Raw genomic sequence first — 57671 nt, forward strand, 5'->3', positions numbered from 1 at the left:
CCCGAAAATGACCCTCAATAACTTTAGTTTGCCAATGAATAGTAGCCGGCATATTATCTTCAAACATATTAGTTTTATCAGTAAGAACTCCTTGAGTTCCATAAACCTGTAATAAAACCTGTCTAAAAGCAGTTCCAGCAGCTTTTGGTACATGAACAGAAATCAATTCTACTTGGGGAGTAGTAGTTGGTAAATCATTAGTTTCTGATGTTTTTAATAAAGAAGATAAAGCAGGAGTAACACCATTTAATAGAGGTTCTCCTTCACGATTTTTTACTAAAGGAATTAAAATAATCAGAGAATCTTTAAATTCTTGTTGCTGCTGTTTATTCATTGGCAACCTAATAATAAACCGAGCATTATCAGCAGCAGAAATATTAGGATGTGCTTTTTTTACTCCAGGACTAGGAATACCTTGAGTTAATCTAAATTCTGTTAATTGTTTACTGTCAAATAAAACCTTAAAATTAGTTACCATTTCAGATTCAAATGACAGAACCCATCCACTTAAACAAACAGTTTCATTTTCTATTGCTAGTTGGTCTAAAAATCCAGTAGTTGCTGCTAGTTGTTGAGGTTGTTTATCTGCCATTTCAAATTTTTCCATATTACTAATATTCTGCTAAATTGTTTGTTACTAAATTATGATTTTTAAGAAGTAGTAAGCTCAGATGAGCAAATACAAAAGATTCCAATTATATGAAGTAAATATATTAATATCTAGTGTGGCCATCTTGCCGGCTCCGGAGTCTACTTCTACCTTGGTAGAATCTGCTGTATTAGTTAATTTACATGAGTGTCTATTGCTGAATATTTGCTAACCCTACGACTTCTACTTTCCGTTTCCTGTTCCCTCTTAAAAACTTTTTTCCAATACTAACAAATCTTCTTTAATAGATGAAGTCCGACCACACCAAGAACCATAAGATTTTTCTAGAACATTAAAGCCTCGTTCTTCTATCCATTGTAATATTAGATTTTCCCTAAAACCAATCCCTTTCTCTGGCAGATTAATATCTATAGTAAAACCATCCTCTATTTCATAAATAAGCTGTTGAGAACTTTTACCTTTAGTAATCAACTCTTCTGATTCTGAATTAATTAAAAAGCAAATTAATAAACATCTCCCTCCCGGTTGTAAAACTCTATATATTTCATCAAGAAAATGACGAACTACAGAACTTTGTAAATGAATAAATAAACGGGAAATACAAACACAATTAACACTTGAATTAGGATAAGGAAAAATAAAATCATTGGCAGATATTTTACCTGTAGAATTGTAGATACAGTGATAAATATTGTACCAGTTAAAATTAAAATTCGGCTTACGAGTCGTAATTTCTTGTTTTATCAAGGAAATAAAATCTTCCGTCATATCAAAACCTTGATAACGACCAGAAGGTTGTAAATAATGAACTAAAGTATAAGCTACAGTACCAATATTGCAACCAATATCAAGAATATAGTCTGTTGGTTGTAAACCTAATCTTTGAATTAAACTTCCTAATAACTTGAAGGAATTATTAATAAATTGATTACTAATATCTTTCCCAACTATTTCTAGATATTCCCTATCTGGCAGTGGTAAAAGAGGTGTTAATGCTGTTAATATAACTATACCCTCACCCCTATTAAACAGAGGAATCAAACAAATTAATGAATGTTTTATTTGATTAATTTGTTCTTGATTTAAAAGAACTTTTATGCGGAATCTAGCATTACCTGCACCAGATAAACTAGGGTGAATTTTTTCCACATCTGGACTAGGTATATTCAGAGTTTGTTCAAAGAAACTAAAATCTTGATTCCCAACAGAAACTTTAAATCCTTGCACCATACCAGCATCTAAGGAGGCAACCCAACCAGATAAATATAAAACTTGATTTTTAAGTATTACCCGATCGATAGAACCCCAAGTAAGTAAAGGATTAATTTTTCGTTTCTTGCCAATAATATCTTTCTTTTCAGAGTTATTTTGAGTATAGTATTGTATCTCTGATGTTTTTTTCCGCCGCTCCCGTAAACTTAATGCTTCTTGATAAATTTCTATATCTTCGTGATTTATGGCTGATATTTTACCGACTATTTCTTGGTTAGATAATACTTCTTTAATTAATAATTTATATTCTAAATAAGGATTAGTATTTGGAGCTTCTAATTCATACTCTGACCAATCTAACATTACCTTAAGTTCATATAAATCCTCACTAAAAAATTCTTGGATACCCACAAAATAAAAATATTTTAGTTGCTCGTTTTGCAGAAAATTTAATTTGATTAGATTCTGCATTTCTGGTTTTTCAGCAAATTCTATAAAACTCAAATTAGTATCTTTGGAATTTCCTAAATATTCTTGATCATTTGCTAGTAATATTTGCCAGCTCTTCCAAAAAAAGTAAAGAGAAACTAACCGCTTGATCGGATTCCTCAGCCAAATAATTTTTTTAGCTCCCGGAAATTTTTGATTATATTTTGGAGCAGGAAAATGACCATGAATTATTTTGACTTCTGGCTTTTGTTTGGTTAACATCCGATTCCGAATCTGACCTTTGTGAGGGTAGTCAAAGAAAATTTCTTCTGAGCTATATACCTGTCTAATAACACCCTTAAATGCAGTACCAGCAGTTCTTGGTATATGAATTGAAATAATTTCTATATTAGTACGATCAGGTTTTATAGTTTGATTTCTTTGGGTCATAGTAGCAGACCGAAGCTTGACTTTTATGATAATAAATGAGGGTTATTAACCCTTTTTTAGTTAACAGAATATCCAAATTCTCGCAAAGCATCAGCTAAAACCCGATTGCATAATTTTTGCAGGGAAGGTTCTAGATCTTGCCGCCACCTTCCGATAGAGTCTTTAGCGTTAGAGCTAGTTTGATGCCATTGGGTATAGGCAGTATTTTCCGATGCTTTTTCTAGCATATTAGCGATCGCCTCCTGAGAGTTATCTAAGTTTAAATATTCTAGAGCTCCCTTTAAAGTTTTTTCTGGGGAGAGAATTAAATCTTCGTAATGGACTAAATATGCTTCTTGTCTGCGCTTCTTCCACCGCTCCCGCAAACCAGATGACGCATTTTTCATAACTCCTTTAATATATTCCTCATCACTTTTAAACTTATTGCGACTAAAACCATCGTTACCTCGTTTCTTATTAAAGGCTAATATTGAAGAAGCTACATCTCGAAAATCCCGAACCAGAATTATTTCTTTAGCCTGGGGATAAATTTCTGTTAATAAGTCAAGATTAGGATTAAAAGCATTCTTTTCTACAAAATAAGTTAATTCAGAAGAAGAAATTATCTTACCTTGAGCTTCCGCTATATGTTCGTAAAAAGCATCCAAAGTTTCCTGACAGAAAGCTGCTGCTTTTGGTGGATAATCTGCTTGAAAAGGAGTTTCTATCGGATTAGCTCTTTGAGACAAAAATTGCAGCAATTGCATCCAAAAAGGCCATACTCTGGTTTCATAAGCATATATTGGACAAGCTACAATTGCTGGATGTTGGGAAAGCAACCGCATAAACCAAGTACTTCCCGATCGCCCCGTAGAATTTAATACTAAAGGTTGCAATCTTGGTTGATAACCAGAATCCAGGGGTTCATGGCGAAATTTTATATCTGCTAAGGGAACAATAGTGCCGTCAGCCAACAAACACCGCAATTTTAAGTTAGCTACCGGAGGCAATCCCAATACCCCTACTGCTGCAGCAAAACCGCTACTTTTGGCTTCGCTCACTTTTGGGAAACGTTTTTCTACTCCCGGACGGGACTTACTGACCGGAACTTTCTGTAATACTTTTCCTCCATTAAGAAATTCTACTGCAACTGCAGGTGATCCCTTACCTAATACCCAGCCTACAATTGAAATTGAATAATTATCTATTTTTTTACCTTTCTGGAGCGAGTCTATATTAAATCCGATTAATGATTCAGATTCTTGAGACAATTTTTGGACTTGTAAGATTTCAATAAAGGAATTTTGAGTCATTTTTATTTGTGGCAAAGGAATCTCAGTTTCATTGTACCTGTTTCTCATACAAAAAAATATGGGTGTTGCACAATAGAGAATGATATTCTAGAATTTTATTGAGAGATGGATTGTCCTTATTGTCAAAGCCATAAAGTAGTGAAAAATAGTCATCGTCAGGGAAAACAGAGTTATCTTTGCCGTGATTGTGGCCGTCAATTTCGAGATAGCCCCTGTCCTGCGGGTTATAGTTCTGATGTTAAAGAGCTTTGTGTAAAAATGTCCCTTAATGCCTAGGGATTCCGAGGCATTGAGAGAGTGACTGGTATTTCCTATAATACGGTCCTTAATTGGGTACGACTTGCACACAGCACAGAGAGAGTGATCATAACTTAGAAAATCCTGAGACGGCTCAAATTGATGAACTGCAAACTTTTATCGGCTCAAAAAAAACCAAATTTGGGTCTGGACAGTGTTAAAAAGCAAAATGCCAGGAATTTTCAAGTTTGTGATCGGCGATCGCTGGGCCGCTACCTTTACAGTATTATGGCAGATGATTCACGGTTGGGCTTGTTTTCTCGGTTGTTACAGATGCTTACAAGGTGTATCCTTGCTTAATTGATGATTGGGAGCACCTAGTAAGCAAAACAGAAATGACCATTGTAGTTGGAGAAAACTGCCCTCTGAGAGACTATCTAGCTAGGTTACATCCCAAAACTTTGTGCTACTCCAAGTGAATTGATATGTACAACATATCAATTCACTTGTTGATCTATTATTTATTTGAAACATCAACAAATTCCTCAATTCTCCTAATCATTCGTCATTGTGCAACGCCAAAAAAATAGCTCCATATTCACCCTCTCCCCATCTCCCCATCTCCCCATCTCCCCATCTCCCCCGCTCTCCTACTCCTTAAAAAAATACTTTTGCAGCAAACCCTAATTATACCCAAGCAGGATCGTGAATAGCATCTGAGTCTTTAGTAATCTCAGAAGCATAACATTCATCAATAAATTTTTCTCCTCTTTATATTGTACTGACTATACTGTTTTTGCCAGAAGCCACCATATTTTTTTGATATATCTGAGGTTGCATTATAAGCTTTTCCCCCATTCAGAATTTTTTGTTTTATCTGTTCTCTAGAACGATATCTATATTGTCTGAGTATAAGTCCATGATTCTGTCCAAGTATTGTAATAGGTAGCTTCTCATCATTCAACCTGATCAGGTGATGCCCTTGAGTAATTTCCATACCAGGTTGCCAGCGAACCATAACCTTACGAATATTAGTATCTTTCTTTTTTCTGTGAGTCATTCTTTTCAGAGGATTAATTTCAGATAAATCGTAAAATGAACGGAGTACATGGTTCCTATGTTGTAAACCAAGACAAAAGTGTTCTGGTTCCAATTGGCTCAGAATATCTGGTAGAGGTTTCCCTGATGAAGACATCACTTCATCAGCATCAAATGGAAATATCCATTCTGCTCCCCACATTCTATGGGCAAACTCAGCAGCAGCAGACATTTTCCTAAATTTATGAAATAAAGGATCTCGATCTTCAATCAAGTAATACCAATTTCATAAACTTAAGCTACACTTTTAGAAGTAACCTATTATAGAAAATGTCCCCATGTCAGGAGTAGTAAAAATTGAGATAAATGAATCGGTAGAAACTCTCAAAAAACTTTTAAAAAGTGCGAGTACAGCTCAAGAAAAGGAAAGACTTCAAACTATTTACTGGTTGAAAACTCAAACAGTAGAAACAGTAAAAGAAATTGCGATAATGTTAGGACGCAATCGAGTCACAGTACAAAAATGGTTAGGGAAATATCGTACAGGTGGACTGAATCTTTTACTAGAACCAAAGAAAAATCTAGGAGGGAGGCCAAGTTCAATTCCACCAAATGTAATCGAGAAATTAGAAGCAGAATTGCAAAACCCGGAAGGTTTCCAAAGCTATGGTGAAATTCAACAGTGGTTAACGACTTGTTTTGACATCGAGCTGTCTTATCGAACAGTTCATCAATTAGTCAGATATAAATTAAAAAGTAAATTAAAAGTTCCACGTCCAAATCACATAAAACAAAATAAAGAAGCTCAAGAAAACTTTAAAAAAAACTCTCATCTCAACTAGAAGAGAAAATTAAGTTAATTAATAAATATTCGGAAAATCAACTGCCAATTCGCTATTGGTGTCAAGACGAGACTAGAATTGGATTAAAAACTATAACAGGTAAAGTCATTACTGCTTGCGGTGTTAAGCCCATTGGTTTATATCAATGGCTATTTAAATATCTATGGCTTTATGGTTTAGTAGAACCAAAAACAGGAGATTCCTTTTTTTATGAATTTAGTCATCTAGATACTCCTTGCTTTGAAAGATTTTTAGAGCTTTTTTCTCAAACATATCCTGAAGAGATTCATATTATTCAACTAGATAACGGGCGAGGGCATCTAGGGAATGATTTATCTATCCCTGATCACATCATTTTATTATTTCAACCTCCTTATTGTCCCGAAGTTAATCCCATTGAAAGACTGTGGAAAGAGGTGAAAAAATTCTTGAAAAATCGAGTTTTCGATTCCTTAGATTTCTTACGCAGAATCCTGAGAAATATATTAACTGGATTTAGTCAAAAAGATATTGCTTCTTGTACAGGATATGATTTTATTCTTGAAGCATTATGTGTAGTCGGACTTTAGGAAATTGGTATAAACCATTGCTTCTGGATAGTCATCAGCAAAGCGTCTAATTTCATCCCTAGTTCCATCTGAGGACATATGATCCAACATTACGAAATGTTTGATGCCTTCTCTATAATTTCCAGCTAGATTGTAATAGATAATATCCTCTTCATCTTTCACGATTGACACACCAGCTATAACTACATTTTCTTTAATCTTCTGAGATATTGGCCTTTGATTAGAAATTGATTGGCTTTTTCCTATAACTGTCCTTTGTTCAAATGGCTTTTCCCACCAATAAGTATGGCGAGGGTTGCTAACAGTTTTTGTCAATTGCCAATCTTGTAATAAATCTTGAGCTTGTTTATACTTCCCCCTTTGCGCATCATCCAACATCAATATTCCACCTGGCTTTAAAAGTTTAATTGATGCTTCAAAACATTTCATTCGATCGCGACCATCTACAATAATTAAATCGAAAGATTCTTCAGCAAACTTTTCGCATATTTTATGATATGGTCTTGCTAATAATTGAATATCTACTGGATGGCAATTTTTCTGCAGTTGAATCTGATTTTTTACCTCCTGAAACCACCTAGCATCGTGCTCAATAGAAGTCAGATTTTGAGTTAATTTAGATAGCCATATTGTCGAAGCGCCACTACCAAATTCTAAGACTTTAGCATGAGGTTTTTCCTGGAAAAATTTTTCTAAAAATTCAATAGCTTTTTTTGTTATTAGAGGAGTTTTACGAACATTTAGTGATTTCTCCTGATAACTTTGAATACAACCTATTGGTATCCGAGTTTCATCAGCAAATACTGCTTGAATTAGCCAGTTAAATTTCGGTGGTAATTTATCAGCTATAAAATCTATATTAAAACCTATTTCTGCTCCTTGAGATGTTTCTGTATAAAACTTAACTATATCAGGATATGACTCATTAACAGATACTTTTTTGACAACATGCCTCAAAGATGCTACTTCCACAGCAACAATAGGACACTTTTTTCCCAATACCCATCCAGAAATATTAATAATATCTTCGTTATCAATTTGTTCCTTGATATATTTAATTTCATATCCCCAAAATAACTCATCATAAATTTCACCTAAATTCCGATCGTAGGTTTGAACAAACATTTGCACTGACTGAGAGTTTTGATCTGGTAGCATAATTAAAATTTATTTTTCGTTAAATTTACTTGAGAAAATAAAAAGAGCGCAAAATGTTTTTAATTTTTTCCTATTCCCCACTCTTTCTATTGAAGACTTTTGAGGTTATTGAAGCTGGAGCAAGTTAGCAATTCTTTTTAATTGTTTAGGAGATTTACATAAAATAGCAAAACCTTTTCCATCTTTGTGCCATTCAAGTTTATGTACTTCTGGATAACGATTACAAAAATCCCTAACTGCTCTATTAACTGCAGGAAATCTCACACCTTTAGGAGGCTTTGATTTATAATCATCTACTATAATAATTCCCTGGGGATTTAAAAAAGGAAGTGAGGATTCTAAATCGTGAAAACATCCTTTATAAGAATGGTCTCCATTAACAGTAAACAAATCTAAACCTGGCGAATAATTTTTTTGGTAAAATTCAGGATTAAGGAATTCGTTACTATCCCCTTCAATAATTTGATAGTGTTGAAATTCTCCCATTAATATAGAAGCCATTTCTCTGCCAAAGGGAGTTATATAATCCAGGTTTTTATCCAAAGATATAAAAGTTTTCGGACTACAAGAACTTAATACTACTGCCGCGGACCTACCTGTGGCAAAACCAGTTTCTAAAACATTTTTCGGCTGAATTATCTTACAAAGATTACTAATGAAAATTGCTTGATCTGGGTTCAAATGTCCCTTTTTACACCACAACTTGCTGTCAAATAAATTTTCTAGGTTATTATTCGCGATCGCCTCTTTCACTGGATTAGATTTATGCTCAATTTTACTACTTTTAACAACACTCCTCACCTGCTGATTTTGTTGCTGTTTAATCTTATTTTTTTGTGGTTTTTGCAAAGTTTGACTGTAACGCTTTTCTCTGATACTTAATGCCTGTTTATAAATTTCCATATCCTCACTATTAAGAGTCGCTACTTTCTTGACAATAGAGCGATCGTTGAACACCTCTTTTTTAATTCTTTGATAATCAGAATAAATATTATTATTTTCTTGGCTAACTGTTACATCTGGCCAAAAAAGAAGATTTTTTAATTGCTGTAAATCTTCCTCAAAAAATTCCTGTATCCCTACAAAGAAGAAATCTTCTAGTTTCATATCTCGCAGATAAACTGACATTATATTTTGATTTTCAGGTATTTGAGCAAACTCCCAAAAACTAAAATTTTTCTGCTGTAGCAAATCATAAAATACTGTCCGTCTAAATACCTTATTAAAACAGTAATAAGATATTAAAAAATTAACTGGTTCTCTCAGCCAAATAATTCTTTTAGCATCCGCAAATTTATGCTTATATCTAGACCCAGGAAAATGCCCGTGAATCACCCTTACATTAGCATCTCCTTCTTTCATAAACTGACGTTGGTAATCTTTTTCATAAGGATAATCCAAAAATACTGCTTCTGGACTGTACACTTTGAATAAAACCCTAGTAAAAGCTGAACCAGCAGTTTTTGGCACATGAACAGAAATAATTTCCACTCCTGTTTTTTTGTCTTTCATTTCTTTGAAATTAGAACTAATTACCATTAATTTATTCTGCTCCTGATCATACCAAATATCAAAATTATTACTATACTATATTTCCTTTATCCATTAATTAACTTAGCTATAACCAAATTCTTGCAAAGCTGCTTCGCATACTTCGCTACATAAAACTTGCAAAGAAGCTGGCATTTCATACTGCCAGTCTCCCAGTAATGCCTCTGGTTTCGAGTTATTTTTTGTTATTTTTTTCAACATAGTATTAATAACTTCCTGAGAACTATTAACACTTAAATATTCCAAAATCCCCCTTAAAGTTGGTTCTGGAGATAAAATTAAATCCTCGTATTTTACAAAATAAATGTGAGGCGATCGCTCCTTCCATCTGGCAAGTAAACTACCAACAGAATATTTGCCAAAATGATAGACAAACTGTTGATAACTCTTAAATTTTTTTGAATCAAAACCCGCACATTTACGCCCGCTAAAAGGTAGCATAGAGTAAACTACATCTCGAAAATCACGAACCAAAATAATTTCCTTACCCTCTGGATATAATTCGGATAAAAGATTTAAAAATTTAGGACGGGAAATATCATATCTTTCTACAAAATAAGTAATTTCTGATGCTTCAGCTTGAACATTTGAATAGAAACCATCAATACTTTCCAGACAGAAGCTTCCTAAATTTTCTGGATAAGTTTGCTCTCTCCAAAAAGATAAGTTTGATAGTTTGAACCGTTGTTCCTTGCTCCTCAAATTTCTCTGAGTACTAGCATCAAAAATTCCATTTTCTGACGATAACTCAGCCAACAACTTTAACCAATAATAACTAGGTGGAGTATCATTAGTTGACTCACTTATTCCTACCAGAGATGGATGTCCCACCAAAAGTTGCAATAGCTGTTCGGCACCCGAAGGTCCAATAGATGATATAGCCAGAGGTTGTATCTTTGGACTGTACCAAGACTTTAACCCCTGCAAGCGTCGAAATTTGATATTTCCCAAGGGAAAGCGACTACCATTTTCCAGAACTGCTTGTAAAGTTAGTTCAGATGCCATTGGCAGACCCAGTAGTCCTACCCTGATGCTAAAACCACTATTTTTAGCTGCTGGTATTTCGGGGAATTGTTTGCTTACTCCTGGACGAGCTATATCCACTGGGACTGTTTCTACAACTATACCCTCACTGACTACTTCTACTGTAACTACCTGATACTTTTGGCCTAGAACCCAACCTATTATAGGTAGAAAATAGGTATTCAAACGGTCTCCTTTTTTTAGTGAATCTATATTACATCCTCTAAATTCTTGTTGGATAAACTCTGGAAAATTTGCCCCAAAGCTCACATTACTAATTTCTACTAAAGCTTTTTCTTTCATTTTCCTTACTTGAATACTATCTTGATTTTTGGGGGAAGCATTGTGTTTTCTATCCCAGGTTTCTAAAGCTAATTCTAAATTACCTTTAGCACCTATTTTTTGCCAAAACTCTCTAAAATTTTCTTGAGCATTTTCGACCTTAAATACAATTTTGTGAGATTTGTCTTTCAAAAATAATTGAATATTTTTTGTTACTGTCTCATAATAATCTTCACAAACTTCTAGGTCATTCTCAAGTTGGCGATCGCCTCTCACTAAAATAGCTCGTCCATAAGCATTAATAATACTTGCTGGCAAATTCCATCGCTTGTTAATACTAATAGCAGTTTTCTGTTTATTTCTAATTAAATGAACGTAAAAAGCATTATCTCCATATAGCTCATCTAAATAACCCAAAAACCAAGCCAAACGATTATCTACTTCTATATGATTTTCTGGATATACTACCCTTTTTTTTCCTAACAATCCACTGTTTGATTCATGGGCTACTCTATAATTAGATATATAGGTGCAAGCTTTAGCAAAAGTGTAAGAACTAGACCTAGGCGTACATAATACAAATACATTCATTCCCATAATTTTTTTCCTCTTCATTTGTCAAGCTAAAAAATAAAATTTACTCCTAAACATTCAGTTCTCAAGAATAATATCCCCATCTTAAAAAAAGGGGGGGGTAAATGAATATATAACAATCCAAAAATAGGTTATTAAAACTTTTATAATAGTTAATTTAAAAGAAAAGCATGAGTAAATTATGACTCCTGAATACTACCAAAATATTACAACTAAAATAGGATGGCTATAGATATTTTTAGTCTGCTTTTGTAGCCAGATTTAATTATGATTAATGAATAAAGCTATGATCTAAAACTAAAAAATGGCTGATACCTAACAGCTAATTCCTAAATTTACTCGAATTTAAAATAATTAGCTTTATATACTCTTAGACCTTTTTCAGAATTAATTTTTTGCGCAACATCATCCAGATTAGGATGTCTCCCGTGAAGTATTTTTACAGTTCCACATACAAAAAATGGGAAAGGAAATCGACAATTATATTCTGCTGTTAAAGTAGCTATTCTCAATTGACTATTAAATAATGCTTCTCTAAAACTAGGTTGATCTGGTTCTCCTGACTTATATAATTTTACCCAATATTCAAAAAACTTTTTCACTTCTGGAGACTTCTTAAATAAAATGACTCCTGTATTCATTTGTTGATAACATTCTGGCACTCCATTAACAATACCCGGTATTTTTGTTGGAGCATGAACTGCTGCAATATCAAAATTATCTAAGATAGCAAATAACTCGGAAAAATCTTCACATATATAAGTATCAGTATCCAGAAATAAAGTGTATTCATAAGGAGAATCATACATATAAACTACTTTATCTTCAAAGCTATAATATGACTTCTTTACTACCACAGATTTATCAAATTCTTGCTCATTAACTTCTTGATTAGCAAAAATTGTGACTGGAATATTCGGCATTTTAGCTTTTAAACTTGCTGCAGAAATCTTTGCTTCCTCAATATATTTCTTACCCATTGCTATGTAAACTACCCCTAGAGCTTGGGGGGGATGAAATTGCAATTTCACTGAAGCCAGAGGAACAATAGTTTTATCTTTAAGAACAGCTCTAATCGTCAAATCTGCTGTGGTTTTTTGTGGCATTCCAGCTATTCCTAATTCGGCTACAAAACCACATTTTTTAGCTTTTGGTAATTTTTGATAATGTTTAGCTACACCTAGTCGCTGTTTTCTAATCAAAGCCTGATTAATTACCCGCTCGTCTTTAACTATTTCTATTTTCATAGCTGGAGATTTTTTCCCTAAAACCCAACCAATTATTTCTATGACATAACTATTAAATTTATCTCCTTTTTGCGGTAAATCTATATTGAATCCCCACAGGTAAGCGTCCACAGGTTCTAAAATAATATCTATTATTTCTACAATGGAATTTTCAACTGTTTGAGAACATCTTGTCATATTTTTACTTTTAAGCTTTTTCGGTATAATTTCTTGAGTGGTAGGAACAATAGGTGATTGTGCTACTCTCGGTTCCTGATTTTTTTTAAATTCTTCTACCCACTTACCAAGTTTATTAGAATATTCTTCTAATACTTGTTTATGTTTATTTATTTGAGAAGAATATTGTGTCAATAGAGCCTTTTTATCCCCTAGTTTAACAGGTAATTCTGGCAAATTTTTCTGATTTTTTTGATATTTTTTTTTATCCAATTTTTATGATGCCCGATTTTTTTATGTAAGTATTCGGCTATTAGTAGTAAACTTTCAGCTTTTTAATCAAGCAAACATTAGTTTAATTTAATAGCTTCATAAGATAATGAAGCTATGAAGCTAATAGCTATTATTTTTTGTGCGTTCAAAGCTTTATTAATTCACTCATCATTAAATCTTACTACAAAAGACTGAGTTAACTTTGAAGCCTGTATTCATTTCAACTTTCTCTTTAAAAGGACAATACTATACCATTTATTAAAAACTTTTCAACCTGTATTTTCAGCAGGATACCAACCCATAACCCCGATCATGGAGGAGAAGTAGCTAGGGACTTTTTATAGAATCTCTGTACAGGTAAATATGTTCCATGTAACTTCCGTACAACATAAGAATAATTAACACAATAAGGGGAGGGTTAATGGTGCAAGAAGACTATTGGTACCTATGTTAATTACTTAATAACTCAAGCCCTAATTATAGCATTAATACATGGAAGGTGGTATTATTAATTTTAACTGACAGCTAATAGCTGAATATTTACAACTATAATTTTTGAGACTTTCATCTAAAAAAGAGAAAGGCTCATGAGTACTATCTCGAGAAATTAAAAAATACTACAGTAACTTATTCAAGATAAAACAATCAATTAAAATGGTGTATAAATTCAAAAGAAGCGATCGCTCACCTCTTCAATGTGTCAAAAAATCATAAATAACAACCAACAACTAACAAGCAACAAAAATGAAATTTTTTAAACCAACGGAACCCGTATTAACTAGGGGTAAACTTGAAAAATCAATTATGGTAGATGGTACGGTACATTTACAAGGTTGGGTAACATCCTTCGAGCAGAAAAAATTAGATGGAATGCTAGTTTCTATCGCTGGCCAGGAATTTAGAAACATTGAATTAACCTACAACTTACCTTCTCCAGGGGTCAAAAAAAAATATCCCTACATTCCAGGAACGGAAAAAGCTAGATACCAGATCCGAATACCTCTGACAAAGCAACAGCAAAAGCAATTTAAAAATTCTTTGGTTTTGTTAACTCCCTCATTAGATGGGCAACCTGGTGGAATAATGACGAACGCTTTAGAACCCTCTTTGCCTATTCCTCCTCATGAATACATTAAGTTTGTAGGGGGGCATTTTACAGATGTGGGTTTCAACTTTCTCGGTTATTAGATCCAAATGGTAGGTTTGGAACCGACGGACAAAGTCTTAGATATTGGTTGCGGTGTAGGCCGCATTGCTTATCCTTTAACCTATTATCTAAAAGATGGAGGTGGATATGAGGGTTTTGATATTAGTGAAAAGTTAATTAAGTGGGCTAAATCTGAAATTAGTTTGAGGTTTCCTAATTTCAATTTTCAGGTAGTCGATATCCATAATAAAATGTACAATCCTGAAGGAAATGTTCAAACTTTGGATTTTGTATTTCCCTACCAGGATAAAAGTTTTGATTGGGTTGTGTTAACTTCGGTGTTTACTCATTTGCAGGCAAAGGAAGTCCGACATTATCTGGATGAAATTACTAGGGTATTAAAACCTCGCGGTCGATGTTTGTGTACTTGTTTTCTCTTAAACCCTGAGTCAGAAGCAGCAATGACCAAAAATAAAAAGGCTCGTCAAATTGTACATCCACTTGAGGAGTGTTTTACCGCCACTCCCAAGATACCAGAGTCTACTATTGGTTATAAAGAAGGGTTACTTTTAGGCTGGATGCAAGAACGAGGGTTAAGTCTAGCGGGAAAATATTATGGTCATTGGTGTGGGCGGAGAAAGTTTACCAGTCATCAAGATATATTGGTATTGCAAAAAAGTTAGGGCAAATGGTCTGGCAATGGTATTGTAAAAATTTATTTAAATGTTGGTTAACGACCAGTGCTTTTCAGAGATTACTTTTGACTTTCTTAATGGTAAATCAACACTTTTAGGTGGACAAAATGCTTCAAAGCCAGCTTAGACATGGGAATTAGGTGGATGTAATGAAAATAGCTCAAAGCCATGGTCCTACCCTAATTTATACCTTTTTGATCTAAAAGCCTTTGCAAGCCCAGACTTGATCATGTTTAATGACTCCTTGGCAGCTTTTGTCTAATTAAATGGGAGACCTAATTTTTGGATTATAGATTACTTTTGATTTTTTACTTTTGAGTGATGTTGATGCAATTTATAAATTTATTTTACTTTTGCCTTTGCCTTCAATAGTCAAAATACATATTGGTTTCCTAATGCTTATTCACTTATGTATTTACCTGCATACTGTTCATTTAGAATGACCGATATATTGTGAAGTTTTATCGCTCAAAGAATTTGCTTGGAAAACGGTTGGCGGATTTTGTTTCACAGTCTAACTATTTATCAAGAGCGTAATATTCATACTCTAATGAAAGATTTTGAACAAGAAATTCCTGGCTATCTCCACAATGAAAAAATAGCAAAGTTATTATCTGAAGTTAAACTGATAACGGGAAAAAATGAAATATTAGATAACCTCGGAAAATGCTACGATCCTTTAATTGAAAATGAAATATTCCCACCAAAAGAAGGAGATTTACTGGAAGCTGGGCTTAAAGATATAAACTCAGTAATCACAATAAAATAGTTTCTAGCCCATGACAATTCTACCGAGAATCAGAAGTATAGTCTTTCTTAACAATAAACTATGAGAGAAATGAATTCTTTATCATCACTTAATTCAGAAACTCCAACCCAATACTTCCAACAAGGCCAACAAGCTGTAGCAGCAGGCCAACTAGAAAAAGCTGTTACTCTCTACAAAAAGACTATCGAACTGAATCCTAACTTGGCCTTGTATCAGCAAAATTTAGGAGATGTTCTAGCTAAAATAGGTAAATGGGAAGAAGCAGCTACAGTCTATCAAAAAGCGATAGAACTAAAACCTACTTCTGCATTATCTCATTACAACTTGGGAAATGTCCAAGAAAAACAAGGTCAGTTGGAACAAGCGATCGCTTCTTATTCCCAGGCCATTAAGATTAATCCTAATTTCTCAGAATTATACATTAGTTTGGGATCAGCCTTAGTCCAGAAAGGGTTACTTTATGAAGCGATCGCCAATTTCCAAAAGGCTATATCCCTAGAACCTGAATCTAGTATTGCCCATCAAAACTTAGGAGTGGCTTTAGAAAAACAAGGTCAGATTGAAGAAGGGATAATCTGTTATCGCAAAGCTATTGAAATTGACCCTGGCTTCTGGGAAGGATACCAAAAGTTAGGAATAGCCTTGACAAAACAGGGAGAATTCCATCAAGCTGCCAAAATTTATTTAAAGGCTTGTCAAATAATTCCTAATTCTGCTACGGTTTATCATCATTATGGGGAAACTCTGGCCAAATTGCGTCGGTGGGATGAGGCTATTGCTGCTTATCGTCAAGCAATAAAACTTGAAGCAAATTCCCCCGTTATTTATCATCAATTTGGATATGTTCTAACCCAAAAACAACAATGGGAAGAAGCTATATCTGCTTATCGCCAGGCAATCAAAATTAAACCAAACTCCCCAGATGTTTATCACCATCTTGGTGACGCTCTGACTCAACAGCAAAATTGGGAAGAAGCTGTAGGAGCTTACCGCAAAGTAACGGAACTCCAGCCCAATTCCCCAGAAGTTTATCATTATTTCGGATATGCCCTCTCTCAACTCCAACAATGGGAGGAAGCTATAGTTGCTTACCGCAAAGCTTCTGAACTTCAACCTAACTCTCCAGATGTGCATCATCAGTTAGGCCATGCTTTGATTGAATTGAAACAAAATGATTGGGCCGTCGTAGAACTCCGCCAGGCCGTGGAACTTAATCCTAACTTAGCTGAAGCTTACAGGGACTTGGGCAGAGCTTTGAGTAATATTAAGCAGTGGGATGAGGCGATCGCTTCTTTCCAAGGTGCCATTGAACTTAATCCTAACTTAGCTGAAGTATATGGTTATTTAGGGAAAGCTTATGCCTCACAAAAACAGTGGGATGAAGCTATTGTTAATTATGGCCATGCTCTAAAACTTAACCCCAAGTTGCCGGAAGTTCATCATAATCTAGCTTTAACTTTGGTGCAGCAACAAAAATTTGATGATGCTATTGTCAGTTATGGTCAAGCTATTGAACTAGGTATTAATACAGCAGAAATTCACCATCAGTTAGGTCATACCTTGAGTAAACTGAAACGGTGGGATGAGGCAGTTATCAGTTATCGCCAGGCAGCAGAAATTAATCCTAATTCGGCCGCAGTTTATCATGTCCTGGGGGAAAGTCTGGCTCAACTAGAAAAGTGGGATGAAGCTGTGGCTGCTTATACTAAAGCTAGTCAACTTCACCCTAAATCTGCTGATGTGAGGTACCATATTGGGGAAGTTATGTCAAGATTAGGTAGATGGGATGAAGCAGTGGAAGCTTATGGGAAAGCTGTAGAATTAAGACCATCATCGGCAAAGTTTCATTTTCAGTTAGGGGAAGCTAAGACTAAAAAAAATCCATTAACTGAAGCAATAAGTTGTTATCGTCGTGCTTTAGAAATAGACCCTCATTTTTCTAAGGCTAAGAAAAAATTAGAAGAAGTTTCATCATTTCAAAATGTCCTGAGAACAGGGGAACTTGGTAGCCTAAGTTTGTTAGGAGAAACAGAATTTGAAGGTTGTCTTGATTATGCCACTATCGACTATGTTTCTGGTTGGGCAAGACATAAAAAAGATCCTGAAAAAGTTGTATTTCTTGATATTTTTGTCGGCAATAATTTAGTTGGTACATTAGTCGCAAATAAATATCGTCAAGATTTAGCAGAAGCTTTTGATACTCACGGATATCATGCTTTTGCTCATAAAATTCCTCCATCTTTACATAGTAATGGTTTAGTTGAAGTTAGTGTCAAAATAACAGAAACAGGTCAACAACTAAAAAATTCTCCTAAACCATTAGTAGTCGGACCAAAAGGTCAAAAACATGAAATTAATCTCAGTTTTAATCAGGGAGAAATTAATAAACTTATCTATCGCCTTCAAAAGGTAAAAACTCAGAAGTTAAAATTCACAAGTCAGATACCACCAGCAAAAATTCAGACAGAAAAACCAGCAGTAGCAGTAATTATTTTGAGTTTGAATGGAGCAAAACTATTAAAAGAGTTATTTGCTTCCTTTGAAATTTACAACAGCTATGAAAATTTTGAATTAATAGTAGTAGACCACGGGTCAATAGATAATACTATTGATGTTTGTAACCAGTGGTCAGAAAAATTACCAATTACAATTATTGCCAGGGGAGATAATTATTCTTTTTCCAACTCAAATAATGTGGGAGTGAACCAAACAAAAGCTCCTTTATTGCTATTTATGAATAATGATATTACTTTTTGCCAAGACATTATTCCCCAGATGGTTGATTTAATTCAAGCAGATGAAAATCTAGGAATGGTAGGAGTAAAATTATTAGATATAGTCAGCGATCGCTCCTTAGCTTTTCCTCCTACTCAACATTTAGGAGTACAGTTATATTTCCACAGTCAAAATGAGCCTTTTTATCCTTATGAAGTTCGATATGCTCCTCAATTATTAAAAGTACAATCTGCTCCTTGGAAAGTGCCTGTTGTTACTGGAGCATTAATGATGTGTCGGCGTGAAGATTTTCAGAAAGTTGGAGGTTTTAATGAAGACTATTTTTATGGTTATGAAGATGTAGATTTATGTTTAACTATCCAACAAAAACTAGGCAAAGAAATTATCAGCGCTAATCATTTAACAGCTTTTCATAATCGAGGTTTTTCTCGGTTTAATAAAGGGAAAGAATTTGTCAATAAAATCTTGAAAAATCGCCCAATAATTGAAGAAAGGTTTGCTTATTATTTGCGTCGAAAACATCTACAAGATTTCTTTGAAAAAGGAATGTATTGGACTGGGCATCCTTTAACTATTGGATTTGCTGTAACCGAAGCAGATATGGCAGCTTCCGCAGGAGATTATTTCACAGCGGTGGAATTAGGAGAACAATTAGTTAAAGAATTCGGATGGGATGTTTATTATATTTCTGAAGGAGAAGATTGGTATGATATGACACGATTAGATGTAATTGTAGTTATGCGCCATGATTATGATTTAGAAAGAATAGAAAATGCTAAACCAAGTTTAGTAAAAGTGGCTTGGGCAAGAAATTGGTTTGAGATTTGGGCTTCTCAAAAATCAGCAGGAGATTATGATTGTTTCTGGTGTTCTTCTCAAAAATCAGCTGATTATATTCAGCAGAAATTATTTAAGCCAGTAACAGTAGTTAGAATAGCAACTAATGATGAACGTTTTTATCAGGAGGGCAGAAGTCAAGAAGGAGTTAATTCTGAAGTTAAAAGTCAAAATTCAAAAGTTACAAGTTTAGACAATAATTCTGAAGTAGCAATTTTTGAACAAACGGAAAAAGTTAATTCAGAATTAGAGAATAAGTATAAATCTGACTATTGTTTCACAGGAAGTTTCTGGAAATATCCACGGGATATTATGAGTTTTTTGAAACCAGATAATTTACCTTTTGAGTTTGCTTTGTATGGATATAATTGGGAAAAATTTGATAAGTTTAAAAAGTATAATCGGGGACCTTTTCCTTATACAGATATGCCTCAAATTTATGCTTCGACAAAAATAGTAATTGATGATGCAAATTCAGTTACAAAACAATGGGGTTCCACAAATTCTAGGGTATTTGATGCTATTATTTCTGGTGCATTAGTTATTACTAATAGCGAGCTGGGAAATCAAGAATCTTTCGACGGACTATTACCTACTTATAATTCCCGCGAATCTCTGGAAAATTTATTACGAGAGTATCTAACAAATGAGGAGTTAAGATTAGCCAAAGTGGCAGAGTTACAGAAAATAGTCAAAGAAAAACATACTTATAAACATCGCGCTTATACAGTATTTTCTACCTTGCGCGAAAAAATGAGTAATAGTTTCCGCATCAGTATAAAAATTGGAGTTCCTGACTGGAAACAGGCGCAAGAATGGGGAGACTATCATTTTGCTTTAGCTATGAAACGGCAATTTGAAATTAATGGTCATTCCGTCAGAATTGATATTTTGCCAGAGTGGGAAACTCCCGAAGCATTTGGAGATGATGTGGCAATTACTATCCGTGGTTTAAGTCGTTATCAACCTAAGTCTTATCATATTAATTTGATGTGGAATATTAGTCATCCAGATAAAGTATCTCTGGAAGAATATGAGGAATATGACCAAGTATTTGTGGCATCTAATTCTTATGCTAAAGAGTTACAAAAACAAGTGAAAGTTCCGGTAAAAACTTTGCTCCAATGTACAGATCCAAGTTTGTTTTACCCTGATAAAGAAGGTTATGAAGAAGTAGGAGAAATTTTGTTTGTGGGAAATTCTCGAAAAGTTTACCGTCAGATAGTAAAAGATGCAGTTGAGAGTGGTTTAAAGATAGATGTTTATGGTACAAACTGGGGTAATTTATTGCCTGATGGTTATTTAAAAGGAGAATATATTCCCAATGAAATTTTACGACGTTATTACAGTAAGTCTGGCGTGTTATTAAATGACCATTGGAATACTATGAGAGAAAAAGGGTTTATTTCAAATCGTTTATTTGATGCTGCTGCTTGTGGGGCAACAATTGTATCTGACAAAATTTCAGGTTTAGAAGAGGTATTTGGAGATCAAATTTCTACTTATAATTCTGGGGAAGATTTGCCAAAAGTAGTAGAATATTGTTTGCAGCAAAAAAGTCATAATTCAGGAGAAGAATTAGAGTTAGCAAAGTATGTTCAAGAAAATCATAGTTTTGAGAAAAGGGTCTGGGAAATCTTAGGAACTATTGAGAGGTTGAATGAAGAAAAAATGTTGGGTAAGTTCATAAAATCAGAAGCAGCAATCTAGAATTTATGCTAATTAGTGAAACAGAAATAACAACCTTAATAAAACTAACTGAGGTTGACCTATATCAAAATATTTTTGTCTAAATAAATGCCAAATATAATTATGCAAAAAAGTTAGCCTCTGAAGCTATTTTAAGAATATCTGAATCTGCCAGTTTATTTGTCATCTATAATATTTTGATGCAATTATATTTAGCTTATAAATTGGCAGAAGATAAGGAAGCTGGTAAATTAGTAAAAATATAGTCAATAAAATTAGCAAAAATTATTCTGAATGGAAAAGCTTTTTAATAAACAGACAGATATAAATTAGTTTATAAAGTAATTATTAGTACTAAAAAACATAATTGTATCCTTTTTTTTTGTATATAATAATTAAGTATTTGGAGTAAAAATTGAACTTTTTTCATTTATTTGGAGGAGGATAGCAGGAAATAAACTAATAGCAATTATGGCTAAATATTGGCAAGTTTACTTTCAAAAAAAAAGCTTAATTGAGCTTTATTGTACTATAAAATCTAGTAATAAAATTTATTTATTATGGCAAAAATATGACAGCTATAACCATCAAATTTAACAATATTCTCAGACTAACTGATGACCAATTCTATCAATTATGTCGAGATAATCCCGAAATTAAATTTGAACGTAATATCAGGGGGGAAATAACAATTATGTCGCCCACAGGAGGAGAAATAGGAAAACAAAATGCTTCTATTATTGCTGATTTTGTAATATGGAACCGTCAAACAAAACTAGGAATAGTGATTCGACTCTTCGACCTGTTTCAAACTTCCCAATAATTCTAATCGTTCTCCCGATGTATCCTGGGTTAAATTAGAAAGATGGAATCAATTAACTCCCCAACAAAGAGAAAAATTTCCTCCTATTGCCCCAGATTTTGTATTAGAATTAATGTCACCATCTGATAGTTTAAAGGATGTTCAAAATAAAATGCTGGAATATATGGATGGAGGAGTAAAATTAGGCTGGCTAATTGATAATAAAAATCATCGTGTGGAAATTTATCGTCAAGGAAAAGAAGTAGAAATACTAGATTTTCCCACAAATTTATTAGGGGAAGATGTATTACCTGGTTTGATATTAGAGCTTTAGTATAGGGCAGGCAAAACGGAAAAAATTATACAAAATAATAGAGTTGTTGGGAAAATTTACAACATTTGTACTCAGAGACTCCAACAGAGTGAAAGGAAGCAACTCTCTTGGCTTTAGACTGCATCAAAATTTCGTTACATAGTGAGGTTTATTGGTGTCTTTTACTTACTAGTTATCAAGGTGTATTAGTATTGAAAAAAATTAGGATACAAATATTTCATAGATGTCAGTAAAACAGTTACGCTTAAGTCCTCATAATTATAACGGCATTAAAAAAGTTCAAGTGGGTTGTGGCCCCCATAATATCATGGACGACTGGTGGAATGTGGATATTCGACCTTTTCCTGGTATTGATCAAGTGATGGATGTGACTAAACCTTGGCCTTTTAATGGTTTGGAATATGTGTATGGGGAACATTTTCTCGAACATTTAAGTCTGGAAGGAGCGATCGCTTTCCTGAATAATGTTTGGAAAAGCCTGAAACCTGGTGGAGTAATTCGACTTTCTACTCCTTCCATAGAATGGGTACTTTCTACTCATTTTAACTTGTCAGAAACTAATCCACAAAGACGGATTGATTCTACATTTTCGATGAATCGTGCTTTTCACGGGTGGGGTCATCAATTTATTTATTCAAAAGATTTTTTGCAATCTTTACTGGATAATTTAGGATGGCAAAAAGTTGTATTTTGTGAATATGGAAAAAGTGAACATTCAAGTTTGCAAGGTATCGAACGTCATGGAAATTATCGAGTTGATAATGGATATCCTAATGTTTGGATTGTAGAAGGTACACGCGGGGATGGTCGTTCAGAATCTAGTGCTTCATCTTATCAGAAATTACTAGATAAATCTTATATAAGTTATGTTAGATCTGGTCATTAATTAATGTTATAATCTAATTTTTCTCGGGTTAATTTATAGTTAGTACTAGCTAAGTCTAAAACTCAAGTTAAGTTGAACCAAGTCACAGAGAATCATAACTACATATCAAATAAAGTTATGATTAATTCAAATCCTTTTTTATACGTTCAAAAATATTTTCGTATGGTTCTCTCTTAAATAAACTGGTTTGTAGTTCGAGAAAATCTGAATACTCTAAGCGACTAATAGTTTCTAAGCAATTCCATTTAGGTCTAAAATTTTCTCTCCACTTACTCCATACAACTGTTTGACCATGATGGGGAAAGTGAGCAAAACTATACTGAGGGAAAAAATCATGAATAGCTGCAATAACTTTAAAGACATCACCCATCCAGCTTTTATTTTTTTCCCCCGAAACCTTTTTTAAAGATATGCAACGTTGATGTGATGATTGAGCTTGAGCATAGCTTCCAGGAAAAGTATCATCAATTAGCCAGATAGTCTTTAAATGTGAGCAAGCAATAGATGCACAAAAGTCACGAAAACTTTGTTCAAAGGTGTGAAGACCGTCTAAGTAAATAAGGTCAAATGGAGTATATTCCTGAGCGTAATTCCTAAAAAAATCATCACTAGCAACTTCAAGAAAATTAATATTTTCAGTAGCATATTCGCCTGTATTAAACTGAAATTTTGGATCTACAGCTACTTTAGATTTGATATTAATTGCATTAAAGGTTTTACCTTCAGATACACCTATTTCTAGATATCTAAATGATTCATTTATAGTAGCAAGTTGGTTAAGACGACCATCTCTGGTTGTAATCTCTTTACTTTCAAAAATATTAGAAATGGAGTTATCTTTTAATGTAGTTCGCATCTTTAAATACTTTTCTTTTACAGCCAAACAATAAACTTTATTTTGATTCTTTAATAACTTAGATCCTCTATCTATATAGGCCATTACATCAGAATTTTCTTGAGCTAAGAAATCATCTTCTCTCCAGTTTTCTAAGATAGCAAAATTTTGGTTTCTCAGAGATTCAACTATTTGAAAAGGATTTTTGGCTATGGAAATTGAATATGGCGCATCTTTAGTATTATAAGCTCCTAATCTCATAGCATTATCTACACCCCCAGCTATAATATAATTTGAACACTTATTATAAATATGTGGATAAAAATTAACGTTATTTCCTCTTCTGGGAATACATACAATATCTGCCTCTAAATAACTCAGAAACTCTAACAGATATATAGCACTTCCTTCCACAAATATAATTTTTTTTGCACTTATTAAATAAGATAACTGTTCTAGAATATTGTAATTTTCCGGCTGGATAGAAACATAACCCTCATTCAACAAACAATTCTCCAAATATTTTTCCCCAGCTACTCCCCCACGAAGCAAAATATGAGACCTACCAAAAAAGAGTTTTAAATCTTGTTTCTCTTTTCTAAGTTGATTAGTCATCTCCAAAATTCTCTGCTGTAGTCTCTCTAGATATGAGCAATACCATTCCTTGACTCCTACTGACAGCTCGCTACCTGGTTCTGGAATAATCAAATTTTCAAAAGTGCAGTTATATATCACAAAAATGCACTTTTCAAGAGAAATGTTGAAAATTTTTAAGATTTGAATTAACCATTGAGGAGGATTAAATGAAGCTGAATTGCTCCCTACAGGTAAAGCAAAAACTAAACCATCATGTAATTTGGGATTGAATGCCCAAATGCGATGGATACTTTCTGTGAGAACATGTCCAAAATGAAATATTAAAGGTCCTGCATAAATGTATGTACCTTGATAAAAATTTGAACTATAGGTTTGATTTTTACTATTATCAATGACATTTACTTCTTTGGAATTATCGACAATTTCTGGTCTATCTATGTATATAGGTTCATTTTTACCTACTAATTTCCCTGAGCGTCGATGACGAAAAACTCCAGGCATATTCTCTGGAAAACAAACACCTCCCATCCATTCGTAATTGCTCTTAATTTCAATTGGTTTAACAACTGCATTGTTAATTTTGAATAATCGGGATTCGTCACTATAATCTATCTGTTCTTTATTTGTCTTAGATAGTTCTTGAATTTTTTGATGAGCTTCTTGACAGCTAGAGTCTATAGATATTATCTTTTGGTATAAAAAACCAGATGGCTGTGTTTTTTTTGCAGTTTGTTGAACTTGGTGTAACTCAAATTTAGTCTGTTCTAACTCTTTCTGATTACTATCTAGTTGGGACAAAGACTCTTCCAATGTTGCCATTGTCTCCTCCAACTGAGACTGATATTTCTCCAACAATTCCTCAGTCTCTCGCCACTGAGACTTAGTTTCCTCTAACTCTTTGTGCAACTCTGACTCTACTCCCAACTGCTTCTCTGCTAACTCCCCCTTAACCTGCTCCAGCTCTTCATGCTTCTGCTGCAACTTCCCTTGGGACTCCTCCAATGCCCCCATGGTCTGCTCCATTTGAGACTTATACTCCTCTAACACTCCCATCATTTCACCTAACTGGGACTGGGACTCCTCTAGCAATTGTTCAGTCTCCTGCAACTTGGCCTTAGTTTCTGCCAACTCCTGCTTAACTTGTCCATTGGCTTCAGATTGATGTTGCTGTCCTTTTTCTTTGAACTGATGTAACTCAAAGTGGGTTTGCTCCAACTCTCCCAATACCTCATCTAATTGAGATTGCGATCGCTCCAACTCTTCCCTCACATCATGGAACTCTGACTTAGTTTTGTCCAACTTTTGCTGAGTTTCTTGCCATTTGGCCTTAAATTCTTCTGTTTCTTTTTGAGACTGGGACTCCTGCAACAACTTTTCTGTCTCCTGCAACTTGGCCTTAGTTTCTGCCAACTCCTGCTTAACTTGTCCATTGGCTTCAGATTGATGTTGCTGTCCTTTTTCTTTGAACTGATGTAACTCAAAGTGGGTTTGCTCCAACTCTCCCAATACCTCATCTAATTGAGATTGCGATCGCTCCAACTCCTCCCTTACATCATGCAACTCTGACTTAGTTTTGTCCAACTCTTCCTGAGTTTGTTGCCACTTGACTTTAGTTTCCTCTAATTCTTTTTCTATTGCTATTACCATTAACTTATTTTCCTTTAATTATTAATATAAATCAAACTATAATCTAGTCGATAAAATAAAATTTACTATCACCATTCTTGATTTTACTCCAACTTGTTTGAAATCATCCTATATTTTTCAAAAAATACACTATTCCTCTAAATCAAGCTTTTATTTATTCTCAGTTAATTAGAGACTTATTCTCTTTTCTCAAGACAATTGGTTTTGAACCCATAGGTAAATATTCTCACCTATGATTTAACCATACCTATCAAAAATTTACTTTCGTCTGCTAACCAAGCTTGTAATAATCACTAATCAGTTTATAGCAACTCCAATAAATCCATAATTACGACAAAACTACTTTTTTTACCTCTGCAACATCTGAATAAATCCAATCCAAATATGTAGGTAATTCATCAAGATAAACCTTTTATAAAATCCTTTCATTATTAACATAATTATAACTTAACAACCATATTTTTTACCTATTATCCTACAAAAAAAGTCTATTTCTGAACCATCAAGATTATTTTATTACTAAGATTTTTCAAAACCATAACCGAATAATAATTCACAATCATCAGGTTCAACTCTAACTATATCTAATATCTTTATTTTTAGTAATTTTTATATTTTAACCATAGTTAAATTTAATTAATTCTGTCTTCTAGAAACTTATTTATCATTACTTACCAAAACCTTTTGTTGAATTCTCATAGTGCGTTTCATCAGATTTTGCCATTCTTCATAACTTGTAAGTTTTTCACTATCAAACTCTAGACCTTTTTCCTGAAAGAAATTAGCAAACCTATCTAACCAATCCATAACTACTTCTGTGCGAGAAATTTCTGTATATTTCAAGGACTTCTGAAGGCGCTCTTGCATCTCAGCTAAATTATTATTTTGATAAGCATACCATGCTTCCCATACTAACAATTTATATTCTGTTTTACCCTCTGATTTTAAATCTCTCAAAATAGCTTGCTGATATTGCAATTTCTCTAACTCCGACTTGGTTTCTATTAGTTGAGACTTAGTTCCTACTAATTCTTTCTGCACATTTTGTTGTTGAGATTGGGACTGTTGCAATAATATTTCTGTTTTCCGCCATTGAGTCTGAATTTCTTGCAATACTGCCTGAGTTTCTTGTAGCTGTATTTGCATATTTTCCCGTTCTTCATCAGTTTGATGTAGTTGAGTTTTAAACTCTATTAATAAGGATTTTGTTTGTTGTGATTGAGAATTAGATTTTTGCAAGAGTGTTTCTGTCTGCTGAAGTTGAGAATTAGACTCTACTAATTCTGTTTTTGTCTGCTGAAGTTGAGAGTTAGACTCTACTAATTCTGTTTTTGTCTGCTGAAGTTGAGAATTAGACTCTACTAATTCTGTTTTTGTCTGCTGAAGTTGAGAATTAGACTCTACTAATTCTGTTTTTGTCTGCTGAAGTTGAGAATTAGACTCTACTAATTCTGTTTTTGTCTGCTGAAGTTGAGAATTAGACTCTACTAATTCTGTTTTTGTCTGCTGAAGTTGAGAATTAGACTCTACTAATTCTGTTTTTGTCTGCTGAAGTTGAGAATTAGACTCTACTAATTCTGTTTTTGTCTGCTGAAGTTGAGAATTAGACTCTACTAACTCTATTTGAAGTTCTTGATTTTGTAGTTGCGATCGCTTCAACTCTTGTTTAGTTTTATGTAACTCAGACTTTGATATTTCCCATTTGTTTTGACTTTTTTGAATTTCTTTTAATTCTGCTTCTGACTTTTCCCATCTTGTTTCTTTGTCTTTTAGTTGAGAATTAGATTCTGTTAAATCTGCTTGAGTTTGATTCAGTTGAGATTGAATTTGTTGTAATTCTTGGTGAGTTTTTTGCAAGTCAGATCCAGACCTTTCTAATTCTAGTTTAATCTTTTCTAGCTCAGAATTAGATTCTGTTAACTCTGCCTCTTTTGCCTGCAATATTGCCTCAGTTTCTGTTAACTTAGACTGAGTTTGCTGTTTTTGTTCTTCAGCCTGTTTTAGCTGAGATTGATTTTTTTCTACTTCTTGGTGAGTTTTTTGTAAGTCAGATCCAGACCTTTCTAATTCTAGTTTAATCTTTTCTAGCTCAGAATTAGATTCTGTTAACTCTGCCTCTTTTGCCTGCAATATTGCCTCAGTTTCTGTTAACTTAGACTGAGTTTGCTGTTTTTGTTCTGTAGCCTGTTTTAGCTGAGAGTGATATTCTTCCAACAGAACCTCAGTTCCTGCTAACTGAGACTGATATTTTTCCCACTCTTCCTGACTTTGATGTAGCTGATATTTATAAATGAATAATTCACCTTTACTTTCCGACAAATTCTGTCTTGTTACTCCTAATTCTATCTGAGTTCGTTGAAGTTGTGAATAAGTATCTTCTAATGCTTTTTCTGCATCTTGTAAATCTTGCTGATATTTTTTTAAAACTACCTCTTTTGCTACTAATTGTGATTGAGAAGATTCCCAAAATTCTTGAGTTTTGTGTAGCTGATTTTGGCTAGTTTTTAATTTAATTTTAGTCTCGTACAGACTATGTTTTGTTTGTCCTAATTCCGCTTGATTTTGTTTATCTTGAAATTTAAATTTATCCAATAATTCTTCATTAGTTTCTAGCTGAAATTTCAATTCTTTCCATGCTAATTCTGCTTCCTGAAGTTTACATATATTTTTTTCTAATTCTTCTAGATTTTGATGCAATTGTGACTGATATTGTACTAATTCCCCTTGAGTTTCATCTAGCTTAGATTGTGTTTCTAGCAACTCTTTTTGTGTCCCTTGATATTTTTGTAATTCACCTTCTTTTTCCTTTAGCTCTGACTGACATTGTATGAGTTCAGTTTTAGTTTCATTTAACTGGGATTTAGCAGTAGCTAATTCATTTTTAGTTTGGTCAAATTTAGTTTGAATCTGTTGAACTTTTTGAAACTCATCCTGTGTTTTTTCTAATACTTTTTCTTTGTTGTGGAGTTGTTGTTGAGATTCTGATAATTTCGCCTCTGTACCATTTAGTTGAGAAACATATTTTTCTAAATCATCTTGTGTTTTTGTCAACTGAGACTTTACTTCTGTTAACTCTAACTGACTTTTTTCGTATACTTTTTCTTTGTTGTGGAGTTGTTGTTGAGATTCTGATAATTTCGCCTCTGTACCATTTAGTTGAGAAACATATTTTTCTAAATCATCTTGTGTTTTTGTCAACTGAGACTTTACTTCTGTTAACTCTAACTGACTTTTTTCGTATACTTTTTCTTTGTTGTGGAGTTGTTGTTGAGATTCTGATAATTTCGCCTCTGTACCATCTAGTTGAGTAATATATTTTTCTAACTCATCTTGTATTTGTATTAACTGAGACTTTACTTCTGTTAATTCTAACTGACTTTTTTCGTCTTGATTTTTATACTTTTCTAGTTCTACTAGCAGAATTTTATTTTGTTTTCCTAAGCTCGATAAATTCATCCAATCTTGAAATGCCCAATTTCTATAGGGAGATGATTTAATTTTTTCTTGCCAAGAAAAGTCTAGTGTTTCATCTTCTGCTTTCCATGATCTTGCTTCTAACTCCTGATACATTTCTATAGCTTCAGGAAAGTAATAATCTATGATAGTAGGTCTATGACTTTCTGTTGATACTCGATTATTAAATAATAATGGATCATAATTATTTACAACAGGATAATTAAAATTTGTCTTAAATTTTTGATTTATTTTTTCGATAAATACTTCTTGACTATTAATTATTGTTTGAATATTTGTCAACAGGCAACGATCAGCAGCATAATTATAAAAATCAATAATTTTTTGGTTGTAGTGTAACCATAATTTTATGGCTAGTTCTGGCTGGTTTTGAAATATCTGATATTGCTGATTATACAGAGAATTAACTACTTCCCAAGGAGACCGATAAATCAATATAAATTTAGCATTTGGTAGTAGGTATGACCAAAAATCTAGGAATAAAGTTGTCCGGGGTTCTTTCCATCCCCAATTTTCACTTATTGAGTTTTTGGCAATAATTTCTCTAGCTTTTTCTTGAAAGCTTTCTTCTACATCTATTTTTTCTTGTAAAGTCCACCCATCCTCATCTATACCTTGGGATTGTAATACATTTTTATGAAATTCATAGAAGTCTAAATTTTCAAAATCTCCTTTAGTATTGTATTCATTTCCCTTCATTAATTTCCGGCCTATGTGCAAACCTGCACTTTGGAGGATAGAAGCTGTTAAGGAACTTCCCGAACGGTGCATACTGCTAATAATTAGAGTTGATTTTTCTGTTCTATGCATCATGTTTATTTTGATTATGTATTGCTGAATATTAGTAAGTACTTACATAAAACCATTTACCTATTCTAATTCTCTGCAATTTTTATAATGCAAATAATTTCCTTATATAAATGTGTAATTGTAATTAATTTTGTGTACTTACTTATTTAGTATATAATTTAATTTTAACCTTTTTTCAAATAATTAATAACCCTTCCATAGCATTCCATAGAAACATAAAGTAATCCCAAGAGTTTGCTTTATTTTTATCTAAGTTAGGTGTTCTATATTTATTTTATCTTGTTACCATTATTTATGTATATTTGTCAACCAATTTTAAATTCCCATTTTAGAAAGATATCATACCTCTAAAGGAATATTTCACTAGATCACAACTTACATAAAACCACCTCTAGAGATGATGTATAATTTTATATGATTACTTAATCCAGATTTATCACATCTTATCGTCAATAGTATATTAATCTGCTACTACTCAAAATCATCAATCAATTATATTTTAGGGTAGAAAAATTATTTTTTTTGACAAAAATTAAAGCTAATTAGTTTCCTTCTTTAATCCTAGAAAAATTAAAATTCATGGATTCCTCAAAAAAAATTTATTACAAAAGTTTGTTATTGTAATTGATGCTTAAAAATGCGTCATATTATTACCTCTTTACCTGCAAATAATCACTCTTTCTTAATTTTATACAGAGAAATATTATCCGAGAATTGAGATAGAAAACAGAATTAAATAATAACAACTATATTTATTCTTATGCCCTACTTCAACACAGACATTTCAGACTAATAAACTAAAATTGGGCCATCTTAATTTGCTTATATCTTAATTCCATCTTTTTGACAAAATCGTTTAAATAAAACATCTTTTTCTCAAGCTATAATCAGAACAATTAGTTTAATTTTTATGAAACTGGGAACCATAAATACTATTAGCTATAGAATAACTGTAATTAGAATTATGCATATGTTGTCCTGCTTAACATATTCTAAATATCCCTTTCTCTCAAATTAAAGCTATTCCTGATACTAGGTGATATTTCGATATAAAATATACGTATCATAATATAACCCTGATTAGATAAAAAAGGACTGTCATAAAATTTCAGTATATTTTGAGATTAAAGATTATATTGAGCCCCTCAATTTACATAATATAATCACTCAGTTTTTAGCTATATTCTTCATATTATTACTCAGAAAACTATAATTTTTATCTTCCTTTTAGATTATTCTAATTTTGATAATTATCAGAAGTATATAAAATCAACTTGTGGCAAATTATAGATAAATTATCTATATAATTTATCTATAAAATCTATCCTTACCTTTATTACACAACCAAATAATTGACTTAAAACTTTATGGGTAATATTGTTCAGATATATTCTGTATTGATATGTTGCTTTAATATTTCCCCTGATTGACCGTACCTATATCATAACATAAATCATATATACGCATTAGAGAAACATCTTAAAAATAATCAATATAATATAATAACATATGATAATAGCCAGATTAAATTCAGGTAATATGCAATAACACAAGGGAAAATTAAATTTCAAGTAATAGATAATTTGCCAGAATTTGTTATCGAATTAACTGAACAATAAAGAATTTTTGTAAGTAATTAAACTCCCTTATAAGAGGGAAGCTTGAAATCCACTTTTTTGGTAAATTTAAAAATATTAAACTAAGTATCTGACACAGTATAACATTTATTCTATAATGCTAACTACCTCATATAAATTTCATTTTATCTCAAGCTATTAGCAGAATTAGTCTGCTCAAGTAGTAGGCATTCTTAACATCCTCCTTAGCTGTTAGGTGCGCGGGGCTTCTTGCGAGCCGCATCTCCTGGGGGGTTAACCTTTTGCACTTAGTAAAACTTCCCACTCTATTGGCTGCTACAATTCTAGTCGCGAGCACGAAACATTACCCTAGTCTTGTGTTTGCCTAATAAGTCCGTTTTTTGTCTGATGACTGCCCGCTCGCTACTAATTAATTAACAGAACTAACATAATGTTTTCAAAAAAAACAACTAAAAAATCGCACGCTTATGGGCGAGGCTTTAAATCTAATTTTTCGGTAAACAAGTAGTAATTTTGTACCTTACCTCCTGAAAATGGAATGAATTTAGCAACAATATCCTGACATATTTACAACTAGCAAATAGTGTAGAATATTATTAATAAGTAATATTATTCCACCCTCAATTATCAAATACAGGAAACTCTATATAACAATGACAACAACAGCAACAGAAACCAGTGTTAACTATCTTCATATTGGGAATAAATTATTAAGGCAAGGTAACTTCCCTGAAGCTGCTGATGCTTATCGCCAAGTCATTAAACTTAACCCCAAATCAGCAGTAGGTCATCAAAACCTAGGAGAAGCTCTCAGTTTACAGGGAAATTTAGAAGAGGCAGCAAATATCTATTATCAAGGAATTCAACTACAGAAAAATTATCCCTGGTCTTACTATAATTTAGGAGAAATTCTGATTAAACTTGAGAGGTTTGATGAAGCAGTTATTTATCTACGTCAAGCTATTGAACTTAATCCAGATTTTTCCAATTTTCATCATAGTTTAGGCTTAGCTTTGTCAAAAAAAGGATTATTTGATGAGGCGATAGTTACTTATCGTCGCGCTATTGAAATAGACCCAAATGCAATTTTAACTTATCAATATTTAGGTGAAGTATTAGCATGTAAAAAACAGTATGATGAAGCCATAGAAAGTTTTAATCAAGCTATTGGAATTAATCCCTATTTATCAGAATATCATTTAGGTTTAGCTAAAGTTCTACAAAACGCTGGTCAAATAGAAAAAGCAATCAATTCTTGCCATCACGCTCTTGAATTAAACCCAAACTTAGCTGAAGCTTACTATTACATTGGCTTAGGTTTTACTAAGTTACAAAAGTGGGAAGAAGCTATTGATAGCTTATTGCAAGCTATTTCTCTAAATTTTAAAAATGCAGAAGTCTATCATCATTTAGGAGCAGCTTTAGCACAATTACAACGTTGGGAAGAAGCGGTTGCTGCCTATAAAAATGGACTTGAATTTAATCCTAATTCTGCAATAATTCATCATCAATTAGCTTATGCTTTAGCCCAAATAAAACAGTGGGAGGAAGCTGTAAAAGAATATCGTGAAGTTCTCATAATTAATCCTAATTCTGCAGTAGTTTATGACCAGTTAGGAGAAGCACTAACAGAAATACAAAAGTGGGAAGAAGCTATAGATTGTTATCAGAAAGCTGTGAAAATTAAGCCAGACAATCAAAAGTTTAACCAACATCTACAGGAAGCATTGACAAGAAGACAAGAAAAGAATAAAACTACTATAGAGTCTCATCTTAAATTGGCAGAAATGATGGAAAAACAAGGATTTGCTAATGAGGCTATTTCTGCTTATCGTCGAGTGGTAAGTCTTAATCCTACTGCTGCTGATTTACATCATAAATTAGGGTATGCTTTGGCTACTTCAGAAAGGTGGGATGAAGCTGTCGCTCCTTATCGTCAGGCAATTAAACTTAACCCAAATTCAGGTGTTGTATATTATCATTTAGGCATAGCTTTATCATACTTAGGTTTAGATGAAGAAGCAATATCTTCCCTAGAAAAAGCAATTCAGCTTAAACCGGATTTATCTAGCGCCCATCAAGCTTTAGAAAAACTACAAGTAAAATCAAAGTAACTTAACTAATATTTTTTTCACTTATAAAATATCTAACAAAAACTTTGATTGCTGTACTCCTTTCCCTAGAGTATATAAATAGACAGCATGACCTAGGAAAGTAATTTTAGTTATCAGTTAGCTTCCTGGGTCGTCACTGTTTTTTTTCATTTCGTGAGGGTAAAATAGTGATCAGGAACTATTTCAATTTTTCCTAATTTTTACTTCTGATTTTTGATTTCAAAAGTACTTAATTTATGCAAATACAAAAATAGGTTAATGAGGCAAAATTAGTGATTTTTAAAACAATAATTATGAAAATAAGTCCTGTTTCTTGTTTAGTTATTTTACTCTTGTTAAAACCTTTAAATTTTTACTTATTGAACAATAGGAAATAGCTGGTAAATTTAAGGATATACTTTACGGTAATTATATCTCAATTTAGTTACAACTTTTTCTCTATCAAGCATTTGATTTCCTCGTCTACGAATAAATTCATTATCATTAATAAAATAACCCATACTAGGATTAGCAAAACCATTATCAGCAAATTTTACAGGAAAATTTATCCAACCAGAATTATCTCCATTTATTCGTTCAAACAAAACTAATTTATTGCTATTTTGATATCGACAAATATGGATAGTTCGATTCTCTGTTTGGAAAAATGCTTCCTGAGATAAATTATAGTTTATGCCTTCACAATTCCTATTATTCTGAGTCATAAAAGATTGGTTATAATAATCATTTAATGCTTGAGGTTGTGATGGGTATTTTGAGTAAGAAGCACCAGAACGGTTTTCATATTGACCATGTTTGAGATAATGATCGTAAGCAGACTTAAATTTACCACGGCGTAAAGCATCTACTACATCAGGGTTTTGTCGCAAATATTCAAGTTCTGCGAATGTTTTGAAAGCACCAGAGCGATTTTCATATTGCCCAGATCTGACATAATGTTCATAACCAGAGCGGTATTTCCCTTGACTTACTAACTTTGCTACATCAGGATTTTGACGTAAATACCCTTGTTCGTCAAATTCTCTAGTGTAGTTTTCCGCAAGTGCCAGGGGAGTGCTAAAAATACTCAGGGCAACTGCGGCGATCGCCACTATATTTGTTTTAATATTATTGACATTGACCATTTATTTATACCTCAAAAATCATTGTTCTTAATTATCAAGATATCCTTTGAGGCTTAAAGACTGTGGAGAATTTTAGGGAGTTAAAAATTTTTCAATGTACTTTGTACTTTTTAACTCAAAATTTGCTCAAACCCTGATTTGATGAAACTTATAAGAATTTTTTACTCAAATTCTTGAGAGTGTGCTTAACTCCTTTAAAATCCTGAAAGGGTTGCTATCTTCGTGATATTAGTGTCAGTTTGTTAAGTGTCTACCTTTAAAATCATCCTGCTTTCCGAGATTAGCAGTAAAAGACGAGATATACCTAATATCTAATATGTTGTGATTAGGTTAGTGGCATATACCTATAACTTTTTAGAGGCAAAAGTTTGTACAGTTCAACCATAGAGTTAACCAAGGAATTTAGCAATGACATCTAACCGGTACTTCCAGCAACTCAACCCTCAGTCTTCCTTTTTTAATACAGATAGTTCTGTCACTATTGCATGGCTTGATTTAATAGCATCAACAGTAGACAATTTTGATGGAGATGATTGGTTAGCTTTGTGTGGTGATATTGACGAAGGTGAAATCTACCGAGATTGGTTTATTTGGCAAGATATAGACTTTCCCCAAGAGTGGGAAGCTTACGATCTAGTTACTAAGAAAACATTTGTAACAACAGACTTATCTTTACTTAAGGCTAAAATTAATGCAATAGAAGATGCCAGAAGTAAAACATTCATCAGAAACTAAGAAAATTATACTGAAAAAAACAGTTTTATTGCAGGTAGTAATATTTACTTATTACCTGTACTGCTGCTTTTGATGTTAATTATTTAGTTTCAGTAGCTTGCGCCAATACATTAACTACCGTTGCATATTGGCTATGCAGTTAATACTAATTTATATAAGTAATGCTATACTCTTGGAAAACTTCAGTTATTAAATTAAGTAATATAAAAAGGTCAAATGTTCCAGAACCCACAAATTAACTAATAAGGAAAATGTTTTCTAACGGCTTCATATTTTTACTTCTTTTGATATTCCTGATTCTGCTGTTTTTTGCATCTGGTCTCTAATATTGTCAACTTTACAGATGTTTTAACAGTTTATAATGGCCATAATCATTATAGTTTCATTGTATCCTAAACTATTTACTCTCAAATAAATATAAAACTTGTAAATTTTAAGACATCTGACGCTATAATATTAGACGGGTGACTGTTAGAGGATGTCCAGATGTTATTCCCAAATCAAGTTTCTCAGAATTCAGAAACTCAACCCATTCCTAGAATTTATCAAATTTTAGGACTTGACAGAATACCTAAAAATGTTTTGGAATTACCCCAAGAACTGCAAATAGTCAGTATAATTCGTCAAGGATTTTCAATAATTTCTGTAATGAAAGTAGCAGAATATTGTGGCATTTCCGAGTCACAAATGGCAGGCTTATTAGCAACTTCCGAACGGACTATATCTAGACGTAAGAAAGATCAGAAACCTCTCGATCTTTCCGAGTCAGATAGACTTTATCGCATTGCTAGAACTTTTGCACACACATTAGATGTATTTGAAAATGTGGAAACAGCAAGAGATTGGTTAAAAAAACCAAACCGTGCCTTAGCTGGAAAAACTCCTATAGAACTATTAGATACAGATGCAGGTACACAACAAGTATATCAACTTTTAAATAAAATAGAGTATGGAGTATATAGCTAATGATTAATGATGAATTCTTAATGGCTAATACCTATTGGTCATCTCAGTTATTAGTTATCAATACCTCTAGCTACAGCCAGAGGCTAAATACCTAATTTTTTTTTCATCAATAAAGAAATAAAAACAGGCAGGTTAAAACTACTAACAGATAGCTTTTGTAGCAAGTTTTAATTATCTAATAATTTACTATAAACCCTGCCTTTTTCTTTAACAAATAGTAATATCAAATCTGCCGATAGTAGTAGGTTGTTTTTTAAGTTACAGTCATTGCTAAATAAGGGATTAAGCGAAGCGACTTTTATCCCCTAATTTAGTTTAATTAAAGACATCATAATTAGTTTAATTAAAGACATCATAATTACAGCAAATTCAGTTATTAATGTGGTAGCGGTAATTTTTTTTGTCTTGTTACCTATCTTATTCACCTATCTTCCCTACTCCCTATCGATAATATGTACTTCAAAAATAGGAAACTACTGCATGAGCTTAACAGTATGGCGAATCTCTCATAAAAAATACACCAATATTGCTTTGATAGGTGAAGGTTATAATTGTGGCAGAGGTCGTTGGAATTCTAAAGGAACAGCTTTAATTTATACTTCAGCGACATTATCTCTCGCCACATTAGAAACTTTAGTATACATGGAAATTGAAAACTTTAGTAACATATTTGTATCTATTAGTATAAAAATTCCTGATAGTTTTTATATTCAACAAGTAGATGAATCTCTATTACCTCATAACTGGCGTGATACTCCTCCAACTGAAGCCTTAGCCTCTATTGGAGATAAATGGTTCACTTCTCAAACTACAGTTGTATTAAAGGTTCCTTCTGCTATTATTCCTCAAGAATATAACTATTTGATTAATCCTCTACATCCAGATTTTGAAAAAATTTCAATTACTCCACCTCAACCTTTTATCTTAGACCGTAGTATTAAAAGTATAAACAAAAATTTGTTTACAAAACTCTAGAACTGATATGTCATTTCAGTTATCAGTGATAGTTATTATTTACCATACTAAATCTCAAGCATTTTTACCAAAAAATTTGGTCTTAAGCCTCGCCCGTAAGCAGGTAACTTTTTAGTTGTTTTTTTGTAGTCCTTCATAGTAAGAATATAGAAAAAAGGAATACTATTGCACAGGAGAAAATGTTCCAACTTTTCTCAAGACCAAACATTGACGAAAAATATATGACTATGATGATTTAAGGTACCTCTTACTGTGCATTGAAGTATTAATTTTTAGCACTCATAGTATCGGAATATACTTAATTATTATTACTACCAATGTACTGATAAGAAATATTCCTATTAGAGAATCAAAAATTAACAAACGTTGTAATTATTTAGAGTTAATTATTCTTTTACCAAAAAATTGGGAGAGCAGGAGAACTTAGAGGTAATGGCTTTTTACTTTTCGGTTTGACCCTGATTTACAATAGCTCCGAAGACAAGTTGAGCAGGAGCTAAGTACTGAAGTCAAATAGTAGGAAAACATTGACAACAATAATACATTCTTGCTCACAATAATATTATCAATGTGATAGATTTATTGGAGGTCAATGGCAAATTAGAATGAAAGAAATTAAGACCAAGTTAAAAGTTAATAATCAGCAAGAAAAATTAATGCTGCTATTAACTTAGAAAGCTATAGTAATAGCAATTATGGTTAATTTGTAATATTTTGTTGGTAGTTTTTTAAAGCAATTTGAATACTCTCTCTCTTCCCTGCTAGCCTCATAAATTAACTAGATTAAATCGGTTTGATCACTCAACTATTTTACTTGACTACCGTGAACTCGAGGATCGGCTTGACTGGCTTTAGTTGGTTCTACTGGAGCATTAAAGTGAGAACCTTGACCAACTGTACTATTATATGGTAAATAACTTCCGGCAACTAAAGCTTCTATATTTGCTGCCATGATAGATTTTGGTACTTCTCCAATAGTCTGGCCAACTTCAGTTCCCTCCCGATCTAGAAAGACAAAGTGTGGAATACCATCTACCCGATATTCAACCAATTCTGGTAACCACCTGCTATTATCAACATTTAACATCACAAAGTTGGTATTCTGAGTATACTTTTGTCTAATTTCCTCCAACTCAGGAGCCATGGCTTGACAAGTCGTACACCAATTAGCATAAAATTCAACTAGAGTTGGCTTATTATTGCTTAATGCTACATCCAAAGGTGTTGCAGCTTGAGCCATTTCATTTAAGGAAACGGAGAGCTTATCAGTTCGCAGAGCCATAAAAATGCTTACTGATAAAGCGATCGCTACTGACACAATCATAAAATTTCTCAGGCGTGTCACTAAAGAGGAAATATTTGTAGAATTAGATTGATTTGCATTCATTGTCAGAAAATTAAATAGTTATTAAAATTATCGAAAAGCAGTTGAAACCAATGTCTCTTTTAGAGCTAAGGAATCAGTAAAAATAAGTTGTACAAATTTTATTTTAGATGAATTGTGAAATTTAGCTTCCATAAAAAAACTGTTTTGGTTATTTTCACACGACCTCTAAGATGAAAACAATGTGGCTTTTGAAATAGACAACTAAATTTGTGTTCTTATGTATATAGCAATGCTATCTGAAAAGTGAAAAAAATGGGCGCCTAGAAGGTACTTATGCTGAATAAATAAACCAAAAGTAAAAGTAGCTGGAGCTATTTTTAAAAATACTAGTAATTTTTCATAAATGATTTAGGATTGCTATAGTATTATTAATAATAATCTTAAGGTAGCAAAATGTATGGTTCTTAGAAAGTTCTAAAAATCAAGGATTAACCGGTGAAAAAACGAGTAACGTTAACATTTCCACAAAAGTCAATTCACATGCCCATTACCTATAGATTAGCAAAAGATTTTAACGTTGCTGCTAATATTATTCGCGCTCAAGTAGCACCAAATCAAGTGGGCAAATTAGTCCTCGAATTATCAGGAGACATTGATGAGTTAGAAGCTGCATTGGAGTGGATGAGATTGCACAATATAGATGTATGTCTAGCTAGCAGAGAAATTTTAATCAATGAAAAAAGCTGTGTAGACTGTGGTTTATGTACTGGTGTCTGCCCTACAGAAGCTCTAACTTTACAACCTGATACTTTTCGTCTTAATTTTGTCAGATCCCGTTGCATTGTTTGTGAACAATGTATTCCTACCTGTCCAGTACAAGCTATTTATACTAACCTATAAGCTAATGTGAAATCAATACCTTTACTTTCTTTAGCTCTACTTTTCATTAGTTATATTATTTTGGGCTGGAGCCTGGCTAATTATCAAGCTTCTTTATTTTTATATTTAGTTGTTCTTGTTAGTATTTTTTTATCAGATATAATTTTAACTTTTTGTTTATTTAATTTGCAAGCAATAGTTCCTTTGTTTAACTCAAAAAGTTATATTTTTATTTCTGCAATTGTTGTTGCTTTTTTATTTGTAGTTATAATTAGGTGGATCAACATTTTTATCCATAGTTTAGTGTTAATTTTAGCCGGAATATTAGTGAAATTAGATACTAAAATTTATGGTCTAAACAGATGGCAGTCTTTTGGTATTTTACTCATTATTTCATATGTTGGTTTAGGTCTGGGATATTGGTTTTACTTATTGCTCAAAAATCATATATAGTAATTCTATTTCATTGGTGTTTTTACATTTTCAACTAACTTAACTTGAGAGTAGGAAACCAGTCAGATAAAATCCACCAATTATGAGAGGGTATTTTTTTGAGTTACAGCCATTGCTAAACAAGAAATTTTTATAAGAAAAGCCTGCTTTTATACAAGGATGTTGGCATCACATACTCTCATAATGGTTACAAGAATTACTTTGGGGTTTTCAGAGACTTCTCTATAAGAAGATTGACTGAGCTAGTAAGGTATCCAGTTGATTTGGTAGAATATTTTTATTTATCTTTCTCTTTTCAAGGATAAAAATATTATAGTTTTTTATTTTGTATATACCCATTGCAATATATAACTAGAAAAACCTAATTACATTATCGAGTAATTCAAGCAAGATTTAGATAAGTTAAGGCTATATGTAATTAGAAACCAAAAAAGTTATTTGATTTAATTGTAATTCGGGTAAAAATATTCAAGATAAGCATCTCAAAGTTAATAAATTCTTATAACAATAACCCTTTCATCCTAAACTCAAACTCTTCGTTTTTAGTATAGAGCTTCTACTAGAAAAAAGCTAATGAATAACTAAGCGACTACCTCTGAGATGACTTTAGCACTTTTTTTATTTCTTCCAAGGTTAAAATTGTCACTTGTTGAGGTGTATCTTGAATATCAACATTAACATGAACATCTGCACAATTATAAAACGGTCTTCTTTCCTCTAAAATAGCCTGAAGTCTAGCTAAAGGGTTACTATTTTGAATTAAAGGTCTAGTCTGATCGCCTTGCAAGCGACTATATAAAACTTCTACTGGCACATCTAACCAAACTACTATGCCATGCCGTAAATAACTCCAGTTAAATCGACTTATAACTATACCACCACCTGTAGCAATAGTCAAATTTTTGTAACTAGATATTTCTGATAATATGTTTGTTTCCAACTCCCGAAAAGCTGCTTCACCTTCAGTGGCAAAAATTTCGTTAATTGACTTGCCAGCAGCTTGAGTAATTAAATTATCTGTATCAAGAAAACTATATCCTAAGTGTTGGGCTAGTAAATGTCCCACAGTTGTTTTACCAGCACCCATCATCCCCACTAGATAAAGATTTACTCCCTGTAATAATTTCCTATTACTAATATCCATAGTTATGAGTTATAGTTTATAAAAGTAAAGTTAAATAAGACATATCCTTATTTTAATGGATTAGGAGTAATGGAATTAGGATTTTATTCTGTTGAAGTTCATCAGATAATTAAAGGAAGGAGAAGATAAGTTATTTGTCTTAAGAATTAAAAACAATATAGCCCTAGAAATTTTAGATAATGAGAATTGTCAAGTAGGATTTAAATAATGAAAATTGTCAAGTAGGAAAAGATGAAAGAGAGACAACAAAGAGCAAGTGGTAAAATTGTGTGGCCTAGAAAAAAGAACAGAGTTTAGATTAGCAATCAGCTAAAGGAATGAGAATTAAATAAAGTCCATAATTTTTGTGAAATAACTCATACTCACATGATATAAATTTTAGACAATTTAATTGTTTAGATTATAAAATCTTCATTCCTAGAAGAAGAATATGTTTGCACTTGTAATTTTTACCAGTTTATACACCAGAACTACAAAAGAAACGAAAGGCTCTGGCCAATAATTAATCAACCTATAAGCAATCAAACCTTTGAAAATTTATCTCAGGTGAAAGATATAGTCAATTATCAATGTATTCACTTATTGAAACAGCCATTACTCCCATAAGGGTCTTACTTGTTTTTATCAGTGGCCTACCGATAATCTCACAAGAACTTGAAGAGTAGGGTTGAGTAGCAATATAGTCATTCTGGTTTAGATTGAGAGGAGGTTTTCCTGCTGTGAACGGGTTTTACATGAAAAAGTATCCCATTCTTATTCGGAATGACTATATCTTTTAGGTTTTACACAAACAATACTACCCGACATAAGATAATGGCAGGGAAAGAGAAAAAGTTATGCTTATAAATCTTTGACAAATTTTACTGAAACTTCAGAAGCATTTTTTATGGGAATTTCTGGCGTTGCTCAAAAGGTTATAAAAATAAAAATTGAATAATCTGAAATATTTGTTATTCAATAGTTTAGCAATTACCAAAAATACAAGTTATACTCACCCATTAGCAACTTTGACTTGCCCATTGCGCTGTATTTTTCAACCTAAATCATTAATTCATACTAAATGGTATTAAGTATCTAGGCAAAAAAATTACATACTGCTAAATAACTATTGTATAACTCTTTGTATTAGTACCCCTAGCCTTTTGTTTTTCCTAAATCATAACTACTTACTATACAAAAACACCACCAATTTTAAGTCAACTTAATTTAAGCTATTAATTGCCTGGTTAATTCTTCTTATCTTCTGGAGGACCATCTTCATCTTCTTTCTTTTGATTTGGTGTAGATTGATCTTGAGGAGGCGGTGGAGTAATAACCCGATAATCAGCATCATACAAAGATTCGGTTTGACCAACCCCTGAATCACTAGGTTCGCGATAACCATAAGAATAAACCGAACCAGACCAAGACTCTATTTCTGGTTCTTGTTTCACTTCATAATTTTTCTCTGTAGAATCTTGACTAACAGACTTTTGCGTATCTCCAATAACTTGTTCTTGTGTGCTACTATCCCAAGAATTACTAATTTTAGGAGGTTCTTGTTCCCAATCATCAATATTTTCCTCTTCCTCCCTTAGTTCCAAATCTTTATTAAGGTTAAAGGAGCTTTGATAATTTGAGGTTTCTTGATAGTGTGAATATTTATCCTTGCTTTCCCCTGGTTGATCTTGATATTGAAATTTTCTTGAAGTTGGTTTAACAGATTGTAAATTTTGGTTGAAAAAGTAATTTGAAAGTTCAAAAATACCATAAATCAGCAAATAAGTAATTACACCTGCAACAAGAGCACCTAAAATCCATATAGAAATAGGTAGAGATACGGACTTTAATCCCAGAAAAGTTAATTGCAAACTAGGAGACCAATTTTGCCAAGCAAATAAGGCCAACCCACCAATGATTACAATTAAAACTACTAACAATAGTAAATTCTGACTTCTATTCATGGCCTACTCACCGCTTAATAGGAACACAATCTAAACCAAATTGGTCTAGAGCACGAGCTACCACAAAGTCTACCAAATCTTCTATAGTTTGGGTATTATTATACCAGGCCGGGATTGCTGGGACAATTCTTGCTCCTGCTTCTGCGTGCTTCAGTCAAATTTCGTAAATTAATCAAGCTCAAAGGTATTTCCCGAGGCACTAATATTAGTTTACCACCTTCTTTTAATTGTACATCTGATGCCGACTCTAGTAAATCTGAGCTAAATCCAGCAGCCAATTTACTTACTGTTCCCATACCCTGAGTTCGATAGGAACTACTAGCAATATTTGCCCCTAGATATTGCCAAGGATGACAATAGAGTTTACTGTTGGTTTCAACTCTTGCTTGTTCTCGCCAGAATTTTTTTTGTTTAGTTACTTCAGCAGGCATTTTAATATTTGGCTCTGCCTGCCAGACTGATTAGGTGGCTTTTGATGTTACTAAGTCAATAGTATAATTTGCCAGTAAAAATTTAATGGCTCTCACGGCGTAAATTAGTCCTGATGCTCCTGTAACTCCAATAACTATCGGTAGTTGAGCAGTAGAAACAAAATTAGTCATGTTTGAATATATTTTCAGACACTTCTTTTTATACCAAATTTGGGTATCAAAGCATATTTTTCCCATTGCTTAATGCTTTGTTTAGCAAATGCTGTAACTTAAAAAAATGCCCTATTATACTTGGCAGATTTGGGATCACTCAGGCACGCTTAAGCTCACAAAGAAAGGTTTGAACATTAATATTTGTACCTTACATACTTAGAATATGCTCTTTATAAAATCCCAATCATAGCAATCATTTATTTTAGGTCTGGAGTGACTGCAAAGGAGAGGAAGGAAACAATCTCAAGAGCAAGGTAGGAATAGGTTTTTTCTCTGTTTTCCCAAGTTTGAGTATTCAGATTCTTTTTGTAGCTTTTGCTTTTCTTTCTAATTTTAGATTTTAAGCTAGGCTAAATCTTTCAGTTGGTTTCAGGTTTTTCTTTCCGTCTATACTACCTGTTTTATTACCTCTGTTATCCTTTGTCACTCTTCTAGTAAGCAACATTCTTGCAGACTATTAATTTAACAGGGTTTTTTGCCGTTTGTGAGTTGTCTTAACGTCACCCCTTTAAGTAGCTTGATAGATTCTTTTTTGCAACTTGAATACAATTATTTCTGGCTTTGGCCATTGAAACTGATTCCATACTACCATTAATTTTGTTAGTATTTTAGTCTTTTTCATTGTTAATAAATTTCTAACTTCTACAATACCGGATATCTGTATGCTTATCTATACTCATTACAAGTAGGCATTTGCTTTTGTTCTCATCTCTTTGTATTTACCCATCCGGGTTTGATCCTACTCTGTTTATCGACCTTTTCCAGAGAGCTATATATGAGATTACTTAGTTCCATATAACTATTCTTTAAGCATTTAGATGGGTAATATATGCCGGAGACTAAAGTGAACGTATGCAATAACGGAGGAAGAAATTGCCTTTATATCTCTCAGTGTTTTTTGAGTGCAGTTTATCAATTTTCTTTTCACTGCTTAATGGGTTACGACAGTTAATGGTACCTTGAATGTTTCATTTACTATCCGCCTTTTGCTTGCTGGGATTTGGTTACAAGTAACCATTACCAGCTTGTATTTTTGCTTGATCCGTTGATATCCATTCTCTAAATAAGGGATAGGCTATCACTTCTACGTTATAAAGGGTAGGTTTCTTAGCTACATGGTTATATAGTTGTCAAGTTCTTATGCATTTGGACTTGAAGTACCATACAATCTTTGTATTCTAAAAATCCTAAAAACTTTGCTGTCATTAAGTTTATGCCTAAAAAGTTACAATAATCAGACTCATATCCTTACTCCAAAAACCATCAATATATGTACTTATCAGAAATCTATATTATTAGAACCGATAAGGATTAGAGGAGAACTCTTCATCGTCAAAAGCAGTACTGCCCCCACTAACTGCAACTAAGTCAATTTGCTGGCGGTAATAATCAACACTCTTGACCTGTACTTCTACTATATCCCCTAATCGATACTGGTTACGATTTTTGCGTCCAACAAGTGTTTGTTGTCGGGAACGATATTCATACCAATCATCTTTCAGAGAAGATACATGAACTAAACCCTCTACTCTGAAAGTTTGTGTAGACTCAGAGGAAATTTCAATTTCTACAAAGAAACCGTAAGACTGTACCCCAGTAATTAAACCTGGGAAAGTTTGACCAGTACGTTCTTTCATTAATCCAGTTTTAATTAATCCTTCTAAATCTTCTTGGCCATCTTGTGCTATGTTTTCTCGTTCCGTTAAATGGACGACTACTGAAGTTAATTGTGCTTCCAATTCTTGCTGTATTTCTGGAGCTAGAACATTCCAGGAGATTTTGCCATGACATGAAGAATGTCCCAGCTCTACACCTTCTTTAGAACGACTAGAACGGCGATCGCGACCCTCATTAAATACAGTATGTAATACTCGTGAAATCAATAAATCGGAATATCTTGAAATTGGAGATGTACAATGAACATAACCATGTTGTAAAGCTAATCCAAAATGAGGTTGAGCTGTGGTACTGTAAATTGCAGGTTTCAAAGTATCTTCGAGCAAGTATGTCAGTACTCTTTCTGATTTTGATGTGGTAAATTCCTCAACAAATGCTTGATAGTCAGCAGGTTGTAGGTATTCTTCATCTTCTAGATATAACTCAGATCCAAGATGACTAGCTAGTTTAATAAATTCTTGAATATCTCCTGGTTCTGGGGAATTTTGGACTCTATAAATTGCAGGTACTCCTAATGCTAACAAGTGACTAGCTATTGCTTGGTTGGCCAGAACGATCAATTCTGCTACCATGGAACGAGCTTGAAAGATATTAGGAATTATCATTGCTCCCAAAGGACTCTCATCGTTGTAGTAGCTTTTTTCATCTGGTAAATTTAGGTCAAAAGCACCTCTTCGTAATCTGGCATTTCGGACTGCGTGACTAACATCTTGAAGCTTATTGATGGTATTTTCCAGTTGCTCTAAGTTAATGTCAACTAATCCATCCGTATTGCCATTAATAATTTTTTTGGTTTGCTCGTAGCTGAGATGAACATTTACCTGGATCACACTAGGTTCAATCTCAAACTCAACTATCTGACCGTTTTTATTGACAGTTATCAAAATAGATATAGCTAGTCGATCTTTTTTTGGTAGTAAGGAAAAGTAATCACTTGATAGTCCGTCTGGCAATATAGGAACTACTTCATTTCGCAGGTATATGCTGATAGCTCGCTTACGAGCTTCTTTATCTAGGGGGGAATCTACTTTAATAAAATAGGCTACATCAGCAATGTGAACTCCTACTCGCCAATAACCGGAGGTTGTGGTTTCTATACTCAGAGCATGGTTAATATCTTTTTTTTCTAGTTCTCCAAAAGAAACTGTGAGCAGTTCACGCAAATCTAGTCTATTTTTTTGATCTGCTTTGGTAGAGTGGCTGACTAGAGACTCCGCTTCTTTAAGAACTGTATTTGGAAAAGACCGGGGTAAATCATGTTTACAACATACTATGTCTAAGTCATCTGCTGCTTCTGCATCTGAACCAAGAATCTGAACTACTTTTCCAATGGGACGTTTTTCTCCTAGGGGGTAGCGCAATACTTCAACATGGACTAGGTGGTCTATAGCATCTGCTAAGTCTGGACCTTCTGGTACTAAGTCAAGTTCAAATAGTAAGCGATCATCTAGGGGAACTGCTCTATAGTAGGGGTCTCCATTCTGCCCATTTATTTGCTTGATTCTTGCTAATAAGGAAGGGTTTGCACGTTCTAATATTAGCTTGACTTCTCCTTCCGGACTCCGGCGACGACTTCCTTCTTTGATAATTTTCACAAAGACGCGATCGCCATTCCAAGCATTGCTCAGATGACTCTCGCGAATGTAAATATCTTCTGTTCCTTCTAAGTCTTGTATCGCGAAGCAAAATCCTTTACTAGAGCAACGTAGTTTTGCTTCTACAAGTGCCTCTTCAAAAAGTCGCCGATAGCGACCTTTGTCTTTAGCGAGAACTCCTATTCTTTCGAGAGCATCCAAGGCAATTTGTAATTTTCTGATACTTTGGTCGTCTTGACAATCTAGTTTTTTCTCCACTGCTTTGGGAGCGATTAATTTGTCATCACTGAAATTTGCTAAGAGTGTAGCGATGGAAAATTTCATGTAGCGTTTTATCCTTTTTCTGATTCTACTATTTTTAAAGTTAGTATGTCATTAAGGTTTCACCCAAGTTTCCTCAAGTTAGTAGCTTAGTTGCGTTCATGCTACTTTTACTGCTCTATCAAACTGATACCAAGCCTCACATCAAATTGTAACTTGATGTTTACTTCTTGCTGAGCATGAACCTCTCGGCGGTTACTCATCCAAAGATATCCACGCTCAAGTCAACCGCATTTCTCCAATTAATATTTGCACTTAAGTCTTGGCAAACGAAATAAACCGCACTTAGGGCAATTATCAGTTCTCAGATCTAAAAGCATATCTTTAACCTAACCACAACAAAGATAAGTTTATCTAAGTCTAAATTAGTATGCTTAAGTAGGCATTATATTGTTATTCTTTTATTAAGTCAATGCTCCTGAATTAAGTAACATACTCTTCTGCAATTCCTGTACACAGATAAAATCTGTATATTGGAATTACCTTTGCTAACATTTAATTTGGAGCAATTGTAAATTAGGCCATTAATAATTAGTAGGCATGTTTTTGGCTAAGTTTTATGATAGCTTCAAATTAGACTTCTGGCAAAAGTATTTTTTGTTAATGTACTAAGTTAGATATTCAATTTTCTCTAAGTTTCACCAAGTGAATAATTATGTTAGAACATTTTCGATCCTCTTATCCTACAGGTTGCTTAATCTCTGAATTAATTACTATTCATAACGGTAAGTATGTAGTTCGTGCCTTAGTACTGGTGAATGGTGAAACTTTAGCTACTGGATTAGGATCTGCTGATACTGTGGAGGTGGCAGAAGACCTGGCTCGAGAGCGATCGCTTGCTACTCTTACACTTCATACACCTTTGTGTTCACCTGAGGCTTCTGTTGAGTTTTCTCCATCCCCACCTCCCACTAGTGAAAAACCACAATTTACAAAATCTGTCAATACTTCTTCACAAATAAAAACAGATAAATTAACAACAGCAGGATTAAATATAGATTTAAATAAGGTTTCTGATAGTGAAAAACCACAATTTATAAAATCTGTCAATACTTCTTCACAAATAGAAACAGATAAATTACCAACAGCAAGATTAAATATAAATTTAAATGAAGTTTCTGATACTCCAACTATTTCGTTGGCCTCAGAGAAATCCGAAATTTCTAATCCACTGAAAAAAGATAAATTACCAATAGCAGAGTATAGTATTAATTATAATGATGTTTCTGATTTGCCTCAAGATTCAAGTGCATTCGATAATAGTTGGTTAAATAAAGATTATAGTCAGGAACAAAAGGAAGAAAAAATTGATGAAACTACAGAAGCACTAATAGATTCTATAAATCATCGAGAAAGTGAAATAATTACATCAGAATCAAAAAGAACGATAAAAGATTTAGCTACTTCAATAAATAGTAATAATCAAATTGATTCTTCAGATCAATCTGAGGATGTATCTGATGATAATGTTAGTATAGATATTTTAATAGATAGTTTGGGATGGACAAAAGAGCAGGAGCGAGATTTTATAGAGCAAAATTACAGTCAAAAAACACGCCAATTTTTAACACCTGAAGAGTTATCTAATTTTAATAAATATTTATATTTGCTACAGAAAGTAACTAAAGAAATTAAGGTTCAAGGCTGGAAAGCAAAGCAACAAAAAGATTATTTTGAATACAACCATAATAAAGAACTTCTAGAACAATTAACTATACATGAATTACACAATTTTTGGCAGTATTTAGAAGTATTTTGCAAAACTACTAATGAAATTAAACGTTTGGGTTGGAGTTCTACAAAAGGAAAAACTTTCCTCAAGAAAACTTATGGACAGGAGGGTCGTACACGGCTTTCATTTGAGGAATTGCAAGATTTTTTACAACAATTAGAAGCGTTAGATACTCCCGAATAAACAGCCCATTCCCCCCCCAGGGTGCTTTTATTTGAGGCGGCCGCAAAAAAATAAAAGGTAGGGTCAGCTCATCTTGACAATCATTGACAAATAGTATATTAATAATTTTCTATTGTCCTGAAAGCTTTTGAGATTAATTTAGTGACGAAAATACATTCCAATTATTAAGCTACGAAAACCGATAATATGAAAATTATGTGATCTTTATAGTGCGACTCGTTGGCCACTAAACTAGGAAACTAGGTATACATGACCGTTCCAAGTCACCACATGAGGACAACCTCGACTTGTGAATAACTCTTATTACCTTGGTGGTGAAATTCCATCTGCCTTGTTGTTGGGTTGACAGCATAGACCACAGGGTAGCGACTGAACATCAATCCCTGAAGCTGGTTTAAAAGCGGGAAAATACCAGTTACCTAGGAACGATACCGCAAGCAAAGGTTGACAAGTGGACGAATAGGAAGGTAATAAAACTCTCGTTACCGCAAACCATTCCAAAGGTAGCTATGGGATGTAGGACGAAAGTCAGAGGGTCAATGAGCATAAGTATTATAAAGCTTAGGTTAACAATCATATAGCACCCTTCGGGAGATTTTACCCCACTAAATCAATCGTAATAAAGGAATAAGGGAACGAGGAAACCTCTTTAAGACACCTAAGTTAATAGGTCAAAAACTTAGGAATCCATTCAAGGTCAATCTACACAAAAGATGTAGGTTTTAAGGAGAGTAGGATTGAGTAAGAAGCATAATGTTTGCAGACGTACTCACTGTTAGACGTAATGTAGAGTAATAACTAGCTATGAATAAAGCTAAAACCCTAAAAAGAAGTTTAGAAAATCCTGAACCATTTTTAAGTGTGGCATGGGATACAAACGATATACCAGATCCATGTAGTGTTAATCCTAATCTTAAATGGAAGGACATTAACTGGAAGAAGGTGGAAAAGTATGTGTTTAAGTTGCAAAAATTAATCTACAGAGCATCCAGCCGTGGCGAAATCCGCAAGATGCTTAAATACCAAAAACTTCTGACCAAAAGTTATTACGCCTTGTTGCTAGCTGTTAGACGGGTGACTCAGGATAACCAGGGTAAGAAAAAGGCGGGTATAGATGGTATAAAAAGTCTACCCCCAATGCAAAGATTTAACCTGGTAGATGTATTAAGCAGCGTAGCAGCCTACCCTGGACAGAAAGAGTATAAAAATTTAGAGAATAATAGAAAGGAATTGGTGAAAAAGATATATTCAGAAAATTTAGTATTTATAGATGAAACAGAATTTAGTAATTATACATGAAATAGATGTAATGCTAGAACTAACAAGAACCTATATACGTTTATACTAAAAGGATAATAAGTTAATGAAATGAAGCTATTTTATTGATGCCATAAAGTTACAGTAATTGGTGCAGTAAATATTAAAGAAGTAGTAGAGTTAATGACAATAAATAATTCAATGGCAACCATGGCATTTAAAGTATTTATTGAACATTTTTTTCTCTGCTAGAGTTATGGCTAGGAGAGATAGTTGTGAGGGATAATTTATCTGCACATAAACTAGTATTAATTGAAAAAAAAAGCACGGAAGCACGGGAGCAGGTCGGGATGGAGCAATAGCTTGGTCACCAACTCCGGTATAGTAAGAATTGCCTTCTGATTTTTCTGCGGCCAGTGTGTCCACTCATCCGATCCATGCATGAGCTTGAGCAACCGAACTTCTGGTACTTTTTAAGACTTCTTAACTTGGCTAAAGCTTTTATTTGTCAATGCTTTGAGAACTAATCCACTAGCCTTAACTGTTTTCTACTATTTATTTATTCCTTAATAGGAGATATAGGTTGAGAATTAGAGGGATTACGGTTATAAACTTGGTCTATTATTCCGTATTCCATTGCTTCTGTGGCTGACATAAAAAAGTCTCTTTCTGTATCTTCGGTAATTTTTTCTATAGATTGGCCTGTGTGTTCTGCTAAACATTCATTAAGATATTTTTTGAGGTATAAAATCTCTTTTGCTTGGATTTCAATATCTGTGGCTTGACCTTGGGCACCACCTAATGGTTGATGAATCATAATTCGGGAGTGGGGTAGACTCATTCTTTTGCCTTTTGTTCCTCCACTCAGAAGAAATGCTCCCATACTAGCAGCTATTCCCATACAAATAGTACAGACATCAGGTCGAACGTGTCTCATGGTGTCATAAATACCCATCCCGGCACTAACAGAACCGCCAGGAGAGTTTATATAGAGATAAATATCTTTTTCTGGGTCTTCTGAGTCTAAATATAATAATTGGCCTACGATTAGGTTGGCCAATTCAGAGTCTATCGCTTCTCCTAGATAGATTATGCGATCGCGTAATAGTCGAGAGTAAATATCGAAGGCTCTTTCGCCACGGCCAGATTGTTCAATAACGGTTGGAATCATATTTTTTCAGCTAAAAGTTAAAATTCAAAGTGAAAATTATTGGTGCTGTTTAATATATAATATAATATTTGTCAATATTTTTAAGGTACGGTTATTTTTATTTTTTTTCTATTCTCTTTTATCTGTTTCTGTAAGTATTTGGCTCTCAGCTATCAGCTTCATTACTTTTAGTTGAAAGTAGAGCTGGTCGTTTTTGTACTTCAATTATATGGTAAAAAATGTAGTATAAGTTAAACAAATGCTTGCTTCATTTATTAAAATGCTGAGAGCTAACTGTTAATACTTAAATACCTTTCAGTATTTCTAGAATTGGTATTTCCTTATGGGATGTAAATTACTAATATTATAGCACAATAGTTACTATAGTTAGTAGATATTAAGTATTAAATTATTATCTTATAATACCATTTCTCATATATTAATTCTACCCTTTAAAAGTAGCTAAAATAACTACAGAAATCACAAAAAGTAGTTAACCACAAATAATGGTTAATAAATAATTTTTCAAAATATCAAGCTCAAGTTGAGCAAAACAAAGTTTTTCATAAGTTGGTATTCAATAATTATATTTTAATCAATATCTAATTTGATTGAGAGTTTATTATAACTCTAAGCTACTTACACTAAATAAAATTTCCCATCAGTATTTTTTTATTTAATAGAATAGATAATAATACATTTAAAAAAATATTATATTTGATAATTTTCAACTAAATTTATAACCAGTTAATTAATATTAGGAACATATAATATCAAAATTTTGATTTGACTAATAACTACAAAAAGTTAAGAATAAATTTTATCCTATTTCCTTATTTTTAACATATATAGAGCTGATATTAAATCATTTTGATTGATGAATCCACACTTTGAGAAAATCAGGAAATTTTTGGTCAAATAAAGACGCTCATAACTATAAAATTTCTCAAAAATAACATTACTTAGTTCTGTGATATATTGAGACATTTAACTAATAACTATTCTTTGATAAAACAAGTGTAATGAGGCTTACAAGTTAAAAGTTTTTAGAATATCTCCTTATTAAAATGAATTTAGTGTAACTAGAGAAATACAACTTATTTTTTGCCCGTTTAATTATCAAAATTCAAAACTTTTTAGGGTCAGCTACATAAAATTATTAGCATTATTAATTCCGGAATTTTATTATTAATTATCAGCTTAAATTATAGCTAATCTTAAGTTAGTTATAGTTATAAGGAAGAGTATAAAATTATCTTAATTAATGTTAATTAGAAAATATGTTTATATTTAATGATAAAATCAACATATAGCAATTTCCACACTGTTAAGATACAAAATTTATTTGTTTTACTAGGGAAGCTGCATGAAACATCCATTAAACAGTAGTAATTTTTAAAACAGAGTATAGAAAAGAAAAAAAACTTTATCTCAGTAAGTTGAGAAACGTTATATTAAGACGGATTTACTCAAACAATAAATCCTGTTTATTGTCCTAATTATTGTTTTTCATATCAATATCTATCAGACCACTTTGACAAATTTTATAGACTGAATTAATAAGCACTTATACAAAATTATTGACAAAGTACGGTATTTACACAAGTGTTTTATTTCAGTTTCAATCAATATGTAATTCCTAATTGTTTACCTACTTAACTACTTTTATTTTTATGGCTAAGGTGCTGATAGTTGATAGCTGAATACTTACTTTCTTTAAACTTTAATAAACAAACTGCGACGATACATTAAATCAGAAATTTTCCACCAAAATAATAAATTGACAATAGCAAAGAGTAAAGAACCATTAAATGAACCTGCCCAAGATTGAAAAAAATGTTCATATATCCATATTTTAATTGTAGGGGAATTTTCAGCTCTATTAATATTATTATAAATCATTACCCTGGCCAAAAATCCAGAGCCAATAAATATAAATATGGCATTTAATCCCATCACTTCAAATGGATGTCCCCATTTATGCCAGCCTCGAACCTCCATGGCCTGATAACAAATAGCTAAAAACAGCAAGGCCCATCCGGCAGTAAATATTACATAAGAACTTGTCCATAAAGCTTTATTAATGGGAAAAAATAGTCCCCAAAGATACCCGACTACTAAACAACTTAGACCAGAAATTACCATATTTAAGGTAGTACGACTGTTTGTTGATTGATGTTTGAGCCATTCTCCTGTAAGGTAACCAATCAAAACAGTTACTATAGCTGGTAAGGTGCTAAAAAGTCCTTCTGGGTCGTATTGTTTGCCTGCCCACAAATGTTGTTGAGTTAGGATCAAGCGATCAATATAGGCAGCAAAGTTTCCTTCTGGAGAAAGGTTCCCAAGACCATAACCAGGAACAGGTATTAGTTGCATGGCTATCCAGTATCCAATTAGCAGGGTAGTGGCAAGTCCATAAAGTTGTTTTCGGGACAAGTTAAGGATGGCTATTGCTGCGAGAAGATAGACTAGACTAATACGTTGTAATACTCCCATAACCCTAATAGTGGCTAAGTTGTAATTAGGAAAGCCATTTAGTAGCAAACCAAACAGGAAAATTATGAGGCATCGGCGGAAAATTCTTTGGTAAATGTGTGGAATAGGTTGATTTTTATCGGTGTATTTTGACAGGGAAAAGGTCATAGCTACACCCATGATAAATAAGAAGAAGGGAAATATTAAATCTGTGGGAGTACAACCATGCCATTTTGCATGAAGTAAGGGTGGATAAACATGATTCCAACTGCCTGGGTTATTAACAATAATCATACTAGCAATTGTGATGCCACGAAATACATCGAGAGATTTTAGGCGCATTTTGATTTTAGTTTTTATAGTAGGAGATTATACTAAGTCATTTTGGTTATTATTGGCAAGAAAAGCTATTTTATTAAACAGGTAAATAATTAGGAATTATCAACTTAAAAAACTAAAAATATAATCCTTTTATAGGTATCACGTTTTATCAAAAATTTTATATCGGCAATTATAATTTATTAGTAAATATTATACCTTTTAATTTATATATTTATTGGATTTCATATTTCTCTATAAATTAAGTTGATTTTGACTGTAAAAATAAGGTATAATTTAGTAAGTAATAAAAAAATATTTAATCAAATAATATAATTCAATAATTATAATTTTTTGAGAAATTAAATTTAACTATGGCTAATAATAAAACTGGTATTGAATGGACGGACAGGACTTGGAATCCTACCACAGGTTGTGATAAAGTTAGTCCTGGTTGTGCTCATTGTTATGCAGAAGCAATTACAAAACGTTTTACTAATAATTTTCCTGAAGGGTTTACTTTGAAACTGCATCCTGAGCGTTTAAAGCAACCATTAAGTTGGCGTACTCCTAAGCGAGTTTTTGTTAATTCAATGAGCGATATTTTCCATGAAGATGTTGATCTTGATTTTATCAAACAAGTATTTAAAATAATTGGCAAAACCCCTTGGCATATTTATCAAGTTTTGACGAAAAGACATGAACGTTTGGTTGAACTAGCACCTCAATTAGAATGGCATGAAAATATTTGGATGGGTGTATCGGTGGAAAGTCAAAATTATGTTCATCGTGTTGATTATTTACGGCAAGTACCTGCTAATGTGAGATTCCTTTCTTGTGAACCCCTTTTAGGGGATTTACAACTTAATTTAATTGATATTAATTGGGTAATTGTAGGTGGTGAATCTGGTAATAAATATCGTCCGATGAAAGAGGAATGGGTAAAAGGTATTTATGAACAATGTCAAGCTGCTGATGTAGCTTTTTTCTTTAAACAATGGGGAGGTAGAACTCCTAAAACTTTAGGCAGAATTTTTAATGGAAAAGTTTGGGATGAAATGCCAGAAGTGTGGAATAAATATCAAAAAAAATGGAGGGGGTGCAAGGTAGAATATAAGGGTAAATCTAGAAAAGAAAAGATTTATGTTTAGGGGAATATAACTTCTACTTTGTCTCCAAATGTATCTTTTTTACGCTTAGATGGGTTTGTAATAATTTTTCCTTCAGCTTCCAATTTTAGTAGGGTATCTTTGTAATTCTTTTTAATATATCGCTTGTCTACATGATGTTGATCATAGATATCTATCATTTTAATTGTCTGACCTGCAAAGTCATTTAAAAGCATATTTTTTAACTCATCAAGTGGTCGGAATAGTTCAAAAAGTAAAGGTTGATATTCTGTTGCTGGATTATACTCAAAAGCTGGTACGCCTTGTTCAGAAGATGAACTTTCCTTAGCCATAATTTCTTTCATAATTGAGTATCCTCGAATATGCTTTGATATAAAAATAAGATGATGGCTAGTTCTTCTTCCTTTAGCATTTCTAAAGCGAAAAGGTAATACATATTCACCACCAATATTTTTGAGTTCTTGAGATATATTTTCAATGATAATTAATTCTCTCTCGTGTGGCTTAATTCTTTTTCTTTTAATTTCTTCTTTAAGCTTATTAAATCTTTGTTCACCAAACAACGCTTTCATGTGTTTTTCTACTTTCTGATTTTCTAAGCCCATATTTATTCTGTTGTAATTAAAGAATAGTATACAATCACAACCCCAATCTTTAATTACTAAACGTATTAGTTCACGAGATATGCCTTTATAACCCCAAGGATCAATAAAAAAAAGTTTAGGTAGATTACTAATTTTTTTAATTAATTGAAGAAATTGTTCTCCTACTTCTGTATTTAAAATTTGTGGTTGATGTTTTAAATTTTCGATATTTTCGAGAGATTTTATTGCTTGTTAAAGCGACTTTGTATTATCAGAATTTTTATCGTTAAAAATAGTAATTAGTTTCTCTCCCATGTCTTGATCAGCAATAGCACGTTCTAAAATTAGTAATGGTGTAGATTTTGAACCATCTTGATAACGACCTGGCCCAGAAAAAAGATCGATATATGCAATATTTGTATTCTTTTTTTTCGCTTGTGGTATTATGACCTTTGCCCAAGCCCAAAAATATTTAGCTACAATTTCAGCTTTGACTAAAGATGTTTCTGTAGACTTATCAAAAAAAGAATTATTTGTCATAATTTAGATATTAGTATTATTTATAAAATTAAATTTTTGTTAAAACTCAACAATTTTAGGCTAGATGTATTCTAGAGTTTAAAAAAAAGGTTAAATTAATTAAGTATTATATTCAATTATATAGCAATCCTATTGAAGTTGTAATATTTTAGTCAAACTCAGGAGTCAGGAATCAGAATAAGAGTTAATATTAACTCTTATAAGTGCTGATACAAAATTAATTAGCTAACTTTATTCCCAGTGATTTTTACATTTGTAGTCTGTTCAGTAGCTCAAGTATTTGTAATTAATTTTGTATAACTTATTAAAAAGTATTATAGCCAATGGGAGGACTGTTATATTTTGAAAATTATTCAAAAATTTAATTCTATTTACTATTTAAAAAAAATCAGCTTAATATTAGTACTAGGATAGAACTATGAACAGAGAACAAAAAAGAAAAGCAGTAAAAAATAAAAGTCAAAAAATACTCAATAATAATATCCCAGAAAATGCCTTATATCGTGCTTTATCTTTTCATAAAAACGGAGAATTGCAAAAAGCAAAAGTTATCTATGAAAAAATTATTCAGTTGGAACCAAATAAT

General features: G+C 32.9%; 35 protein-coding genes and 4 pseudogenes (2 of these 39 running past the window's edge). 19 read left to right on the plus strand and 20 right to left on the minus strand.

What is annotated here, in order from left to right; genetic code table 11:
- From TERY_RS06855 to TERY_RS06865, 3 genes are all read right to left on the minus strand, one after another.
- On the minus strand, positions 1-592 hold the start of the coding sequence (locus TERY_RS06855; RefSeq protein WP_196797237.1) for a glycosyltransferase. It extends 5534 nt beyond the left edge of the window; 592 of the gene's 6126 nt are visible here — the first part of the coding sequence; it begins with the start codon at positions 590-592; its stop codon lies off the left edge, out of view.
- A 264-nt stretch (positions 593-856) separates the two neighbouring features.
- The gene (locus tag TERY_RS06860) at positions 857-2701 is read right to left on the minus strand and encodes a methyltransferase domain-containing protein (RefSeq protein WP_011611146.1); all 1845 of its coding nucleotides are present in this window, start codon (positions 2699-2701) and stop codon (positions 857-859) included.
- Positions 2702-2757: 56 nt separating this feature from the next.
- Complete coding sequence (locus tag TERY_RS06865; RefSeq protein ID WP_044136532.1) at positions 2758-3993, minus strand: sulfotransferase family protein; 1236 nt, start codon at positions 3991-3993, stop codon at positions 2758-2760.
- 105 nt (positions 3994-4098) lie between these two features.
- Here TERY_RS06865 and TERY_RS30170 point away from each other — a divergent pair.
- A pseudogene (locus TERY_RS30170) lies at positions 4099-4788 on the plus strand (IS1 family transposase).
- Positions 4789-4981: 193 nt separating this feature from the next.
- Here the strand turns inward: TERY_RS30170 and TERY_RS06870 are convergent.
- On the minus strand, positions 4982-5500 hold the full coding sequence (locus tag TERY_RS06870; protein WP_011611148.1) for a hypothetical protein: 519 nt from the start codon (positions 5498-5500) through the stop codon (positions 4982-4984).
- A 106-nt stretch (positions 5501-5606) separates the two neighbouring features.
- Here TERY_RS06870 and TERY_RS06875 point away from each other — a divergent pair, with 106 nt between their 5' ends.
- Both TERY_RS06875 and TERY_RS27535 read left to right on the plus strand, forming a co-directional pair.
- Complete coding sequence (locus TERY_RS06875; protein WP_011609939.1) at positions 5607-6110, plus strand: helix-turn-helix domain-containing protein; 504 nt, start codon at positions 5607-5609, stop codon at positions 6108-6110.
- Between the two features lie 8 nt (positions 6111-6118).
- The gene (locus TERY_RS27535) at positions 6119-6679 is read left to right on the plus strand and encodes an IS630 family transposase (RefSeq protein WP_155994658.1); all 561 of its coding nucleotides are present in this window, start codon (positions 6119-6121) and stop codon (positions 6677-6679) included.
- Here the strand turns inward: TERY_RS27535 and TERY_RS06880 are convergent.
- The 4 genes from TERY_RS06880 to TERY_RS06895 form a co-directional block, all read right to left on the minus strand.
- A complete protein-coding gene (locus tag TERY_RS06880; RefSeq protein WP_011611149.1) occupies positions 6659-7837 on the minus strand; it encodes a class I SAM-dependent methyltransferase in 1179 nt (392 codons plus the stop codon). The two genes, TERY_RS27535 and TERY_RS06880, sit on opposite strands and share 21 nt — an antisense overlap.
- A gap of 105 nt (positions 7838-7942) precedes the next feature.
- Positions 7943-9376, minus strand: a complete 1434-nt coding sequence (locus TERY_RS06885) for a class I SAM-dependent methyltransferase (protein ID WP_011611150.1) — start codon at positions 9374-9376, stop codon at positions 7943-7945.
- A gap of 75 nt (positions 9377-9451) precedes the next feature.
- Entirely contained in the window at positions 9452-11290 is a 1839-nt protein-coding gene (locus TERY_RS26200; protein ID WP_011611151.1) for a sulfotransferase, read from the minus strand.
- 332 nt (positions 11291-11622) lie between these two features.
- The gene (locus TERY_RS06895; RefSeq protein ID WP_011611152.1) at positions 11623-12963 is read right to left on the minus strand and encodes a hypothetical protein; all 1341 of its coding nucleotides are present in this window, start codon (positions 12961-12963) and stop codon (positions 11623-11625) included.
- A gap of 744 nt (positions 12964-13707) precedes the next feature.
- On the opposite strand from TERY_RS06895, the gene TERY_RS30175 reads away from it, so the two are divergent.
- The 6 genes and pseudogenes from TERY_RS30175 to TERY_RS06920 all read left to right on the plus strand — a co-directional run bounded on the left by TERY_RS30175 (position 13708) and on the right by TERY_RS06920 (position 22858).
- The gene (locus tag TERY_RS30175) at positions 13708-14151 is read left to right on the plus strand and encodes a hypothetical protein (protein ID WP_011611153.1); all 444 of its coding nucleotides are present in this window, start codon (positions 13708-13710) and stop codon (positions 14149-14151) included.
- Positions 14152-14157: 6 nt separating this feature from the next.
- Entirely contained in the window at positions 14158-14793 is a 636-nt protein-coding gene (locus tag TERY_RS06900; RefSeq protein WP_011611154.1) for a methyltransferase domain-containing protein, read from the plus strand.
- A gap of 562 nt (positions 14794-15355) precedes the next feature.
- A complete protein-coding gene (locus tag TERY_RS06905; RefSeq protein ID WP_155994350.1) occupies positions 15356-15574 on the plus strand; it encodes a hypothetical protein in 219 nt (72 codons plus the stop codon).
- A gap of 60 nt (positions 15575-15634) precedes the next feature.
- A complete protein-coding gene (locus TERY_RS24955; protein WP_052845766.1) occupies positions 15635-20857 on the plus strand; it encodes a tetratricopeptide repeat protein in 5223 nt (1740 codons plus the stop codon).
- A gap of 550 nt (positions 20858-21407) precedes the next feature.
- Positions 21408-21972 (plus strand): annotated as a pseudogene (locus TERY_RS06915) (Uma2 family endonuclease).
- Positions 21973-22195: 223 nt separating this feature from the next.
- Entirely contained in the window at positions 22196-22858 is a 663-nt protein-coding gene (locus TERY_RS06920) for a hypothetical protein (protein WP_011611158.1), read from the plus strand.
- A gap of 121 nt (positions 22859-22979) precedes the next feature.
- Here the strand turns inward: TERY_RS06920 and TERY_RS30180 are convergent, their stop codons facing one another.
- Positions 22980-25937, minus strand: a complete 2958-nt coding sequence (locus TERY_RS30180) for a class I SAM-dependent methyltransferase (RefSeq protein WP_011611159.1) — start codon at positions 25935-25937, stop codon at positions 22980-22982.
- 657 nt (positions 25938-26594) lie between these two features.
- The gene (locus TERY_RS24960) at positions 26595-30224 is read right to left on the minus strand and encodes a chromosome segregation ATPase-like protein (protein WP_011611160.1); all 3630 of its coding nucleotides are present in this window, start codon (positions 30222-30224) and stop codon (positions 26595-26597) included.
- A gap of 2248 nt (positions 30225-32472) precedes the next feature.
- Here TERY_RS24960 and TERY_RS06935 point away from each other — a divergent pair.
- Positions 32473-33933: a tetratricopeptide repeat protein gene (locus TERY_RS06935; RefSeq protein ID WP_011611161.1), complete on the plus strand. Its 1461-nt coding sequence runs from the start codon at positions 32473-32475 to the stop codon at positions 33931-33933.
- A gap of 386 nt (positions 33934-34319) precedes the next feature.
- Here TERY_RS06935 and TERY_RS24965 read toward each other — a convergent pair whose 3' ends face one another.
- On the minus strand, positions 34320-35057 hold the full coding sequence (locus tag TERY_RS24965; RefSeq protein WP_011611162.1) for a hypothetical protein: 738 nt from the start codon (positions 35055-35057) through the stop codon (positions 34320-34322).
- 408 nt (positions 35058-35465) lie between these two features.
- Between TERY_RS24965 and TERY_RS06945 the strand changes: the two genes are divergently transcribed.
- The 3 genes from TERY_RS06945 to TERY_RS06955 all read left to right on the plus strand — a co-directional run bounded on the left by TERY_RS06945 (position 35466) and on the right by TERY_RS06955 (position 37733).
- Positions 35466-35792 (plus strand): hypothetical protein, encoded by a 327-nt coding sequence (locus tag TERY_RS06945; protein WP_011611163.1) that lies wholly within the window; start codon positions 35466-35468, stop codon positions 35790-35792.
- A 486-nt stretch (positions 35793-36278) separates the two neighbouring features.
- Positions 36279-36758, plus strand: coding sequence for a type II RES/Xre toxin-antitoxin system antitoxin (locus TERY_RS06950; protein ID WP_011611164.1), 480 nt, complete (start codon positions 36279-36281; stop codon positions 36756-36758).
- A 480-nt stretch (positions 36759-37238) separates the two neighbouring features.
- A complete protein-coding gene (locus TERY_RS06955; RefSeq protein ID WP_011611165.1) occupies positions 37239-37733 on the plus strand; it encodes a type II RES/Xre toxin-antitoxin system toxin in 495 nt (164 codons plus the stop codon).
- 805 nt (positions 37734-38538) lie between these two features.
- On the opposite strand, the gene TERY_RS06960 is transcribed toward TERY_RS06955, so the two are convergent.
- Positions 38539-39120 carry a thioredoxin domain-containing protein gene (locus TERY_RS06960; RefSeq protein WP_011611166.1) on the minus strand — a complete coding sequence of 194 codons (582 nt, stop codon included), beginning with the start codon at positions 39118-39120 and terminating at the stop codon, positions 38539-38541.
- A 435-nt stretch (positions 39121-39555) separates the two neighbouring features.
- Here TERY_RS06960 and TERY_RS06965 point away from each other — a divergent pair, with 435 nt between their 5' ends.
- Both TERY_RS06965 and TERY_RS06970 read left to right on the plus strand, forming a co-directional pair.
- The gene (locus TERY_RS06965; RefSeq protein ID WP_011611167.1) at positions 39556-39960 is read left to right on the plus strand and encodes an NIL domain-containing protein; all 405 of its coding nucleotides are present in this window, start codon (positions 39556-39558) and stop codon (positions 39958-39960) included.
- Positions 39961-39966: 6 nt separating this feature from the next.
- Complete coding sequence (locus TERY_RS06970; protein WP_044136534.1) at positions 39967-40392, plus strand: hypothetical protein; 426 nt, start codon at positions 39967-39969, stop codon at positions 40390-40392.
- Between the two features lie 589 nt (positions 40393-40981).
- Here the strand turns inward: TERY_RS06970 and TERY_RS06975 are convergent.
- The 5 genes and pseudogenes from TERY_RS06975 to TERY_RS06990 form a co-directional block, all read right to left on the minus strand.
- A complete protein-coding gene (locus TERY_RS06975) occupies positions 40982-41536 on the minus strand; it encodes a shikimate kinase (RefSeq protein WP_011611168.1) in 555 nt (184 codons plus the stop codon).
- Between the two features lie 1226 nt (positions 41537-42762).
- Positions 42763-43479, minus strand: a complete 717-nt coding sequence (locus TERY_RS36465; RefSeq protein ID WP_011611169.1) for a hypothetical protein — start codon at positions 43477-43479, stop codon at positions 42763-42765.
- Between the two features lie 7 nt (positions 43480-43486).
- A pseudogene (locus TERY_RS06985) lies at positions 43487-44081 on the minus strand (flavin prenyltransferase UbiX).
- A 382-nt stretch (positions 44082-44463) separates the two neighbouring features.
- Positions 44464-44568 carry a reverse transcriptase N-terminal domain-containing protein gene (locus TERY_RS27545; RefSeq protein WP_071820617.1) on the minus strand — a complete coding sequence of 35 codons (105 nt, stop codon included), beginning with the start codon at positions 44566-44568 and terminating at the stop codon, positions 44464-44466.
- A gap of 850 nt (positions 44569-45418) precedes the next feature.
- Positions 45419-47719 (minus strand): RNB domain-containing ribonuclease, encoded by a 2301-nt coding sequence (locus TERY_RS06990; protein ID WP_011611172.1) that lies wholly within the window; start codon positions 47717-47719, stop codon positions 45419-45421.
- A gap of 652 nt (positions 47720-48371) precedes the next feature.
- On the opposite strand from TERY_RS06990, the gene TERY_RS06995 reads away from it, so the two are divergent.
- Both TERY_RS06995 and TERY_RS07000 read left to right on the plus strand, forming a co-directional pair.
- Positions 48372-49631, plus strand: coding sequence for a hypothetical protein (locus tag TERY_RS06995; protein ID WP_011611173.1), 1260 nt, complete (start codon positions 48372-48374; stop codon positions 49629-49631).
- 804 nt (positions 49632-50435) lie between these two features.
- Positions 50436-50930: a reverse transcriptase N-terminal domain-containing protein gene (locus tag TERY_RS07000; protein WP_011611174.1), complete on the plus strand. Its 495-nt coding sequence runs from the start codon at positions 50436-50438 to the stop codon at positions 50928-50930.
- 517 nt (positions 50931-51447) lie between these two features.
- Here TERY_RS07000 and clpP read toward each other — a convergent pair.
- On the minus strand, positions 51448-52059 hold the full coding sequence (clpP, locus tag TERY_RS07005) for an ATP-dependent Clp endopeptidase proteolytic subunit ClpP (RefSeq protein ID WP_011611175.1): 612 nt from the start codon (positions 52057-52059) through the stop codon (positions 51448-51450).
- Between the two features lie 1695 nt (positions 52060-53754).
- Positions 53755-54855 (minus strand): heparan-alpha-glucosaminide N-acetyltransferase domain-containing protein, encoded by a 1101-nt coding sequence (locus tag TERY_RS07010; RefSeq protein WP_011611176.1) that lies wholly within the window; start codon positions 54853-54855, stop codon positions 53755-53757.
- 350 nt (positions 54856-55205) lie between these two features.
- Between TERY_RS07010 and TERY_RS07015 the strand changes: the two genes are divergently transcribed.
- Complete coding sequence (locus TERY_RS07015; protein WP_011611177.1) at positions 55206-55982, plus strand: DUF5131 family protein; 777 nt, start codon at positions 55206-55208, stop codon at positions 55980-55982.
- Here TERY_RS07015 and TERY_RS07020 read toward each other — a convergent pair.
- Positions 55979-57085: pseudogene (locus TERY_RS07020) on the minus strand (three-Cys-motif partner protein TcmP). The gene TERY_RS07015 and the pseudogene TERY_RS07020 overlap by 4 nt on opposite strands.
- A gap of 418 nt (positions 57086-57503) precedes the next feature.
- Between TERY_RS07020 and TERY_RS07025 the strand changes: the two are divergent.
- On the plus strand, positions 57504-57671 hold the beginning of the coding sequence (locus TERY_RS07025) for a tetratricopeptide repeat protein (RefSeq protein WP_011611178.1). Its footprint extends 1626 nt past the window's final position; 168 of the gene's 1794 nt are visible here — the first part of the coding sequence; it begins with the start codon at positions 57504-57506; its stop codon lies beyond the right edge, outside the window.

The organism is Trichodesmium erythraeum IMS101 (genome assembly GCF_000014265.1).
GTDB classification, from domain to species: domain Bacteria; phylum Cyanobacteriota; class Cyanobacteriia; order Cyanobacteriales; family Microcoleaceae; genus Trichodesmium; species Trichodesmium erythraeum.

Excerpts from the sequence above, each read along its gene's own strand:
- TERY_RS06860 (WP_011611146.1), bottom strand. The coding sequence starts at position 2,701 with ATGACCCAAAGAAATCAAACTATAAAACCTGATCGTACTAATATAGAA.
- TERY_RS06865 (WP_044136532.1), bottom strand. The coding sequence starts at position 3,993 with ATGACTCAAAATTCCTTTATTGAAATCTTACAAGTCCAAAAATTGTCT.
- TERY_RS06870 (WP_011611148.1), bottom strand. The coding sequence starts at position 5,500 with ATGTCTGCTGCTGCTGAGTTTGCCCATAGAATGTGGGGAGCAGAATGG.
- TERY_RS06875 (WP_011609939.1), top strand. The coding sequence starts at position 5,607 with ATGTCAGGAGTAGTAAAAATTGAGATAAATGAATCGGTAGAAACTCTC.
- TERY_RS06880 (WP_011611149.1), bottom strand. The coding sequence starts at position 7,837 with ATGCTACCAGATCAAAACTCTCAGTCAGTGCAAATGTTTGTTCAAACC.
- TERY_RS06885 (WP_011611150.1), bottom strand. The coding sequence starts at position 9,376 with ATGGTAATTAGTTCTAATTTCAAAGAAATGAAAGACAAAAAAACAGGA.
- TERY_RS26200 (WP_011611151.1), bottom strand. The coding sequence starts at position 11,290 with ATGGGAATGAATGTATTTGTATTATGTACGCCTAGGTCTAGTTCTTAC.
- TERY_RS30175 (WP_011611153.1), top strand. The coding sequence starts at position 13,708 with ATGAAATTTTTTAAACCAACGGAACCCGTATTAACTAGGGGTAAACTT.
- TERY_RS06900 (WP_011611154.1), top strand. The coding sequence starts at position 14,158 with ATGGTAGGTTTGGAACCGACGGACAAAGTCTTAGATATTGGTTGCGGT.
- TERY_RS06905 (WP_155994350.1), top strand. The coding sequence starts at position 15,356 with ATGAAAGATTTTGAACAAGAAATTCCTGGCTATCTCCACAATGAAAAA.
- TERY_RS24955 (WP_052845766.1), top strand. The coding sequence starts at position 15,635 with ATGAGAGAAATGAATTCTTTATCATCACTTAATTCAGAAACTCCAACC.
- TERY_RS06920 (WP_011611158.1), top strand. The coding sequence starts at position 22,196 with ATGTCAGTAAAACAGTTACGCTTAAGTCCTCATAATTATAACGGCATT.
- TERY_RS30180 (WP_011611159.1), bottom strand. The coding sequence starts at position 25,937 with ATGGTAATAGCAATAGAAAAAGAATTAGAGGAAACTAAAGTCAAGTGG.
- TERY_RS24960 (WP_011611160.1), bottom strand. The coding sequence starts at position 30,224 with ATGATGCATAGAACAGAAAAATCAACTCTAATTATTAGCAGTATGCAC.
- TERY_RS06935 (WP_011611161.1), top strand. The coding sequence starts at position 32,473 with ATGACAACAACAGCAACAGAAACCAGTGTTAACTATCTTCATATTGGG.
- TERY_RS24965 (WP_011611162.1), bottom strand. The coding sequence starts at position 35,057 with ATGGTCAATGTCAATAATATTAAAACAAATATAGTGGCGATCGCCGCA.
- TERY_RS06945 (WP_011611163.1), top strand. The coding sequence starts at position 35,466 with ATGACATCTAACCGGTACTTCCAGCAACTCAACCCTCAGTCTTCCTTT.
- TERY_RS06950 (WP_011611164.1), top strand. The coding sequence starts at position 36,279 with ATGTTATTCCCAAATCAAGTTTCTCAGAATTCAGAAACTCAACCCATT.
- TERY_RS06955 (WP_011611165.1), top strand. The coding sequence starts at position 37,239 with ATGAGCTTAACAGTATGGCGAATCTCTCATAAAAAATACACCAATATT.
- TERY_RS06960 (WP_011611166.1), bottom strand. The coding sequence starts at position 39,120 with ATGAATGCAAATCAATCTAATTCTACAAATATTTCCTCTTTAGTGACA.
- TERY_RS06975 (WP_011611168.1), bottom strand. The coding sequence starts at position 41,536 with ATGGATATTAGTAATAGGAAATTATTACAGGGAGTAAATCTTTATCTA.
- TERY_RS36465 (WP_011611169.1), bottom strand. The coding sequence starts at position 43,479 with ATGAATAGAAGTCAGAATTTACTATTGTTAGTAGTTTTAATTGTAATC.
- TERY_RS27545 (WP_071820617.1), bottom strand. The coding sequence starts at position 44,568 with ATGTTGCTTACTAGAAGAGTGACAAAGGATAACAGAGGTAATAAAACA.
- TERY_RS06990 (WP_011611172.1), bottom strand. The coding sequence starts at position 47,719 with ATGAAATTTTCCATCGCTACACTCTTAGCAAATTTCAGTGATGACAAA.
- TERY_RS06995 (WP_011611173.1), top strand. The coding sequence starts at position 48,372 with ATGTTAGAACATTTTCGATCCTCTTATCCTACAGGTTGCTTAATCTCT.
- TERY_RS07000 (WP_011611174.1), top strand. The coding sequence starts at position 50,436 with ATGAATAAAGCTAAAACCCTAAAAAGAAGTTTAGAAAATCCTGAACCA.
- clpP (WP_011611175.1), bottom strand. The coding sequence starts at position 52,059 with ATGATTCCAACCGTTATTGAACAATCTGGCCGTGGCGAAAGAGCCTTC.
- TERY_RS07010 (WP_011611176.1), bottom strand. The coding sequence starts at position 54,855 with ATGCGCCTAAAATCTCTCGATGTATTTCGTGGCATCACAATTGCTAGT.
- TERY_RS07015 (WP_011611177.1), top strand. The coding sequence starts at position 55,206 with ATGGCTAATAATAAAACTGGTATTGAATGGACGGACAGGACTTGGAAT.